Here is a 57,671-nt window from a genome sequence, read left to right as displayed (position 1 = left end):
TGCGGCTCGGTACGCCCAGACGCGAAATGGCGCTGTTCAGACGCTTGTCGAAAGCACCTTCCAGCTCATCCCACTTGCCCAGTGCGCGATCTTTCACGCCGCTGATACGCGACTTGGCCGAAGAAGCGGAGTCCTTGGCGGCGTCGACAGTCTTGCCAACAGCGCTCTTGGTGAGCTTCTCGGCTTTCTCGCCGTCCTTAACCAATGCATCGAAGAGTTTGCTGCCGTCAGTGTCGATCTTCGAGTACACGCCTAAACCAGCCAGCCAGATTTTTCGGGAGTAATCTTCAACCTTCCCGATCCACGAGCTGCCTTCTTTTTCGGTGTTCTTTTTAACAGCCATCCCGTTCTCCTTAAGATTTACGCGCGACACGTTCGAGCAATGCCGTCAGCTCATCGAGCTTAGCAGAGAGTGCCTCAACGTCATGTTTAGACGGAATACCGATACGATTCAAGGCACTTGCGACACGCGTGTCAAACGCCTTCTCGACCTTGTCGAGTTGAACTTCGACGCGGCCTTTGAAAGTACTGACTTCACTCTTGGCTTCATCGATCTCGGCATTGGCCGCTTCAAGTTTCTCAGCAACTACCTTTTTGCCTTTTTTTTCAACAACCTGACCCGCTTTGATCAGCTCTTGAAAGTACTCGCTACCCTCTTGGCCGACCTTGGTGTAGGCACCCAGGCCTGCCAGCCAGATCTTGCGGGCATAGGATTTGACGTCGCTCAGCGTGCCGGTCGACGGGTCGATTTTTTTCTTCAAAATAACTTTGGCCATGGTGCACCTCACGCGCAGAAGGTTTGAGGAACTGCCCGGGTAAGTGTCGGGCTCTGGCACAAAGTAGGGAGAAAAATTAGAAACGGCACCCTAACAAATGACATAAAGCCTTGGTCACACCACAAACCAAAATGTGGGATCTCATTTCAACCAGAAAGTCAGACCAGGACCTTATCCAGCGCCTTTTCGATTTCCGCTTTGATCATGCCGCTCATGGCCGACATCATCAGGCCCAGCTCCACGTCGACCTTGATCGAGTCTTCACTGATATGCACTGCGCCCTTCACACCCGAGCGCTTGAGGTTCAGGGTATCGCCGGACCACTGCGGCTCCAGGCCATACTGGTCGGAAAGTTTCTGCGCCAGCTTGTCGGCCTTTTCGCGAGCCGCTTCCTTACCCAGGCCATGGGCACGTTCAACACTAATACGGGCCATCAAATGACTCCTGCTTTATGGATGCTTTCCCGAGGCATCTTGACCTCTGCTGCGTCAAAACGTCCCGATGGTTGCCCATCTTACCTTCAGCCTTGCCAAGACAAAGCATGCCTTGGGGATTAGAATGTCGCGCATTCTCTTTTGGTGACAGCGATATGACTGATCAGCGCAAAGGCAGCGATGCCGAACCCACCACTCACTTCGGCTTCAAAAACGTTCCGGAAAGCCAGAAAGCGGAAAAAGTCGCTGAGGTTTTCCACTCGGTAGCCGCGAAGTACGACCTGATGAACGACCTCCTGTCGGGCGGCATGCACCGTCTGTGGAAGCGCTTTGCGATCGAGCTGTCGGGCGTGCGCACCGGCAACCGCGTGCTGGACATCGCTGGCGGTACCGGCGATTTGACCCGCAAGTTCTCGCATCTGGTAGGCCCGACCGGCCAGGTGGTGCTCGCCGACATCAACGAATCCATGCTCAAGGTCGGTCGTGACCGCCTGCTGGACCTCGGTGTGGCCGGCAACGTCGAATTCGTCCAGGCCGACGCGGAAAAGCTGCCGTTCCCGGACAACCATTTCGACTGCGTGACCATCGCCTTCGGCCTGCGCAACGTGACCCACAAGGAAGACGCCCTGCGCTCGATGCTGCGCGTGCTCAAGCCTGGCGGCCGTTTGCTGGTGCTGGAATTCTCCAAGCCGACCAACGCGCTGATGTCCAAGGCCTACGACGCCTACTCGTTCGCCTTCATGCCGCTGATGGGCAAGCTGATCACCAACGATTCGGAAAGCTATCGCTACCTGGCCGAATCGATCCGCATGCACCCGAACCAGGAAACCCTGAAGTCGATGATGGTCGAGGCCGGTTTCGACCGCGTGACCTATCACAACATGACCGCAGGCATCGTTGCCCTGCACCGCGGCATCAAACCCTGATGCTGCTCGCCGGCCTGCTCGCCAGCGTTGAACTCGGCCTGAACCGGGTGCTGCGCCTCGACAGCACGGCGCTGCCGCGGCTGGCGCATTTGAGCGGCAGAGTGATTGCCGTCGACTGCCGCAGCCCGGCGCTGCAACTGTTCATCCTGCCCAGCGACGAAGGCCTGATGCTCGCCTCCCAGTGGGAAACCGGCGCCGACTGCACCTTGCGTGCACCGGCCTCGAGCCTGCTGAAACTGGCCATGAGCAAGGACAAGACCTCGGTCCTGCATAGCCCTGAGGTCGAACTCGACGGCGACAGCGGCGTGCTGCTGGAACTGGCGGCGATCCTCCAGGACCTCGAGCTGGATTGGGAGTACGAACTCGCACGCGTGCTGGGCCCGGTGGCCACGCAACTGGTCGGCGGTCACCTGCGCAGCCGCGCCCGCTGGTATCAGCAGGGCTTTGCCAGCCTGGGCCAGAACCTGGGCGAATACCTGGCCGAAGAATCGCGCACCCTCGTCGGTCAGCGCGAGGCCGAAGCCCGATTCAGTGAACTGGACCAGATCAAGCTCGATCTGGAACGTCTCGAGGCGCGTTTCGAGCGCCTTTCCCGATCCCTCGACCCAAGCGATAACGCATGAAGCTGCTTGCCGTCCGCCGTTTGTTGCGCATCCAGCGCGTCGTGATCCGCTACCGCCTCGATGACCTGCTGTTCGCCCTGCCGCTGCCCTGGTTCTTGCGGGCGCTGCGTTATGCCTTACCGTGGCGCTGGTTCCCGCGCAAGACCCTGGACCTGAGCCGTGGCGTGCGCTTGCGCCTGGCGTTGCAGGACCTGGGGCCGATCTTCATCAAGTTCGGGCAGATCCTGTCCACCCGTCGCGACCTGTTGCCCGAAGACATCGCCGACGAACTGATGAAGCTGCAGGACCGCGTGCCGCCGTTCGACTCGCAAGTGTCGGTCAAACTGATCGAAGAACAGCTGGGCAAGAAAATCAGCGACGTGTTCAGCCGTTTCGACGTCGAGCCGCTGGCCTCGGCCTCGGTGGCGCAGGTACATGCCGCACAACTGAAAACCGGTGAAGAAGTGGTGGTCAAGGTGATCCGCCCGGGCCTCAAACCGGTGATCGCCCAGGACCTGGCGTGGCTGTTCATCCTCGCCCGCGCCGCCGAAACACTCTCGGCCGATGCGCGCCTGCTGCACCCGGTGGACGTGGTCAGCGATTACGAAAAAACCATCTACGACGAACTCGACCTGTTGCGCGAGGCGGCCAACGCCAGCCAGTTGAAGCGCAACTTCGACGGCTCGCCGCTGCTGTACGTGCCGCAAGTCTATTGGGACTGGTGCCGGCCGAAAGTGCTGGTAATGGAACGCATCTACGGCATTCAGGTCACCGATCTGGCGACCCTGGCCGACCAGCGCACCGACATGAAAATGCTCGCCGAACGTGGCGTGGAGATTTTCTTCACCCAGGTGTTCCGCGACAGCTTCTTCCACGCCGACATGCACCCCGGCAACATTTTCGTCAGCACCGTGAACCCGTGGAGCCCGCAATACATTGCGATCGACTGCGGCATCGTCGGCAGCCTGACCCCGGAAGACCAGGATTACCTGGCGCGCAACCTGTTCGCCTTCTTCAAGCGCGATTACCGTCGCGTGGCGCAGTTGCACATCGATTCGGGCTGGGTGCCGGCGGAAACCAAACTCAACGAATTCGAAGCGGCGATCCGCACGGTGTGCGAGCCGATCTTCGAAAAACCGTTAAAAGATATTTCCTTCGGCCAGGTGCTGATGCGCCTGTTCCAGACCGCGCGCCGCTTCAACATGGAAGTGCAGCCGCAACTGGTCCTGCTGCAAAAAACCCTGCTGAATATCGAAGGCCTGGGCCGCCAGCTGTACCCGGACCTCGATCTGTGGAACACCGCGCAGCCGTTCCTCGAACGCTGGATGCGCGAGCGGGTCAGCCCCAAAGCCCTGCTCGGCAACGTGCACAGCCAGTTCGAACAGATCCCGCACCTGGCCAACATGGCCCGCGACCTGCTCGAACGCATGTCCCAACCCCACGCCTACGTCCCGCCGCCAGCGTGGCATCGACGCCGTGACGACTGGTTCCTGCGCCTGCTCGGTACGGCCCATCTGGCCGGTGGTGCCGTCCTTGCCGCGGGCGGACCGCTGAATCAGTTGGACTATTGGCCAGCTGGCATCATGATGGCGGTCGGTTTGTATCTGGTCGTGCGCCGATAGCCAGTCGCGCAACACGCTGGCACACTGTTTGGACGCTGCATTGAACGTAGGCCCGCCGATTATTGAAGTGCGGGCCCGTATCGGAGTCGTAGATGAAAAACTGGCTGGACGAGATCAAGTGGGACGCTGACGGCCTGGTGCCGGCCATCGCCCAGGATCACAAGACCGGGCGCGTCCTGATGATGGCCTGGATGAACCGCGAAGCACTGGAACTGACCGCTGCCGAGAACCGCGCCATTTACTGGTCACGCTCCCGTGGCAAGCTGTGGCGCAAGGGCGAAGAGTCCGGCCATGTGCAAACCCTGCACGAGATGCGCCTGGACTGCGACGCCGACGTCATCATCCTGATGGTCGAGCAGATCGGCGACATCGCCTGTCATACCGGCCGCCAGAGCTGCTTCTACCGCGTCTATGAGAACGGCGACTGGACAACCGTCGACCCGGTCCTGAAAGATCCGCACGCCATCTATTCCGCAGGGCATAAACATGAGTGACACTCTCACCCGCCTCGCCGAGGTACTGGAGGAGCGCAAAGGCGCCGCCGCCGACAGCTCGTACGTCGCCAGCCTGTACCACAAGGGCTTGAACAAGATTCTGGAAAAAGTCGGCGAAGAGTCGGTCGAAACCATCATTGCCGCCAAGGACGCCGCCGTCAGCGGCGACTGCAGCGATGTGATCTACGAAACCGCCGATCTGTGGTTCCACAGCATGGTCATGCTCGCCCAATTGGGGCAGCATCCACAGGCTGTACTCGATGAACTGGACCGTCGTTTCGGTCTCTCCGGACACGCCGAGAAAGCCTCGCGCCCGTCCGCCTGAATAACTATTAGAGAGGAGCAGCAGCATGGGCATTTTTGACTGGAAACACTGGGTCGTCATTCTGGTGGTCGTGGTACTGGTATTCGGCACCAAGAAACTGAAAAACCTCGGCACCGACGTCGGCGAATCGATCAAGGGCTTCAAGAAAGCCATGAACGACGACGAAAAGCCGGCCGACCCGAATGCGACCCCGGCCCAACCGGTTCCTCCGGTTCAGCCACAGGCATCCGTGAACCAGCCGCACACCATCGACGTGCAGGCACAGAAAGTCGAAGAGCCGATCCGCAAAGACGTGTGAGCACTGACTAATGTTTGGTATCAGCTTCTCTGAACTGCTGCTTGTCGGCCTCGTCGCCCTGCTGGTGCTGGGTCCCGAGCGCTTGCCGGGCGCTGCGCGCACCGCCGGCCTGTGGGTCGGGCGTCTGAAGCGCAGCTTCAACGCAATCAAACAGGAAGTTGAACGTGAAATCGGTGCCGACGAGATTCGTCGGCAACTGCACAACGAGCACATCCTGTCGCTTGAGCAGGAGGCGCGGAAGATCTTCACGCCGACCCAGCAGGAGCCGACGCCGGTGGAGCACGTGGGCGCGCAGACGATTCATGCGCCTGCCGCTGCTGTCGACCCGACACCTGCTCCCGTTGTCGCGCCTGTCGAACCTGCGCCCGTTGTTGCAGCCACTCCGGTTGAACCCGTTACACCCGCGGCTGCGCCCGTTGCGTCGGCCCCTCATGACCCAACACTGCCGCCGCGAGCCCCATGAGCGATCTTCCTGAAAACGACCAGCACATGCCGCTGGTTTCGCACCTCACCGAGTTGCGTACCCGTCTGCTGCGCTGCGTAGCGGCGATCTTCATCATCTTTGCCGGGCTGTTCGCCTTCACCCAGCAGATCTACACCTTCGTCTCCACGCCGCTGCGCGCGTACCTGCCCGCCGGCGCGACGATGATTGCCACCGATGTGTCGTCGCCGTTCCTGACGCCACTGAAGCTGACGATGATGGTCTCGCTGTTCCTGGCCATCCCGGTGATCCTGCACCAGATCTGGGGTTTCATCGCCCCGGGCCTGTACAAGCATGAAAAGCGCATCGCCGTGCCCTTGCTGGTCTCCAGCATCTTTCTGTTCTACGCCGGCATGGCGTTCGCCTATTTCCTGGTGTTCCCGCTGATCTTCAAGTTCTTCGCCTCCGCCACCCCGGCCGGCGTGGAAATGATGACTGACATCACCAGCTACCTCGATTTCGTCATGACGCTGTTCTTCGCCTTCGGTGTGGCGTTCGAAATCCCGGTGGCCGTGGTGCTGCTGGTGTGGATCGGCGTGGTCGACGTCAAATACCTGAAGAAAATCCGCCCGTACGTGATCATCGGCTGCTTCGTGGTCGGCATGATCCTAACGCCGCCGGACATCTTCTCGCAGACCCTGCTGGCCGTGCCGATGTGGCTGTTGTTCGAGATCGGCATCCTGTTTGGCAGCCTGATCAGCAAACGTGGCGAGCATCCGGACGACCAACCGGCTGACGATCACAACGACCAGCCGCCAGCGACCCAAGCGTGAACCTGCTGCTCCTCATCGATGCCGATTTCATTGCGGCCGACCGGGTGGTCCTGCGTGATCGCCGGTTGACCCACATGCAGGAAGTCCACCGCTGCGAAGTCGGTGACAGCATGCGCGTCGGGCGGATCGGCGGGCTGATGGGTTCGGCCGAAGTGCTGCGCCTGGACGCCGACGAAGCAGAATTGCGCGTCACCCTCGACCAGCCACCACCAGCCAAGCTGCCATTGACCCTGGTATTGGCCCTGCCACGCCCCAAGATGCTGCGCAGGGTGTTCCAGACCGTGGCGGCCATGGGTGTGCCACGGATCGTGCTGGTCAACAGCTATCGCGTCGAGAAGAGCTTCTGGCAGACCCCCTTCCTGGAGCCTGAGGCAATTCGCGAACAGTTGATCCTCGGCCTCGAACAGGCGCGGGACAGCGTGCTGCCGCAAGTTGTGATCGAGAAGCGCTTCAAGCCCTTCGTCGAAGACCGTCTGCCGGCGATTACCGAAGGCACCCTCGGCTTGGTGGGGCATCCGGGCAATTACCCGCCCTGCCCTCGCGCCTTGAGTGAACCCGTGACCCTGGCCATCGGCCCCGAGGGTGGCTGGATTCCCTATGAGATCGACCTGCTGGGCAAGTCCGGCCTGCAACCGGTGCAACTGGGCGAGCGCATCCTGCGCGTCGAAACCGCCGTGACCGCGCTGCTCGCACGACTTTTCTGAGATCACACATTTACCCTGTAGGAGCGAGCCTGCTCGCGATGGCGGTGTACCAGCCACATCAATGTCGGCTGATCCGCCGCCATCGCGAGCAGGCTCGCTCCTACACTTCATCATCCGCCCATATATCGGGCAGCGCCTACAGAACCTCGCACCCCTGCCGATACATCCCCCATAAAACCAAATTGTGGTCCAGGGAGTTTCAGCATGTACCAATGGCTAGCCGAGAATCTGGGAAACGTCAGCGTCAAACGCAAGCTGGGGATCGGCTTCGGCCTGGTGCTGTTACTCACCCTGCTGATCACCTTCACCGGCTGGAGCGGCCTGAGCGGCGTGACCAGCCGTGGCGATAAACTGGGGTTCATCGCCAGTCTCAACGACCTGACCAAAGACCTGCGCATTGCCCGCCTGGATTACGAGATGCGTCGCGGTGAACAGGGTCCCGGCGCCGTCAACGATCTGTTGGGCAAGCTCGAAAGCGGCCTGCAGACTGCCCGTGGCCTGATCGAGCAACCGGCCGATACGGCCATGGTCGATCAACAACTGGCCGCTGTCGCCGAATACCGTCGTGCCTTCAACGACATGACCCAGGCCGGCGCCCAACGTGAAGACGCCCGCAGCAAACTCGGCGCCACCGCCGACAATGCCGTGACCCGCGTCGCCGAAGTGGAAAAATCCATACTCCAAGGCGACAGCGTGGCGGCGTTCAACAGCGTGATCGACCTGAGCAAACTGATCCAGCAGGCGCGTTTCCAGGTTCGCGGCTACACCTACAGCGGCAAGAGCGAAGCCGAACAGCCAGCCCTCGACGCGATCGACAACGCCCTGAAGAACCTCGAGAGTCTGCCGGCCAAACTGCCTGAAGAACACATCGCCAACCTGCAACAGGCGACTGATTCACTGAAGGCCTACCGTGCCGCCGTCAGCCAGTTCCGCGACTCCCAGGTGGCCAGCGCCAAGGCCCTGGTACGCATGTCTGCCCAAGGCGACATCCTGGTGGACATGAGCCAGAAACTCACCGTCTCGCAAACCGTCGTGCGCGACACCGACGCCGCCCATGCCAAGAACATGCTGACCCTCGCCACCGCTCTGGCCATCGCCTTCGGCCTGCTGGCCGCCTGGGCGATCACCCGGCAGATCATCATTCCATTGAACCAGACCCTGGTCGTGGCACAGCGCGTCGCCAGTGGCGACCTGACCCACAACCTGACGTCGCAGCGCCGCGACGAACTCGGCCAGTTGCAGCGTGCCATGCAGAGCATGACCCAGGGCTTGCGCGAACTGATCGGCGGCATCAGCGATGGCGTCACGCAGATCGCCAGCGCCGCCGAAGAGTTGTCAGCCGTCACCGAGCAGACCAGCGCCGGAGTCAACAGCCAGAAGGTCGAGACCGATCAGGTCGCCACTGCCATGAACGAAATGGCCGCCACCGTGCAGGAAGTTGCGCGCAACGCCGAAGAAGCCTCCGAAGCCGCCGTCGCCGCCGACCAGCAAGCTCGTGAGGGCGACAAAGTGGTCGGTGAAGCCATCGCCCAGATCGAACGCCTGGCCAAGGAAGTCGGTCACTCCACCGAGGCCATGGGCGAACTCCAGCGCGAAAGCGACAAGATCGGCAGCGTGCTCGACGTCATCAAGTCCGTGGCCCAGCAAACCAACCTGTTGGCGCTCAACGCCGCCATCGAAGCAGCCCGCGCCGGTGAAGCCGGACGTGGTTTTGCCGTGGTCGCCGACGAAGTCCGCAGCCTGGCCCAGCGCACTCAGAAGTCCACCGAAGAGATCGAAGAGCTGATCGTCGGCCTGCAAAACGGCACCCAGCAAGTGGCGACCATCATGGACAACAGCCGCAGCCTGACCGACAGCAGCGTAGAGTTGACCCGCCGCGCCGGCGGCTCACTGGAAAGCATCACCCGCACCGTCTCGGCGATTCAGGCAATGAATCAGCAGATTGCTGCAGCCGCTGAACAGCAGAGCGCCGTGGCTGAAGAGATCAACCGTAGCGTGCTGAATGTGCGGGATGTGTCGGATCAGACGTCGGCGGCGAGTGAAGAGACGGCGGCGTCCAGCGTTGAGCTGGCGCGGTTGGGGACGCATTTGCAGATGCTGGTAGGGCGGTTCAAAGTTTAAAAAACCTTGCAGCTTCGCCACGTGTCGATATGAGCCGGTCGGCGCTCCCCGCGCCGACCGGTTTTTTATGTGTAGAGTCCGATAAATCAATTTGCCAAACCGCAAGTCAAACTTACCAAACCCATCAAAATAAATACCCATTACAACTAATAGCCCTAAAAACTGTACACCCCTCCAAATCAGGACTCCTTATCCTGCCCGCATCATCTGCACAAATGCATCGACTTTAAATTTGAACTTCTAAATTTTCCTTCGTGACCATACTTTTAGCACCACGGAAAAGTCATCTTCTAAAAACCTCAAGAAAAACTAACCACCTCACAACATTTTTATCTGCATGCTAGTTTAACTTCTCAATTAACAACATCGACCGCACTCTTTGCACTGCCTGGCAACTTACTAATTATTCAGCAGCAGATACGGTCGACTTATTTCACAAGGAGTGAAGTATGAACATCTCCCCGATCACCTCCAACAGCATCCCCAACAACGCCTGGATGACATCCATTTACGAAAAAATCAAAAACATGCGGGTTCATCAACTCGCATTACCCTCTGCGCATAATTCCGGCATGGACCGCGGGTCGGTGGATCCCATTGGCGGACATTGGGCGGCCTGCCAGGATAATATTTTTCTGACTCAACTCAATCAGGGCGCCCGCGTTCTGGATTTACGCATTGTCGACAATAGTTACAAAAAGGATACTGGCGGAGGCAAAATGCCGAGCTACAAGTTCACCGAATTATTTCAATGCAGTCATGTACTCGACGGCAGAAATATCGACCCATGCATTTCAGCCGTCCGCTCTTTCGCAGAAAATAATTACGGTGAACTGGTAATACTGGACATCCACAGTTTCGACACAGGCAGAAATCTGAAAAACAGCTTGGAGCGCTTCAAAAAAAAGTTAAGCCAACTCAATCACCTGCTTATTCCTCCGGCCGCCCGTCAACTTACCCTGGCCGAAATCAAACGGAATTATCCCAATAATAACGTGATCATTTGTTGGAATGGCGGAGCGTACTGGGACAACATCAGGCATTTGTGGACCGGCAAAAACCTCACGTCCAGGGCAGACCTCGAAAGCTTTATTGTGAACACAGCCAGGAAAGAGGCCTCGACCTCAGCCATGACATCCCTGTCGGCTACCGTTTACGACCCCATCGGAGGGCCCGTACGTCTCCCGCGTAATACCACGGTGTGGGCAGAGGTGTTCCACCCCCAGCATCAGGTGTTCAACATCATCAACGCCGACTTCTTTCAGGATACGGGCATTGTTGAGCAATGCATTGCGTTGAATCTGGCCAGGTCTGGCCAGTAAGCGGCGGGCACACCGCTGCGGCATTCTTTGGCTTGAGGAATACAAAGCAAAAGATCGCAGCCTTCGACCGCTCCTGCAGAGTTTGCGTACACCTGCAGGAGCGACCGAAGACTGCGATCTTTCTTGATCAACATCCCCGCTCCAGAGTCGGAGCGGGGGGGCTTTCATCAGGCCGGCTGGGCCTGCACGCCCAATGGCTTGAGCGGCAGCAACGGTGCATGGGGATCGGCCTTCACCGACTTGCGCCAGGCACCCAGCCACTCGGCGTGACCTTCGCTCCAGACCTGCTCATGCAAGCGGGCCAGGGCCACCGGATCGCTCAGCAGTTGCACACGCTCGTTATTGGTCAGGCCTTCAGGCCCGACTTTCATCGCGTGCCGCACCCGCTCGATCCGCAACCACTCAATCGGCTCAGCCTGATTGTGCCGGGAAGTCGCCAGCGAGCACGCCAGGGCGTTCTGCTGTGGATCGACCACCGAACGGACGAAGCCGTCGTTCAGCGCATGCCAGCGGTTTTCGTGGGTGTACTGGTCGGTGGCCAGCAAGGCCTGCGGCGGATTGTATTCCTCAGGAATCAGGAACAGGCTCTCGTCACGGGACTTCAGGCCCAAGCCGACACGGCTGGAGATCACCGAGACCGGGATCGACAGCATCAACGAACCGACGATCGGCACCAGCCACCACAGGAAGCTCGGGTTCAGCCAGATCACCAGCAGTGCCCAGAAGAAACCCAGCAGCGTTTGCGGGCCGTGGCGCTTGACCGCTTCGCTCCATGGCGTGGAGTCGTCGTCACGTTGTGGCGAGTTCCAGGTCGCGGCCCAGCCGAGGAACGCGGCGAGGACGAAACGGGTGTGGAAGATCATCCGCACAGGCGCCAGCAGCATGGAGAACAGCATCTCCAGCAGCATCGACAGGGTCACCTTGAACTTGCCGCCAAACTCTTTCGCACCCTTGGCCCAGATCAGGATGATGCTCAACAGTTTCGGCAGGAACAGCAGCACGATGGTGGTCGAGAACAGCGCAATCGCCTTGTCCGGGTGCCATTGCGGCCACAGCGGATAGAGCTGGCGCGGTTCGAGGAAGTACTGCGGCTCCATCAGCGTGTTGACCGCCAGCAGCGCGGTCGACAGCACCAGGAAGAAGAACCACAACGGCGCCGACAGGTAGGACATCACACCGGTCAGGAACACCGCGCGGTGCACCGGGTGCATGCCCTTGACCAGGAACAGGCGGAAGTTCATCAGGTTACCGTGGCACCAACGACGGTCACGCTTGAGTTCGTCCAGCAGGTTTGGCGGCAGTTCTTCATAGCTGCCCGGCAAGTCATAGGCAATCCACACGCCCCAGCCGGCACGGCGCATCAACGCGGCTTCAACGAAGTCGTGGGACAGGATCGAGCCGGAGAACGCGCCTTTACCCGGCAACGGCGCCAGGGCGCAGTGGTCGATGAACGGCTTCATGCGGATGATCGCGTTGTGGCCCCAGTAGTGCGACTCGCCGAGCTGCCAGAAGTGCAGGCCGGCGGTGAACAACGGGCCATACACGCGAGTGGCGAACTGCTGCATGCGCGCATACAGGGTGTCCATGCCCGACGCCCGTGGCGCGGTCTGGATGATCCCGGCATCCGGCGTGGCTTCCATCAGGCGCACCAGACTGGTCAGGCACTCGCCGCTCATCACGGAGTCGGCGTCGAGTACGACCATGTACTTGTAGTCACCACCCCAGCGACGGCAGAAGTCGTCGAGGTTGCCGCTTTTACGTTTTACGCGACGACGGCGGCGACGATAGAAGATCTTGCCGAAGCCCCCGGCTTCACGGCAGACGTCCAGCCAGGCCTGTTGCTCGGCGACACAGATATCGGCGTCGTTACTGTCACTGAGGACGAAGAAGTCGAAGCGGTCCAGGTCACCCGTGGCCGCCACCGACTCGAAGGTCGCCCGCAAGCCGGCGAATACCCGTGGCACGTCTTCGTTGCAGATCGGCATCACCAGGGCGGTGCGCGCATCCTTCGGAATCGGCTCGTTGCCGGCACTTTTACCGGAGATACGGTATTTATCGTGGCCGGTCAGCAATTCGAGGAAGCCCATCAGCGCGGTCCAGAAACCGGCTGATACCCAGCAGAACAGAATCCCGAACAGGATCAGGATGCTGGTCTGCAAGGCGTACGGCAGCACTTGCGTGGCGGTTTGCAGCAGCGGTTGGTGCAGCACTTCGTTGAGGTCGACGAACGACCAGCCCTGGTACGGCATGATGCCTTTCATGTACCAGCCGGCGACGATGGTCTGGCCAAGCATCAGCAGCAACAGAATGTAGCGACGGATCGAACCCACGGTACGCCAGCGCGCGGCCGGCAGTACACGTTCGTCCTTCGGCGGCTTCGGCGGGTTGGTACGACCGGTCATCCGGCGCCAGCCACGCACCAGAATGTTGGTGCGCCACGGCTCCGGCACAACCTTGGTCCGCCGGATCGGCGGAGTCGCCTTGAGGCAGACCCGGCCGTTGGCGTCGAGCACCAGCATTTCCGCGTCCTGCAGCTCTTCGGCAGTGCTCAGCGTCAGGCGTTTGCCCACCGAAGCCTGGGCGGCTTCGGTCGGGGCGTCGAACATCGACGATGACAGGCGTTCATGCAATTCGCTGAAAGACTGGCAGCCCGCGAGTTCCGCGCGCTGCTGGTCGGTCATCGGCAGATGCGCCAGATACTCGGAAAGAGTTTCTGGCCGTACTTGTGAGTTACTCATCGGCAGGCAACTGATAGCTCCAGGTCTCGGTCAGGACTTCTTCAGTCGGGGCCGATTCCGGTGTGGCTGGGGCCGCGTCGGCAGCGGCAGGCTGCTTGGCGTCTTGATTGGCCTTGTCCTTGGCATCTGCTACAGGATTCGCTTCGGCCTGCTTGGCCTCCGCTTGCCTGGCTTCCTTGTCCGCTTTCTCTTGTTGCTTGGCGGCAACCTTGTCGGCCTTGGCAACCGACGAGTTCGACGACGGAATCGAAGTCTTGGACAGATCCGCCGGCACGATGTTCTGCACCAGCGCGGCACGCATCTCGGTGGACTTGCTCGGATCCTTGATCTTCATCCGCAGGGTCAGGCGCCAGCCCTTGGTTTCAGGGTTGTAGCGCACGCTGTTTTCCACCAGCTCGGCGTTGTCGCCGACGCTGACCTGGCTGCGAACTTCCGTATCGGCCGGCAATGCCGCCAGGGACGGGCCTTCGAAGTCCACCAGGTAGGCAACGCTGCCGTCCGGCTGACGAATCAGGTTGGATTGTTTGACGTCACCGGTGGAACGCAGGGTCTGTTTGACCCAGGCGCTGTCCGGCGCGTGAATCGAGGCTTCATCCATGGTCCAGTGCATACGATAAGCGACATCGAGCGGCTGGCCAGGTTCCGGCAATTTTTCCGGGTTCCAGAAGGCAACGATGTTGTCGTTGGTTTCGTCGGCGGTCGGAATTTCGACCAGGTCGACTGTGCCCTTGCCCCAGTCACCCTTCGGTTCGATCCAGGCGCTTGGGCGCTTGTCGTACCGGTCGTCGAGGTCTTCGTAGTGGCTGAAGTCGCGGCCACGTTGCAGCAGACCGAAGCCGCGCGGGTTTTCCACGCTGAAGTTGCTCACGGCCAGGTGTTTCGGGTTGTTCAGCGGACGCCAGATCCACTCGCCGTTGCCGGCATGGATCGCCAGACCGCTGGAGTCGTGCAGCTCGCGACGGTAGTTCAGTACTTTCGACGGCTGGTTGGCGCCGAACAGGAACATGCTGGTCAACGGAGCGATGCCCAGTTTGCCGACCTTGTCACGCAGGAACATCTGCGCCTTGACGTCGACGATGGTGTCGCTGCCCGGACGCAGGGTCAGGCGATAGGCGCCGGTGGCACGAGGAGAGTCCAGCAGGGCGAAAATCACCAGGTGCTTGTCGCCTGGCTTGGGCTGCTGAATCCAGAACTCGCGGAAACGCGGGAATTCTTCGCCAGACGGCAATGCGGTATCAAGCGCCATGCCGCGAGCGGACAAACCATAGACGTGACCCTTGCCGACGACGCGGAAGTAGCTCGCGCCAAGCATGGTCATGATTTCGTCTTGCTTGTCGGCCTTGTTGATCGGGTACAGCACACGGAAACCGGCATAACCCAGTTGTTCAGTGGCCTTGGGATCGAACTGCATGTCGCCGAAATCGAAACGACTCGGGTCGTACTTGATCTCTTCGACGGTGTTCGTGGTGATTTCGTTGATTTTCACCGGCGTATCGAAATGCATGCCCTGGTGATAGAAGGACAGCTTGAACGGCGTCTTCTGATCGGCCCACTCGGCTTTTTCCGTCAGAAAACGAATTTTCTGATAGTCCGCGAATTTCATGTCGCGGAACTCGTTCGGCAGGTTACTGCGCGGCGCTTCGTATTTCTGCGCGGCCAGCTCTTTTGCCTTGGCCGATACATCATCCAGACTGAATGCCCAAAGCTGACCGGCGCTGAGCAGGCAGAGCAGTGCAGAACCCGCTACCAGGGCGCTGCGTAACCGTTTGGCAGACAATTTTGGTGCGTTACAGGGACTAACAATCACGAGCAACCCTCGCCGAAAACAGATCAAAAAACCAACGGCCAGTTAAAGGGCCTGCACGGTGTACGGTATGAAAAAACCGCCCTTGCAAACCACTCTTGCCAAGTTGGCGAGCATTGTTCCGACTCCGCTGGGGCGAAATGATTCCCCAATCGGATCCGGACAAGTCTCTACCTAAGTCAAAATGGACCAACGAACGCTGATCCCCGTAGCGCGGGATTATCTAGTAGGCCGCGTTACAACGCATCAGGGGTAACAAAGTATTTATCGCGAAAAAGCCCTGTTTTCAGTCGAAATGAACGTAAAAACTTGTTTCAAACGCTTTCAGGTCTGTAACAGGAAGGTTACCGGGCCATCATTGACCAGGTGCACCTGCATATCCGCGCCGAATCTACCTGATGCCACAGTGCCATGCACCTGTTTCGCTTTGTTCAATAGATAGCCGAATAGTTCCTCGCCCAGCGCCGGAGGGGCCGCGGTCGAGAAACCCGGACGCAACCCGCTTTTGGTATCGGCAGCCAGAGTGAACTGAGAGACCAGCAGCAGCCCGCCGCCCACATCCGCCAAGGACAGATTCATCTTGCCCTCAGCGTCACTGAATACCCGATAGTTAAGCAGTTTATTAAGAAGTTTGTCGGCGCTGGCCCGCGTATCGTCGGGCTCGACGGCTACCAGGACCAGCAATCCCTGATCGACGGCACCCACGATCTCGCCCGCGACCTCGACTCGTGCGCCGCGCACCCGTTGCAGCAGGCCCTTCATGCTTCTTCAGGCGGCAGGTCGAGCAGACGCCGGGCCATCTGATTGGCGGCGCGTACCAGCGCGTCGGTGATGCCCGGCTCGGAAGCGGCATGACCGGCATCGCGGATGACCTGCAGTTCGCTGTTCGGCCAGGCCTGATGCAATTCCCAGGCGTTATCCAGCGGACAGATCACGTCATAGCGGCCATGGATGATCACGCCGGGCAAATGGGCGATCTTGCCCATGTCGCGGATCAACTGGTTCTGCTCCAGGAAGGCGTGGTTGCTGAAGTAGTGGCATTCGATGCGGGCAATCGACAACGCACGTTGTGGCTCGGAGAAACGGTCGACCACCAGCGGGTTGGGACGCAGGGTCGCGGTGCGGCCCTCCCAGGTGGACCAGGCCTTGGCCGCGTGCATCTGGGCGATCTGGTCGTTGCCGACCAGGCGCTTGTGGAACGCGGTGAGCAAGTCGTCGCGCTCGTCCAGCGGGATCGGCGCGATGTAGTCCTGCCAGTAATCGGGGAACAGGCGGCTGGCGCCGGCCTGGTAGAACCATTCGATTTCCTGCGGACGGCAGAGAAAGATCCCGCGCAGGATCAGGCCGTGTACCCGCTCAGGATGGGTTTGCGCGTAGGCCAGCGCGAGGGTCGAACCCCAGGAGCCGCCAAACAGCACCCATTTGTCGATGCCCAAGTGCTGTCGAATCCGCTCCAGGTCGGCGACCAGATCCCAGGTGGTGTTGTTTTCCAGGCTGGCGTGAGGCGTGGAGCGACCGCAGCCGCGCTGATCGAAAGTGACAATGCGATAGAGATTCGGATCGAAGAAGCAACGACTCTGGGCATCACATCCGGCACCGGGGCCGCCGTGGATGAACACCACCGGCAAACCTTCCGGTGAACCGCTTTCGTCGACATACAGCGTGTGGGTTTCGTCGACGGCCAGATCGTGCCGGGCGTGGGGTTTGATCTGCGGGTACAAAGTCTGCATTGCGCACTCCGTAAGGGGTCGAGGTCATCCCTGGGGGGACTTCTATTATTCTGCCGTCCGGCATCATAAACCCGAATTACGTTAATGAGCATGCCCGTGCAGAGTCAGAGTTTTGCCGACAGATATCCGAACAAGGTTTCGTACAGCGCATCGACCTCGGCTGCCTGCCCTCGGGCCCGCAAACAGCCATGGACCAAGCCCTCGCCGACATACAGCGTGGCAACCACGCCCGAGGCATTGAGTCGCTCGGCATACAGCACGCCGTCATCACGCAACGGGTCGAATTGCGCCACGGCGATCAATGCCGGTGGCAGTGCGCTGAAATCCGTGGCGAGCAATGGCATGGCGTAGGCGTTCGGATGACGGGTGCCTTGCAGGTAAAGCGCGTGATAGCAATCGACGTCACTGCTGCTGAGTAACGGCGCGTCGATGCACTCACTGCGCGACGGCAGCCGGTGATCGCCACCCAACCCCGGATAGATCAGCACCTGCGCGCACGGCAGCGGCTCGCCGGCATCGCGCAACGCCAGGCACAACGCCGCCGCGAGGTTGCCACCGGCACTGTCGCCGGCCACCAGCGTACGCGCAGGATCGAGTTGAAACGGCCCGGTGCGCAGTGCTCGCCAGACCTTCAGGCAATCATCGAACGCGGCGGGAAACGGATGCTCCGGTGCCCGGCGGTAATCGACGGCGATCACCCGTACACCGAGTGTCGATGCCCATTCGGCGCAGATGAAATCGTGGGAATCCAGGTCCCCCACCACCCAGCCGCCGCCATGCAGATAAACGATACACGACGCACCGCTGGCCGGTGGCTGATAGGAACGAACAGCAACACCGGCCAACTCGAAATCGACCACATGCAACCCGGCGGGGCGTGCCGGGGTAAACGCCCGGCACATATCGCTGTAGGCCTGGCGCAACCCGTTGATACTGCTGTCGGTGCTGTTGAAACTCAGGGTTTTGTCGACGAATGCCGTCATTTGCCTGGAAAGCGGGTAAGGAGCCATGAGCCTGGTGCTCGTTCAGGGAAATGTGTGGGACCCCACCCTGTGGGAGCGAGCCTGCTCGCGAAGAGGCCGGCACATCCAACATCAATGTTGACTGTCAAACCGCCTTCGCGAGCAGGCTCGCTCCCACAGGTCTTGCACAGATCAGACGAGGGTCAATTCTTCAGGCTGGTCTGAACCGTGGCCACGCCATCCTTGCCATCGAAACTGCTGACACCGGCCAACCAGCGCTGCAAGTCTTCTGGATGGTCACGCAGCCATTTTTTCGCGACATCCTGAGCCGTTTGGCGCTCCATGATCGGCACCATCAACTGGCTTTCCTGGGCGGCGGTGAACGTCAGGTTTTCCAGCAGCCGATTGACGTTCGGGCAGCGCTGGGCGTAATCCGGCGCAGTCACGGTTGAGACCGTCGCGGCGCCTTCATTCGGCCCGTAGACGTCTTCGCTGCCGGTCAGGTAGTCGATCTTCATGTTGATGTTCATCGGGTGCGGGGTCCAGCCGACGAACACCACGAACTCCTTGCGGTTCACTGCCCGCTGCACGGCCGCGAGCATGCCGGCTTCACCGGACTCGATCAGTTTGAAGTCCTTGAGGCCGAAGTGATTGGTTTCGATCATGGTCTTGATCGTGGTGTTGGCGCCACTGCCCGGCTCGATGCCGTAGATCTTGCCGCCGAGCTGATCCTTGAATTTGGCGATGTCGGAGAAGGTTTTCAGGCCGGCCGCTGCCACATAGTCAGGGACCGCGAGCGTGGCTTGGGCATCGGCCAGGCTCGGTTTGTCCATGACCTTGACCTGATTGGCAGCCACGAAGGGTGCGATGTTTTTATCCATCGCCGGTTTCCAGTAACCAAGGAAGATGTCCAGTCGCTTGTCGCGGATGCCGGCGAAGATGATTTGCTGCACGGCGCTGGTTTGCTTGCTTTCGTAGCCCAGACCATTGAGCAGCACATCGGCCATGCCACTGGTGGCGATCACGTCGGTCCAGTTGACCACGCCCATGCGCACGGTTTTGCAGGAAGCGTCGTCCGCGGCCATGGCGCCGGCGCTCAACAGAGCGGTACCGCAGAAGATTGAGAGACAGCGGGTGAACAGACCTTTGGGGCTTGTCATGGATAGCATTCTCGTGCGGCAGCGGATTATTGTCGGGGCGGTGTCTTTGTGCACCGTGGCCAGAACATTACGCAGCAGACGAGTGGTGAAAGCGAACTGTGGCGACCGTGTTTTGCACGGTGGCGACTGTCATGTGCAGATGTTGAGGCATATGAAAACCTGTGGGAGCGAGCTTGCTCGCGATGAGGCCATAACATCCGACATTAATGTTGCCTGACAGTACGCCATCGCGAGCAAGCTCGCTCCCACAGGGTTTTGCGACAGTATTAACGGTTGTAGTGCTTCTCGCCCCAAGCCAACAGCCCTTGCAGCAACTCCTTCAACACCACCCGCGTCGGCTCCGCCAGGTCCGGGCGATAGCGGAACGGCTCGAATTCTTCCATGTAGGTGCACTGACCCAGTTCCAGTTGCACCGCGTGGATGTTCTCGGCCGGATTGCCGTAATGGCGGGTGATGTGCCCGCCCTTGAAGCGCCCGTTGAGTACGTGGGTGTAATTGTCGTGAAGCGCGCAGATCGCTTCCAGTCGCGTCGCAAGCTGTGGATCGCAACTGGCGCCGTTGAAGGTGCCGAGGTTGAAGTCCGGCAACTTGCCGTCGAACAGGTGCGGGATGATCGAGCGGATCGAGTGCGCATCGAACAACAGCGCGTAGCCGAACTCGGCTTTCAAACGCGCCAGTTCCTGCTGCAGGGTGCTGTGGTACGGCGTCCAGATCTGCTCAAGATAGGTCGCGCGCTCATCGGCAGAAGGCTCCAGGCCTTCGCGGAACAACGGTATGCCGTCGAACAACGTGGCCGGATACAGACCGGTGGTCGCGCCGACGTACAACGGCTTGTCGTCGGATGGCCGGTTCAGGTCGATGACAAATCGCGAGTACTCGGCGGCCAAGGTGCTGGCACCCAGTTCAGCGGCGAAATCGTACAACTGCGGAATGTGCCAGTCGGTGTCCGGCAGGCTTTTCGCATCGGGGATCAATCCGGTTTCGACCGCAGGCGTCAGGCGCACACCAGCGTGGGGCATGCTGATCAGCAGCGGTACGCGGCCTTGTTTGAAGTTCAGAACCTTATCCACAACAGATCTCCTACAGACTTGATTCGACGCCGTGGCGCACGACGCGTTTTTCCAGGTCGCCGCCCAGCCAGTAACACAGGTCGGCCGGACGATCGATTTGCCAGGCGACGAAATCCGCAACCTTGCCGACCTCCAGTGAGCCATGGGTGTCGGCCATGCCCAGCGCGGTGGCGGCATGAATCGTCGCGCCGGCCAGGGCTTCTTCCGGGGTCATGCGGAAACAGGTGCAAGCCATGTTCAGCATCAGGCGCAATGACAGTGCCGGCGAGGTGCCCGGGTTGAGGTCGCTGGCGATGGCGATTTTCACGCCGTGTTTGCGCAGGGCTTCCATCGGCGGCAATTGGGTTTCGCGCAAGAAGTAGAAGGCGCCGGGCAACAGCACCGCAACCGTGCCGGACTTGGCCATGGCGATGGCGTCGTCCTCCGTCATGAACTCCAGGTGATCGGCGGACAACGCGTGATAACGCGCCGCCAGGCTCGATCCATGCAACGACGACAACTGCTCGGCGTGCAGCTTCACTGGCAGGCCCAGTTCCTGGGCGGTTATGAACACCCGCTCGACCTGCGCCGGGGAGAACGCCAGGTACTCGCAGAACGCGTCCACCGCGTCCACCAATCCCTCGGCAGCCAGGGCCGGGAGCATGTCGGCGCAGATGTGATCGATGTAGTCGTCGGCGCGATCGACGTATTCCGGTGGCAGGGCGTGAGCCGCCAGGCAGGTGCTGCGCACGCTGACCGGCAGTTCGGCGCCGAGGCGACGGGCCACGCGCAGCATCTTGCGCTCGTTGGCCAGGTCCAGGCCGTAGCCGGACTTGATTTCGACGCTGGTGACGCCATCACGCATCAGGCTTTTCAGGCGTTTGGCGGCACTGGCGAACAACTCGTTTTCGCTGGCGGCACGGGTGGCGCGCACAGTGCTGGCGATGCCGCCACCGCTGGCGGCGATTTGCGCGTAGCTGACGCCTTGCAGGCGCTGTTCGAATTCACCGCTGCGGTTACCGCCGAACACCGTGTGAGTGTGGCAGTCGATCAGGCCCGGTGTGACCCAGGCCCCGTTCAAATCATTGACGGCCGGGTACTCGCCCGCCGGCAACTCACCGCGCGGGCCGATCCACTCAATGTGCGCTCCTGACGTCACGATGGCCGCGTCCTCGATGATCGAGTAGACGCCTTGTGCCATGGTTGCGACGTGGCAGTGTTGCCAGAGAGTTTTCATCCGTGGCCTCCATTAGGTTATCGATGAGAAAAAGTAGGATCCTGCGTCACCAGGGCTGCCTGGCCCGCCGCCGGTTTCACCCACGTCAGGTAAGCCAGCACCAGCAACACGATCCAGACCACGCCGACGATCAGCGCTGCCTGGGTGTCCGGGAAATAGCCCAGCACGCCGAAGATGAAGAGCATGAAGGCAATCGCCGCCGCCGGCGCATAGGGCCAGAGCGGTACCGGGAATTTCAGTTGTGCAACCTGCTCGGCGCTCATGGACCGGCGCATGGCCACTTGGGTCACCAGAATCATCAGCCAGACCCACACCGTGGCAAAGGTCGCGATGGAAGCGATCAGCAGGAACACGTTTTCCGGGATCAGGTAGTTCAGCAACACGCCCAGCAACAGCGCGGCACTCATCACCACGACCGTCATCCATGGCACGCCATTGCGCGACAGGCGGGCGAAGCCCTTGGGTGCATGCCCTTGCTGGGCCAGACCGAACATCATGCGGCCAGCGCCGAAGATGTCACTGTTGATCGCCGAAATCGCCGCCGTGATCACCACGATATTGAGGATGGTGGCCGCCGAGCCGATCCCCAGCTTGTCGAAGATCTGCACGAACGGGCTGCCCTGGCTGCCGATCTGCTGCCATGGAAAGATCGACATCAGCACCAGCATCGTCAGCACGTAGAACAGCAGGATCCGCAACGGTACAGCATTGATCGCCCGGGGCAGCACGTGCTGCGGGTCCTTGGCTTCACCTGCCGTTACGCCGATGATTTCAATACCGCCAAACGCAAACATCACCACCGCGAACGAAGCGATCAGACCGCCCATGCCATTGGGCATGAAGCCGCCGTGGCTCCAGAGGTTGCTGATGTCGGTTGCCTGGCCAGGGGCCGAGCTGATGCCGAACCACATGATGCCGAAACCACCCAGGATCATCGCGACGATGGCCGCGACCTTGAGCAGCGACAGCCAGAACTCCATTTCACCGAAGACTTTGACGTTGCACAGGTTCAGGCCGCCAACGATGGAAACGACACCCAGCACCCAGATCCAGCGGGAAACCTCCGGGAACCAGAAGCCCATGTAGATACCGAATGCCGTGACGTCGGCCATGCCGACGATGACCATTTCGAATGCGTAGGTCCAACCGAGGACGAAGCCCGCCATTGGCCCCAGGTAGGTGCTGGCGTACTGGCCGAACGAGCCCGTCACCGGGTTGTGCACCGCCATCTCACCAAGGGCACGCATGACCATGAACACCGCCGCGCCACCGATCAGGTAAGCGAGCAGTACCGCAGGCCCGGCCATTTGTATGGCCGAGGCAGATCCATAAAACAGCCCGGTGCCGATTGCCGACCCCAGCGCCATGAAGCGAATATGTCGGGCAGAGAGCCCGCGTTTCAAACCTTTTTCTGCCTGTTGCATTTCTCGTCCCTAATTATTGTTATTCGACGCAAAATCGAATCGCTGGCAAGCCAGCTCCTGTAGGAGCTGGCTTGCCAGCGAGGGGCCCTTACAGGCTAGGCAGCAACTTCACCGTCACCAGCTCGTTCAAGCAACGCGAGGCCAACAATTCAGACGCCGCATTGATGTCTGGCGCGAAGAAGCGGTCCTTCTCATAGAACGGCACGTCGTTACGCAGAATGGCCCGAGCCTTTTCCAGTTTCGGCGAGGTTTTCAGGCCGTCGCGCAGATCCAGGCCCTGAACGGCCGCCAGCCATTCCACCGCGAGAATCCCACGGGTGTTCTCGGCCATTTCCCACAGACGCTTGCCAGCCGCCGGCGCCATGGAAACGTGGTCTTCCTGGTTGGCGGAAGTCGGCAGGCTGTCCACCGAATGCGGATGGGACAACGCCTTGTTCTCGCTGGCCAGTGCCGCTGCGGTCACCTGGGCGATCATGAAACCGGAGTTCACACCACCGTTGGCCACCAGGAACGGCGGCAGTTGCGACATGTGCTTGTCCATCATCAGCGAGATACGGCGCTCGCTCAGGGAACCGATTTCAGCGATGGCCAACGCCATGTTGTCGGCCGCCATGGCCACCGGCTCGGCGTGGAAGTTGCCACCGGAGATCACGTCACCTTCAGCGGCGAAAACCAACGGGTTGTCGGAAACGGCGTTGGCTTCGATCGCCAGCACTTCGGCCGCTTGGCGGAACTGGGTCAGGCAGGCGCCCATGACTTGTGGCTGGCAGCGCAGGGAGTACGGGTCTTGTACCTTCTCGCAGTTTTCGTGGGAGTCGGAGACTTCGCTGCGCTCGCCCAGCAGGTCGCGGTAAGCGGCGGCAGCGTCGATCTGGCCTTTCTGGCCACGGGCAGCGTGGATGCGGGCATCGAACGGCGAACGCGAACCCAGGACCGCTTCAACGGTCAGGCCGCCCAGTGCCAAGGCACCGGCGAACAGGTCTTCACCTTCGAACAGGCCACGCAGGGCAAAAGCAGTGGACACCTGAGTGCCGTTGAGCAGCGCCAGGCCTTCTTTCGCGGCCAGGGTCAGAGGGGTCAGACCGGCAACTTTCAGCGCTTCGGTGGCTTCCATCCACTCGCCTTTGTAGCGCGCCTTGCCTTCGCCCAGCAGCACCAGCGACATATGGGCCAGAGGCGCCAGGTCACCGGAAGCACCGACCGAACCTTTTAATGGAATGTGCGGGTAAACCTCGGCGTTGATCAGGGCGATCAGCGCGTCGATCACCACACGGCGGATACCAGAGAAACCACGGCTCAGGCTGTTGACCTTGAGCACCATGATCAGACGCACCAGCTCATCGCTGATCGGCTGGCCGACACCGGCAGCGTGGGACAGCACCAGCGAGCGCTGCAGGTTTTCCAGGTCTTCGCTGGCGATGCGGGTCGAGGCCAGCAGGCCGAAACCGGTGTTGATGCCGTAGGCGGTGCGGTTCTCGGCGAGGATCTGTTCCACGCAGGCAACGCTGGCTTCGATCTGGGCCGAGGCGCTGTGGTCGAGGGTCAGTTTCACCGGCTGCTGGTAGACGTCACGCAGTTGGGCGAGGGTCAGTTGGCCGGGAATCAGGTTTAGCGCAGTCATTTTGTGCTCCTTTTGAGAGTTGTTATTAACTCACCAGACGCTCCGGAGATGTCCGTTGTCCGTCGCGTCTGCCTTTTGGGGAGACGCGCCTTGGCACGCTGGTGTTATTGAAATCAGTTCAGTTCTGGAAAAGCGTTGTGCAGCAAAATCGGGTCTTTCAATACCGCGGCAGCGGCGGCGATGTCCGGTGCCAACCAGCGATCCTGGTCGTAGGGGGCAACGTGCTCGCGCAGCAGACGCCAGGCAGCATCGGTGCCCGCACCGAAGCGTTGTTCTTTGAGGAACTCGAACGCCTGGGCCGCCAACAGGTACTCGATGGCGAGGATCTGCGTGCAGTTTTCCAGAGCGCGATGCAGCTTCAGCGCGGCGTTGGTGCCCAGGCTCAGGTGATCTTCCTGCAGGCCCGACGTCACGTAGTTGTCCAGCACCGCCGGTTGCGCCAGTTGACGGTTCTCCGCGCACAGCGAAGCGGCGACGTATTGCACGATCATCATCCCGGAGTTCACCCCCGGGTTGGCCACCAGGAACGCCGGCAGACCGCTGACGTGCGGATTGATCAAACGGTCCAGGCGACGCTCGGCGATAGAACCGATTTCCGCCATGGCAATCGCCAGCAGGTCCGCCGCCATCGCCACGGACTGGCCGTGCGGGTTGGCCTGGGACACCACGCGGTAATTGTCCGCGGTGCCCAGTACCAGCGGGTTGTCGGTGGCACCGTTGAGTTCGGTTTCGATCTGTTTGGTCGCGTGTACCAATTGGTCGCGAGCGGCGCCGTGCACCTGCGGGATCGAGCGAATGCTCAGGGCATCCTGGGTACGGATGCCTTTGCTCTGGGCAATCACTTCGCTGCCGTCGAGCAAGGCCCGCAGGTTGATCCCGACCTGCTGCATGCCCGGGTGCGGCTTGAGCGCGATGATTTCGGCATCGAACGCGTCGATCTGCCCGCGCTGGGCTTCGAAACTCATGGCACCAATCACGTCAGCCCATTCCAGCAGGCGCGTCGCATCGGCAATCGCCAGGCAGCTCAGGCCGGTCATGCATGGCGTACCGTTGACCAGGCACAAACCGTCCTTGGCACCAAGCTTGACCGGTTGCAGGCCTTCTTCGGCCAGCGCTTGCTGCGCGGAAACGACCTGGCCGCGATAGCTGACATTGCCGACACCCAGCAGCGCGATGCCGATGTGCGCCATGTGGGTCAGGTAGCCCACGGAACCCTGGGACGGCACTTGTGGGGTGATGCCACGGTTGAGCAGCGCCAGCAGTGCTTCGACGACCTGACGGTGCAGGCCGGATTTGCCATGGCTGTAGTTGACGACGGCGGCGCACATGATCGAGCGGGTCTGCTCGTTGGTCAGTGGCGCGCCAACGCCACAGGCGTGGCTGAGCAAGGTGTTGCGCGACAACTGGCTGAGTTGTTCGTCCTGCAGCGAGACGTTGCACAGCGCGCCCAGGCCGGTGTTGATGCCGTAGGCACGTTCGCCGCTGGTGACGATGCGCTGGACGATGGCCTGCGCGTTTTCGATGCGCGCCCAGATCGGCGCCGACAGCTCAAGCTGTGCGCCATCGCGGGCCACAGCGACCACGTCCTGCCAGGTGACCTGCGCTTCGGTGATAACGATTTTTTCAGCCTGGGACATCTTCAACCTCTGCGTACAAACCTGAATTTTGATGCAGCTTTTCCGGCCTCATCGCGAGCAAGCTCGCTCCCACAGGTTTTGTGAACACCGGGGATCCACTGTGGGAGCGAGCTTGCTCGCGATGGGGCCAGCACAGCCGGCACAAACCTTTTAAACCACCGCCGCCCGACGCTGCACAAAGCGGTCGACATACTCATCCGCCGGCGAATGCAGGATCTCTCTCGGCGTGCCGACCTGAATCAGGCGGCCATCCTTGAGGATCGCGATGCGGTTGCCGATGCGCACGGCCTCGTCGAGGTCGTGGGTGATGAAGACGATGGTCTTGTGCAGAGTCTTTTGCAGTTCCAGCAACTGGTCCTGCATTTCCGCGCGGATCAGCGGGTCGAGGGCGCTGAACGCTTCGTCCATCAGGATGATGTCGGTGTCCGCCGCCAAGGCGCGGGCCAGGCCCACACGCTGACGCATGCCACCGGATAGCTGGTGCGGGTATTTGTTTTCGTAGCCCTTGAGGCCCACGGTGTTGATCCAGTGCAGCGCACGCTCGGCGCACATGGCTTTGCTTTCGCCACGGATTTTCAGGCCGTAGGCGACGTTGTCCAGCACGCTCTTGTGCGGCAACAGGCCGAAGCTCTGGAACACCATGCTGATCTTGCGCCGACGAAATTCGCGCAGCGCTTCCATGTCGTATTGCAGGATGTCCACGCCGTCCACCAGGATCGCGCCGCTGGTCGGATCGATCAGGCGGTTGAAGTGGCGGACCAGGGTCGACTTGCCGGAGCCCGACAGGCCCATGATCACGAAGATCTCGCCGCTGCCGATGCTCAGCGACAGGTCGTTCACGCCGACCACGCAGCCGGTTTCGGCCAGCACCTGGTCCTTGGTCTTGCCCTGGCCGACCATGGCCAGCGCATCCTTGGCACGGTTGCCGAAAATCTTGAAGACGTTCTTGACTTCGATCTTGCTCACGGTTGCGTTGTTCATTTGCTCACCTCATGCCGTGCGCGACCGTACGCCTGTGTAATGCGGTCGATCACCACAGCCAGAATCACGATCGCCAGACCGGCTTCAAGGCCGCGTCCGACGTTGAGGGTCTGAATCCCCACCAGCACGTCTTCACCCAGGCCACGGGCACCGATCATCGAGGCGATCACCACCATCGACAGGGCCATCATGGTGGTCTGGTTGATCCCGGCCATGATGCTCGGCAGGGCCAGCGGCAGTTGCACGCCGAACAGTTGCTGCCAGCGATTGGCACCGAAGGCGTTGATCGCTTCCATCACTTCGCCGTCGACCTGGCGAATGCCCAGATCGGTCAGGCGGATCAGCGGTGGCGCGGCGTAGATCACGGTGGCGAAAATCGCCGGGACCTTGCCCAGGCCAAACAGCATCAGCACCGGGATCAGGTACACGAAGCTCGGCATGGTCTGCATGATGTCCAGCAACGGCATCAGTATCGAACGCAGGCGGTTGCTGCGCGCCGAGAGAATGCCCAGCGGAATGCCGATCAACACCGAGATGATCGTCGCCACCATCATCAGCGCCAGGGTCTGCATCAGCTTGTCCCAGAGGCCGACCGCACCCACCAGGAACAGCAAACCAACGATGACGGCGGTGGTCACGACCTTGCGGGTCGCGTGCCAGGCCACACCGGCCACGATCGCCAGCATCAGCCACCAGGGTGCAGCGCGCAGCAGGCCTTCAAGATTGACGATGGCCCACAGCAAGGTGTCGGAGATGCTGCGGAACACATCGCCGTAGTTGGTAACCAGCGAATCGACCCAACCGTTGACCCAGTCGGCGATGGAAAAGGTAAAGCTTTCGGGAAACATAAGAGACTCTCAATCAAGGGGTTGCGATCAAGCATCCGACTGCCGCTGCCGACAGCCGGAGAAGCTCAACCTACAAGGCCGCGTCGATTTTCTTGGCTGCGTCTTCGCTCACCCACGCGTGCCAGACTTCAGGATGTTCCTTCAGGAAGATCTTGGCCAGTTTTGGTGATTCGATCCGCTCTTTGCTCATACGCCCAAGGTTCTGGTTCAGCAGGTCGATTGGCACGTTGACCTTTTCCAGCACGGCCACCAATTCAGGCGCTTCGTCGTGGAAAGTCTTGGACAGGCCGACCTTGATGGTCACGGTCTTGTTCACGCCTGGTTTTTCTTCGAGTTTTACCGCGTCGATCTGGCCCATCAGCGGCGTTGGCGACCAGTAGTAGAACAGGATCGGCTCGCCGCGCTTGTAGCTCGACAGCACGGCGGCATCCAGCGCCGGACCGGTGCCCGGGCGGAAGTTGGTGTAGGTGCTTTCCAGACCGTAGCTCTTCAGCATTTCGCTGTTGTCGAGCTCACAGGTCCAACCGGCCGGGCAGTTGTAGAAACGGCCCTTGGAAGGCTCTTCGGCGTCCTTGAACACCGCGGAGTATTTGCCCAGGTCAGCAATGTTTTTCAGGTCCGGGGCCTTGGCTTCCAGCTTGCGCTTGGCGTCGCCTTCGATCACGTAGCGCGGCACGTACCAGCCTTCAATTGCGCCAACAACCGGCGCGCCGACACCGACGACCTTGCCGGCTTTCTCGGCCTTGTTCCAGACTTCGCTACGGCCGACCCACTCTTCGGCAAACACTTGAATATCGTTGCTGCCCAGGGCGTTTTCCATGGTGATGGAGTTGCCCGGCAGGCTGTCAGTCTTGCAGTCGTAGCCTTTCTCCAGCACGACTTGCATCACGTCGGTCAGGAGCATGGCGCTTTCCCAGTTCAGGCCGGCGAACTTCACCGGCTTGCCCGATTCGCACCAACCCGCCGCCTGAGTGGCGCCGGCGCTGGCCAGCAGGCCCATGGAAAGCAACGTGGTCAGCAGGGTCTTGTTCGATTTCATTGTTGTGACGCTCCTAATCATGAATTGGCTTACGGCAGTCAAGAGGCATCCAGCCCTGTCCACGTCCAATCAGGCCTGCGCCGCAGCGCGACCCACATTCAGCTTTTGTTCGGTGACCGCGCCCTGCTCGACCGGCAGGATCAAACGATCAGGCACTGTGCCGTGCCATTTTTTCGCACACAGGTAATACAGGGCGGCGGGAACCACCAGGCCGATGACCCAGGAAATATCCACATCACCCAGAGCCGCCACCAGCGGACCGGTATAGAACTTGGTGGAGATGAACGGCAGTTGTACCAGCACACCGAACACATAGACGCTGATACCGAGCAGGTTCCAACGACCGTAGCGACCCTTCGGATCGGCCAGGGCCGGGACGTCATAGCGCTCGCGAGTGATGCAGTAGTAGTCCACCAGATTGATCGCGCTCCAGGGAGTAAAGAACGCCAGCAAGAACAGGATGAAAGACTTGAACGCGCCGAGGAACGAGTGCTGACCGAGCAACGCCATCAGGGTCGCAGCACCGACGATGGCCAGCACGAAGACCAGACGCTGCAAGCGCGTTACCTTCAGGTCGCCACGGAAACCGCTGATGATGGTCGCAATGCACATGAAGCTGCCGTAGGAGTTCAGCGTAGAGATGGTGACCTTGCCGAACGCGATGCTGAAGTACAGCAGCGCAGCGGTGGCACCGGTACCCCCCAGACCCACGATATAGGCCACTTCGTGGCCGGCGTATTGCCCGTTGGCCGAAGCGGCCGCGAACACACCGAGGACCATCGCCACCTGCGCACCAATGACCGAGCCTGCACCTGCGGCAAAAAAGGTTTTCACCGCGGAAGTCTTGCTCGGCAGGTAGCGAGAATAGTCAGCCACATAAGGACCGAAGGCGATCTGCCAGGACGCCGCGAGCGACACCGCAAGCAAGAAACTGCTCCAGCTGAAGTGGCGGATTTGCAACAGTGCGCCAACGTCAACCTGGTTCATCAGACGGCTGAACAGGTAAACAAAGGCAATCACGCCAATGACACTGGCCACACGGCCGATCCAATGGATCACCCGATAGCCGAGCACCGTGACCAGCACGATGACACTGGCGAAAAGCAGGATGCCGACGGTGTCGCTGACGCCAAACAACTGGCCCAGCGCCTGGCCGGACAACACGGTTCCCGTTGCGGTGAAGCCCAGGTACATCAAGCAGACCAGCACGATCGGGATGGCCGCGCCGTATACGCCGAACTGTACCCGGCTGGAAATCATCTGCGGCAGGCCAAGCTTGGGGCCTTGCGCCGCATGCAGCGCCATCACGCCGCCGCCCAGCAATTGACCGATCAACAGACCGATCAATGACCAGAACACATCACCGCCAAGGACCACGGCCAGTGCGCCGGTGACAATCGCGGTGATTTGCAGGTTGGCACCCATCCACAGGGTGAACTGGCTTAACAGACGACCGTGTCTTTCCGCTTCCGGGATGTAGTCGATCGAGCGCTTCTCGATCAACGGTTTGTTGCCTGCACGTTCGCTGTTAACAGCCATGGTTCAACCTCTGTGGATTGTTCTGGGAATTCACGGTGAAACTGCTTGTGGGCTTTGCTTTCTGTGGGAGCGAGCTTGCTCGCGATTGAGATCTGTCAGTCAGCACAGGTGTTGAATGTGCCGGCCTCATCGCGAGCAAGCTCGCTCCCACAGGTAAAGCGGTACCACAGGTTTTGAGTTACTTGCCGGTAATCATCGGCAGGTTCAGCCCTTGTTCCTTGGCGCAGTCGATGGCGATCTGGTAACCGGCATCGGCGTGACGCATAACGCCAGTGGCCGGGTCGTTGTGCAGCACGCGAGCGATACGCTCGGCCGCTTCGTCAGTACCGTCGCAGACAATCACCATGCCCGAGTGCTGGGAGAAGCCCATGCCGACGCCGCCGCCGTGGTGCAGGGACACCCAGGTCGCGCCGCTCGCGGTGTTGAGCAAGGCGTTGAGCAGTGGCCAGTCGGAAACAGCGTCGGAACCGTCCTGCATCGATTCGGTTTCGCGGTTCGGGCTCGATACCGAACCGGAGTCCAGGTGGTCGCGGCCGATCACGATGGGCGCGGACAACTCGCCGCTACGGACCATTTCGTTGAACGCCAGGCCCAGCTTGGCGCGCAGACCCAGGCCAACCCAGCAGATACGTGCCGGCAGGCCCTGGAAGCTGATGCGCTCCCGGGCCATGTCCAGCCAGTTGTGCAGGTGGGCGTCGTCCGGGATCAGCTCTTTAACCTTGGCGTCGGTCTTGTAGATGTCTTCAGCGTTGCCCGACAGTGCAGCCCAACGGAACGGGCCGATACCACGGCAGAACAGCGGACGGATGTAGGCTGGTACGAAGCCCGGGAAGTCGAATGCGTTTTCCACGCCTTCTTCTTGCGCCATCTGACGGATGTTGTTGCCGTAGTCGAAGGTCGGTACGCCCATTTTCTGGAAGTCCAACATCGCTTTGACATGCACAGCCATCGATTGCTTGGCGGCCTTGATCACAGCGGCTGGTTCAGTCTTGGCGCGAGCGCGGTACTGGTCCCAGGTCCAGCCGGCCGGCAGGTAGCCGTTGAGCGGGTCGTGGGCGCTGGTCTGGTCGGTGACCATGTCCGGGCGCACGCCGCGCTTGACCAGTTCTGGAAGGATTTCAGCCGCGTTGCCCAGCAGCGCGATGGAAATCGCCTTGCCTTCTTTGGTGTATTTGGCGATGCGAGCCAGAGCGTCGTCGAGGTCAGTAGCTTGCTCGTCGACATAACGGCTTTTCAAACGGAAGTCGATGCTGACCTGCTGGCATTCGATGTTCAGCGAGCAAGCGCCGGCCAAGGTCGCGGCCAGAGGCTGGGCGCCGCCCATGCCACCGAGGCCTGCAGTCAGGACCCAACGACCTTTCAGGTCATCGTTGTAGTGCTGGCGACCGGCTTCGACGAAGGTTTCGTAGGTGCCCTGGACGATGCCCTGGCTGCCGATGTAGATCCAGCTGCCCGCGGTCATCTGGCCGTACATGGCCAGGCCTTTGGCGTCCAGTTCGTTGAAGTGTTCCCAGCTCGCCCAGTGTGGAACCAGGTTGGAGTTGGCGATCAGTACGCGCGGGGCGTTGCTGTGGGTCTTGAACACGCCGACCGGCTTGCCGGATTGCACCAGCAGGGTCTCGTCGTCGTTCAGGTTGGTCAGGCTTTCGACGATCTTGTCGTAGCATTCCCAGTTACGTGCAGCGCGACCGATACCACCGTAAACCACCAGTTCTTTAGGGTTCTCGGCGACTTCCGGGTCGAGGTTGTTCATCAGCATGCGCAGCGGCGCTTCGGTCAGCCAGCTCTTGGCGGTCAGCTTGTTACCGCGTGCGGCACGGATTTCAACGTCACGAAACTTAGTAGGTTTAATGTCAGTCACGAAAAAGACTCCTCAGCAATCAATCCAAACCAACCCAGGCAGTGGGCGAGCAAGCCAATGGGCATCAGTGCACACCGGCGAATCAGTGGACGATGGTTGAGTCCTCGTGACTCATACGCATACGTCTTTACTTGTACATACAAGCATATGCAATCAAGCGGCCAACTTGTTGGATGAGCATTCAAGAAAAGTTCTGAAACGGCTGGAGAGCGCTTGGAACAAGGGTTCTGACGAAGGTGAAATATTTTTTGGGGGATTTTTGTGGTGAGGGGGTTTTGTTACTTGAGCGTGGCTTTGCGCCACGCTGGGGCGTTCGGTAACAACGTGGTGCGCTGTGGGAAACGTAATTTGGAAGGGAAACGACATCGCGAGCAAACCCAACCCTGTAGGAGCGAGCTTGCTCGCGAAAAACACATGGGCGCCGCAGGGCATCTGGTTTTACGCGTTATCGTTCACGACCATCGCGAGCAAGCTCGCTCCTACAGGAGATCAGCGCGTTGTCAGTTCGATCACGCAGCAGGCGCCATTGCTGGAGACTTCCAGCAGCCCGGTGTTACCGTCCAGTTGCAGGCAATCATGCCGACCCAGTTGCGAAGCGTTGTCACCGACCTTCACTTCCAGCGCTTCACTAATACTGAATACCAGCACCGTACCCGCCGAGCTGAAGAACCGCTGCTCACCGCTCAACCACTGCACTCGCGCAGAGTAACGCTGCGGCGCGTAAATCAGGTTGAAATCGCGAATCGGACCGCCGAGCAATGTGCAGGAAACCTTGCTTTCACCACTGAAGGCAAACGGGTCCAGCGGTAACAGTGGCCGCGCGTCCTGGCCATCCACCGTCAGGCTCATACCGTCGCCCTGCAAAACGGTGATCACTCGCTCGTAACCGGCGAAGGTGGAAAAACCACCCGATTCGCCAATGTCGGCAATCGACAGGCGCCAGCCAAAGCCATCCAGGCCGGTGCCGGCATCGCGGGTGATTTCTTCGGTGCTGCCGCCGCCGTTTTTCCACGGCATGCGCGGGTAATCTTTGGCGCGTAAAACCTTCAACTGATTCATTTATGAAACCGACCTTCCAGACGATGACGGGAACCGGGGTGGATCAAGCGAGCAGCAGTCACTGGCTGACGACCGGACCAGGTGCGGCGACGGATCAGCAGGCACGGCTCGCCTTTTTCAATCTGTAGCAATTTGCATTCGGACGGCTCGGCCAGGATCGCCTCGACCACGTGCTCACCTTCTGTCAGCGGCGCGACCTGATTCAGATAGGCGTAGGGCGTTTGCAGGGTGAAGTCCTGCTTGAGGTAGTCCGGCGCCACCAGCGCATTGACGAAACGGTCTTCGATTTGCACCGGAATATCGTTCTCGAAATGCACGATCAGCGAGTGGAACACCTTCTGCCCTTCGCGCATGTCCAGGGCCAGGGCGCGCTCGGAGCCGGCGGCCTCTTCTTCAAGGGTGATGACCTTGCAGGTGTGGCGATGACCGCGAGAGGCGATTTCGTCGGCGATGTTGTGCACTTCGAACAGGGCGGACTGGCTTTTCGGCTCGGCGACGAACGTGCCGACGCCTTGCATGCGCACCAGCAGGCCATCGGCAGTCATCTCGCGCAGGGCGCGGTTGATGGTCATGCGGCTGAAACCCAACTGGCTGACCAATTCGCTTTCCGACGGCACACGATAGTGCGGCGGCCAGTTTCCACTGTCGATTTGCTGGGTGATCATTTGTTTGACGCGGGCGTACAAGGGCGCCGGACTGTCGCCCATGTTCGCGGCCAACGGAGAGACTGGAGGCGGAGTCGGCACGGTTAATCCTTGGTCATTTGATTGATGTCGCTAGCTTGCCGGAGTTTACCGGGCAGGCAAACGTCTGTATATGTATATACAAATAACACACGATGGGGTGCTGAACCATGTCCGCCTTCTTTGCCGAACGCGCGCTGCTGCCTAGTGGATGGGCCAACAATGTACGTCTTGAGGTCAGCGCCGACGGCGTTTTGACCCATATTCAGGCCGATTCCAACGCAGATGGCGCCGAACGGTTAAGCGGTCCGCTGCTGCCTGGCATGCCGAACCTGCACTCCCACGCCTTCCAGCGGGCCATGGCCGGGCTGGCGGAAGTGGCGGGCAATCCGAACGACAGTTTCTGGACCTGGCGCGACCTTATGTATCGCCTCGTCGGAAAAATCAGCCCGGAACAACTCGGCGTTATCGCCCGTCAGCTGTACATCGAAATGCTCAAGGCCGGTTACACCTCGGTGGCGGAATTTCATTACGTACACCATGACATCAATGGCCAACCTTATACCGATCCGGCCGAGCTGGCCCTGCGTATCAGCCAGGCCGCGGGTTCCGCCGGTATCGGTCTGACCCTGCTGCCAGTGCTCTACAGCCACTCCGGTTTCGGCGGCCAGACCCCGAACGAAGGTCAGCGCCGCTTTATCAACAGCACTGAAAACTACCTCAAGCTGCAATCGCGTCTGCAACCGGTGCTGGCGCAGCAACCGGCGCAGGCCCTGGGCCTGTGTTTCCACTCGCTGCGCGCGGTCACGCCGCAGCAGATCAGCGAAGTGCTGGCAGCCAGCGACAAGCAATGCCCGGTGCACATCCACATCGCCGAGCAGCAAAAGGAAGTCGACGACTGCCTGACCTGGAGCGGTCGTCGTCCGCTGCAATGGCTGTACGAAAACATCGACGTCGATCAGCGCTGGTGCCTGGTCCACGCGACCCACGCCAGCCCGGAAGAAGTCACGTCGATGGCCAAGAGTCGCGCCATTGCCGGCCTGTGCCTGACCACCGAAGCCAACCTGGGCGACGGGATTTTCCCGGCGGTGGATTTCCTCGCCCAGGGCGGCCGCATGGGCATTGGTTCCGACAGCCATGTGTCGTTGAGCGTGGTGGAAGAATTGCGCTGGCTGGAATACGGCCAGCGACTGCGCGACCAGCGACGAAATCGTTTGTATGGCGCGGATCAGCCGATGGTCGGGCGCACGCTGTTTGATGCCGCGCTGGATGGCGGTGCCCAGGCGCTGGGTCAGCCGATTGGCGCTCTGGAAGTCGGCAAGCGCGCCGACTGGCTGGTGCTCGACGGCAACGACCCGTACCTGGCAACGGCCAGCGGCGACGGGATTCTCAACCGCTGGTTGTTTGCCGGTGGCGATCGCCAGGTGCGGGATGTGCTGGTGAATGGTCAGTGGGTGGTGCGTGACGGGCGGCATGCTGACGAGGAAGAAAGCAGCCGCGCCTTCACTCAGGTCCTGCGCGATCTTCTGAACTAACGCAAAAACCCTGTAGGAGCGAGCCTGCTCGCGATGGTGTGTCAGTCGACATCGTTGTGTCTGATACTCCATCGCGAGCAGGCTCGCTCCTACAGGGTCATGCGTTGTTAGTTCGAGGTCTCGGCCATCTGCTGCTCCGACGCTCGCCAGATCAGCCGCGTGGTGTCGTAACCCTGCTGACGCGCCTTGCTCAGCAGCTCCTCACGCACCACACCGTTCACGGTCGGTGTGCGCGACAACAGCCACAAATACTTCCGGCTCGGATCACCGACAATGGCGGTCTTGTAGTCATCGCTGACGTACAGCACCCAGTATTCGCCCTTCGCCGTACCCGGGATCAGCCTGGAGAACCAGGTATCGAACTCGATCCACAGCTTGTCGCCCTTGCCGGGCTCCTGTGGATAAGCCGTGCCCTTGACCTCTTCCCATTGCCACTGCGCTGTCAGGCAGCGATTCAACACAGCGACGTTGCCGTCGGGCTTGAGCGTGTAATGAGCTTCGGATTGCGCGCAGTCGCGCTGGAAGTACATCGGCATGCGGGCCAGCTCGTACCAGGTGCCCTGGTAGCGTTTGAGGTTGACGCTTTTGACCGTTTTGGGGGCCAATGGGTCCTGGCCAGACGTGGCACAGCCGGCCAACACCAGGCCGGCAAAAAGGATGATCAATAACCGCTTCATTATTTTTCTCCCGAGGGCAATTCGCCCCGGTTTACTTCAGGCCTTGGCCGGAAAACATCAGCACTTTGTCACCGGCGAACTGCACGCTGATAAAGCTGTTCTTGTCGCCCCAGGTGCAACTGGACATGCCGAGCGCGCCTGAACAATCGGCGGGTTTGCCCAACAGGGTCTCCACGTCGGCCTTGGCCATGCCGGCAGAGAGCTTCGAGTAGTTTTCCTGATTGACCTTGCTGCAGGCAGCGAGCAATACGCAGAACGAAAGCAGGGCGATGGAACGCAACGACATGGTGAAACTCCGGGGGCGTAGGGGATTGGCATGGCTGCCAAGCTGAAGCTTAGAAGAGAAAACCCCTGTCAGGTTCCCTGCCCGGCAGGCTATTTATCGGGCCACTCGTCTACCTTTTGCCGAAAATCAGCCACTTTGCTTGTTTACCGAGCATTTCGTCGTTTTTCAGAGATTGCGCCTAATCTTTGGCGCCGTTCAGTCGACATAAATGCAACGCAAAGCCACGTCGGTGGCATTTGCTCCCCATTTTGTAGAACAGCCCCTCTGCGGTAGCTCATCCATGACCAGAAACATGAAGTTCAGCCACAAGATATTGCTGGCCGCCGCCCTCGTGGTGGCCGTCGCATTCGCTTGTTTCATCCTGTTCAACGACTATCGCCAGCGCGAAACCTTGCGCAACAGTACCGAAGCCTCGATGCAGGAACTCGGCAGCCTGACCACCAGCAACATCCAGACCTGGCTGGAAAGCCGCATGCAATTGCTGCAGTCGATGGCCCAACAGGTCACCGCCGATGGCAATGCTCCCGCCAGCCTGAAACGGATCATCGACCTGCCCGCCTACACCGGCAACTTCCAGCTGAGTTACTTCGGTGGTGCCGACGGCGTGATGTTCTCGGTCCCGGCGGGCAACCGCGCGACGGACTACGATCCGCGCGCCCGTGGCTGGTACAAGGCGGCCAATAGCGCGCAACAGACCATCGTCACCGAACCCTACATCGCCGCCTCCTCCGGCAAACTGGTGATCACCGTGGCCACCCCGGTGCAGCACCAGGGCCAGATGATCGGTGTCGCCGGTGCCGACATCGACCTGTCCAGCGTCAGTGCGATCATCAATTCGCTGAACTTCGGCGGTCACGGCCATGCGTTCATCGTCGGTGCCGACGGCAAGATCCTGATTCACCCGGACAGTAAGCTGGTACTCAAGAACCTGACCGAGGCCTACCCCAACGGTGCGCCGAAAGTCAGCCCGGGCATGAAAGAAGTCGAGATCGACGGCAAGCGCCAGTTCGTCTCCTTCACCCACGTCAACGGCGTGCCATCGGCGGACTGGTACGTGGCGCTGGTGCTCGACCAGGACACCGCGTTCTCGATGCTCAGCGAATTCCGCACCTCGGCGATCATTGCCATGGTGATTGCCGTAGTGATCATCATTGTGCTGCTGGGCATGCTGATCAGCCTGTTGATGCAGCCGCTGCTGACCATGGGCCGCGCCATGCACGACATCGCCGAAGGCGAAGGGGACCTGACCAAACGCCTGACCATTCACGGCCACGACGAATTCGGCGCGCTGGGACTGTCGTTCAACCGCTTCGTCGAGCGCATTCATACTTCGATCATCGAAGTGTCCTCAGCCACCGGACAGGTCAACGAAGTGGCGCTGCGGGTAGTCGCCGCCTCGAACTCGTCGATGTTCAACTCAGACCAGCAAGCCTCGCGCACCAGCAGCGTGGCCGCAGCGATCAACCAGCTCGGTGCCGCCGCCCAGGAAATCGCCCAGAACGCCGCCCTCGCCTCGCAACATTCCAGTGATGCCCGCAGCCTGGCCGAAGACGGCCAACAGGTAGTGGATAAAACCATCGCGGCGATGCAACAGCTATCGGCCAAGATCAGCGATTCGTGCGGCAACATCGAAACCCTCAACAGCAACACGGTCAACATCGGGCAGATTCTGGAAGTGATTACCAGCATCTCCCAGCAGACCAACTTGCTGGCACTGAACGCCGCCATCGAAGCGGCCCGCGCTGGCGAGGCCGGCCGTGGTTTTGCCGTGGTGGCCGATGAGGTGCGCAACCTCGCTCACCGCACCCAGGACTCGGCGCAGCAAGTGCAGACGATGATCGAAGAGCTGCAAGTCGGCGCCCGGGCAGCGGTGGGCATCATGACCGACAGCCAGCGCCAGAGCGAAAGTAGCGTCGGTATCGCCAACCAGGCGGGCGAACGCCTGGGCAGCGTGACCCAGCGCATCGGCGAGATCGATGGCATGAACCAGTCGGTCGCCACCGCCACTGAAGAACAGACAGCCGTGGTGGAGTCGATCAACGTCGACATTACCGAGATCAACACGCTGAACCAGGAAGGCGTGGAGAACCTGCAGTCGACCTTGCGTGCGTGTGCCGATCTTGAGCAGCAGGCGGCGCGGTTGAAGCAGCTGGTGGGTAGTTTCAGGATCTGAGGCAACCTCACTGGCCTCATCGCGAGCAAGCTCGCTCCCACAGTAGATCTCCAGTGCGACAAAGATCCCTGTGGGAGCGAGCTTGCTCGCGATGACGGATTCAGCAACAGCGCAAAATTAGAACCTTGATCCCGGCTTGGACAGAAACGCCAACTCCTCAGCCGTTGACTCCCTTCCCAACACCGCATTGCGATGCGGAAACCGCCCAAACTGCGCAATCACCCTCTGATGCCGCTCGGCATAGTCCAGGTAATCGCTGAACAGTGCCCGATCGATTTCCGGCTGCTGCGCCACCAATTCGATATAACGCGAGACACCTTCGTTCTGCACCGCGAGGTTCTCGCTGTGCTCGAATACCAGATAGATGAACACCCGCTGAATCGGCTGCAACTGCCGATCGAAATCCGCGGCAATGCCTTGGGCTACCAGCTTCTGTGCGCGGGAATCGCCGGAGAATGCTTTGGGAGTATCGCGAAAGATCATTCGCGGGATTTGATCGAGCAACAGCACCAGGGCCAGCCAACCTTCGGGACGTTGCATCCACTCGGTCAATCCGCCGGCCAGTGCCTGCTCGACCTGGTCCCCGAAACGCTCACGCGCTTCGAGGTCCTGGCTGTCGCGCTTGCCAAACCATAACTTGCCCTTCTGCGCCGCCACTTCGCTCGCTGACCCGGAACTTCCGAACCACCAATCAAGCAACGGCTGCCAGGGCGCGGTCATGGTTTATTCCTTGTGGTAAGCCGTGACGCGGGCAACTTCTTCTTTCGAACCGAGGAACACCGCAACACGCTGGTGCAGGCCTTCCGGCTGGATGTCGAGGATGCGCTGGTGGCCGTCGGTGGACGCGCCGCCCGCTTGTTCCACCAGGAACGACATCGGGTTGGCTTCGTACATCAGGCGCAGTTTGCCCGGCTTCGACGGCTCGCGGCTGTCGCGTGGGTACATGAACAGGCCACCACGGGTCAGGATGCGGTGCACGTCGGCGACCATCGCGGCAACCCAGCGCATGTTGTAGTTCTTTTTCAGCGGGCCTTCATCGCCTGCCAGCAATTCGCCGACGTAGCGCTGTACCGGTGCTTCCCAGTGACGCTGGTTGGACGCGTTGATGGCAAATTCCTGGGTGGTTTCAGGAATGGTGATGTTTTCGTGGGTCAGTACGAAACTGCCCATTTCACGGTCCAGGGTGAAGCCTTTCACGCCGTCGCCCAGGGTCAGGATCAGCATGGTCTGCGGACCGTAGATCGCGTAACCGGCGGCCACTTGCTGGGTACCTGGCTGCAGGAAGGCCTTTTCATTCAAGGGCTCGTTCTGGCTCAGGTATTCGTTCGGGCAACGCAGTACCGAGAAAATGGTACCGACCGGGGCGTTGATGTCGATGTTCGACGAACCGTCCAGCGGGTCGAATACCAGCAGGTACGCGCCTTTCGGGTATTTGCCCGGGATCTGGTAGGCATTGTCCATTTCTTCGGACGCCATGCCGGCCAGGTGACCGCCCCATTCGTTGGCTTCGAGCAGGATCTCGTTGGAGATCACGTCGAGCTTCTTCTGCACTTCGCCCTGGACGTTTTCAGTGCCCATGCTGCCCAGAACGCCACCGAGGGCGCCTTTGGACACGGCGTGGTTGATCTCCTTGCAGGCACGCGCCACCACTTCGATCAGGAAGCGCAGATCGGCAGGAGTGTTGTTGCTGCGGGTCTGCTCAATCAAATAGCGACTCAAGGTAACGCGGGACATGGAAGGCTCCGGTGGAATGGGGGGGCTAAAAACCCGCGCAGTTTAACGCGAGTCGGGGCGCATTTCCTCCTATCAGACGTGATCGGCTGAAGAGAGTTCATGTGCGGGGATGAGCGTAGTAGGAAATGGACTGGATGTGAGCCTGGGAACTGCGTTCATTTCGGCATTTTCAGTGACTGGGCGAACGCATTCGCGAGCAGGCTCGCTCCCACAGGGGTACGCATTCCAACTGTGGGAGCGAGCCTGCTCGCGATTGGGTGCGCAGCACCCACTGTCAGGATTTGACAGAGGGCTTGCGCAACAAGCTGAACGCCATCGCCGCCAGGAACAGGACACTGAGCAACAACACCGCCCACAGGCCGAACTTCTTCCACTGGGTGTCCGTCGTCGCCAGCGTTTTCTCTGTCGATGCATTCGAGACCACCGCCCCGACATCCACCATGGCCCGGCCCAAAGTCGCGAGCTTCGCCGGGCTGTAATCCGGAATCAGCGTCGACAGCGACAAGTTCGCCGCCTTCGCCGTCGTATTGCCCACGACCAGCGTGTAAGGCCCCGGCCCGCGCGCCAGGAACACCAGTTGCGTGGCGCGCACGGCAAACTTCAGCGTCGGCGCCTGATCACCCAGGCCGCCGCCGCGTTCGTCCACGGTCAGTTTTAATTGCTGGACGATTTGCCCAGACAGCTGCAATTGGTTTTGCACCACATCCTGACCGTTCTGGGTCAGGCGATAGAGCAAACCGCTGCCCAACGACTGCCACGGCAGGCTGCTGTCGCGCCGGCCGGCCAGGCTCACTGGCGCCAGGCTGTTGGGCTGGCTCAACTCGACCTGCACCCGCTCGACATTCAGCCCCATCGGCAACTGCCAGGTGTATTCACCCGCCTTCACGCTGCTGCCGGCCAATGCCTGGGACCAGACCAACGGCAGCGGCAGGCTGCGGGTACTGGCGCTCTGCAGTTGCGCCGAAGTCAGTGTCGGTGCCGAATGCGGGGTGATCCACAGCAACCGCAGGTAGCGCGCCGACTGGCCCGGCAGGTTGACTTCATGCTGTTCGACCCGCTCGTCGGAAAAGGTCAGGCGCGCCACCTGCCCTTCGCCCCAGGACTGCCAATGCTGCAAATCATCGCTGGCTTCGACGGTGAAACGCTGGAAGCCGTCGCGCTCGCTGGTCCAGTCGAGAATCAATTGCTGCAACGGCGCCTTGATGGCGGAAGCGTCGAGCAACCAGCCGCGCAGTTCCTCCTCACCCGCCTCCAACTGACTGGAGGGCTGCACCTGGACCAATGTGCCGTTGGTGTTCGATTGCACCCGCACGCTCGGCGCGGTTTCAGTGGCGTCCACCGAGTTGTACAGCGGAAACCATTTCACCTCGGTCAAGGTGCGCGTTTCATTGTTCCGCGCCGACTCCCGGGCCAAGGCGTAAGCCTGAACTTCGCCCACGGCGTTGAACACACGCACGTCGCTCAGGTCAGCCTGCCGTGCATTCAGTTGTACGTTCAGGGGCAGTTCAAGGCGATACCAAGGGCCTTCTCCCGTCACCGACAGAGGTACTTGGGTGGTGAAGTCCGCCGGTTTTTCCTGGGCAACCGCCGACAACACTACGCCCATGGCAACAGCGCCCAGCCAACCCAGGTTCAGCTTCTGACTCAAGACGACACTCCTTCGGATTCCGGGACCGGTTTCTCGATATCCGGCACAGCTTCGGCGCGCTTGGGCGGCAACGGGGCGAAATAGCCCACCACCAGCAGCAACACACCGACACCGATAAACGACACGATCCGCGCCAGCCCGCCGCGATTACTCAATTCAACAAAGATCAGCTTGGCCACGACCACACCGATCAAGGCGGCGCCGATCAACCAGACTTCGCGGCGGCGACGCAAATGGCCGCCGATCATCAGGCTCAGGGCCATCAAGGTCCAGACGATGGACAGGCCGGCCTGCACCCGCATCGACGCCAGCAACAGGTCCAGCTCGAACGGCACCCCGCTCCAATGGTGCGCCGTACGCATCACCAATGCCGTAATGAACACGAACAGCGAGGCACCCGCGACCCCTTGCGTGGCGATGACGGCGTAATCCTCGCGGAGCGCCAGTTGTGTCATGGCGCTGCGGGACCAGACATAGACGCCGAACAACGCAAACAGCAGGCCCAGCTCCAGCGGGTTGATCAATGGCAGGTAAGGCAGTGGCTCGGCGTTGCCGTCACTGGCGATATTCGCCAGCCAGAACCAGCCGAGCATCAACAACGCCAACGGCGCGGCGGCGTATACACGGTATTCGCGCGGATACGCCGACACTGGCCACGGCCACGCGCGAGGTGCCGCCATCAACACCAGATACAGACCTGGCAGAATCGCCCAGCCCAACCAGCGCCAGGCGTTGTATTGCTCGGACAACACCAGCAAGCCGTAACGCAACTCCAGAGCCAGTACACCCATCAACAGCCAGCAGCCGAGCACATGGGCGACGCTCGTCACGCGCACCGGCAGCATGGGCGCCAGGCGTCGCAGGGACGTGAAATGCACCACGAACACGGCGGCCCACGCCAGCCAGCCGACGTTGGCCGTCGGGTGATAACGCGAGTGCCAGGCCGCTAGCAGCACCAGCGCCGCCGCGGGAATCAACACCGTGCCGAGTGTCCCCAGTGACGGCCATTTCAGGCGCAGCGCCAATACCGTCCACAGCGCCACACTCACGGCAGCGATGCCCAACAACAAAGTCGCCTGCGTCGGCAGCGGCGCAAAATGCAGCACTTCGATAACCCAAGCCAACGCCCACCAGCCCGCTCCCCACGCCAGCAACGCCTGGGACAATCGCAACAGACTCAGCCCTTCCAACGCTCCGATCGAATGACCAACCTGCAAACGCCAGGCCCCGACCATCGCCGCCAGCCCCAGCACCAGCGGCGCCCAGAATCCAGCATGCGCCAAGGGATTCAGCCCTTCACTGAGTTGCGGCCCCGTCGCCAGGAACAGCGCGCCACCCAACAGTTGCACAGCGAGCGCGGTGAACACGAAGGTGCGCGATGGCAGGCGCAAGCCAACCAACAACGTCAGCACCCCGGCCAGAGCCCAACTGATCACCGTGCCGTGGCTGAAGAAAAACAACGGCGCCAGCAAATAGAGAAACGCCAGCCCGAGGCACGCCAGGACTGGCAGACCTTTCAGCTCCCAAGGCCTGATCTGTTCCGGCAAGGCTTTACGCAACTGGTAGAAGCTGAACAGCAACGCGACGCCCAGTAACAGCGCACCTAGCGGTACACCGCCGAGCAGGCTGCTTTCGCTGTCGTGCAGCTCGCTGAGAAACACCAGCGCCGAGCCCAGTTGCAGGAGCAAGGCAAACGCCCGACCCAAAGGCCTTTGCTGGCGCAGGCCGAGCCAGAAGATCCCCGCGCCCTCCACCGCCCACGCCGCTGTCGTCCAGCGTGCATCGAGTCCCAGCGGAATCGCCAGGCTGGCGAAGATCACGCCCAGGGCCAGGCAGGTTTCCCCCAGCAACAGCGTGCGCCCGGCCATCAGCCAACGGGCAAGCCCCATGTAAATCATGCCCAGCGCCAAGGCACTGAACGCCGCTGCGAACTCCAGATGCTGCACCAAGGCGAACTGCAAGCCGAAACCCACCAGCGGCGGACCGAACAGCAGCGTGCCGTCGACATAGTCGCCCTTGCGCGCCGACCACTGCAGCAGCGATTCGCGACTGCCCTCTGCCGGTGCATCGCCCATCTCCAGCAGCCTGCGCCGAGCGAACAGCAAACCAATGGCCAGGTACATCAGGAAAAACAAAATCAGAAACGGCTCGGTACTCCACAACTGCTCCGGCGAGTAGGAGCGCAGGCCCCAGGCGAAACCGATGCCGAAGGTGCCGCTGAACCCGATGACATTCAACAGCCGCCAGGCCTTGAACCAGGCGATGGCGAAGATGCCGGCATTGAGCAGGGCAAAGTAGCTGAACAGCGCGACGTGGCTGCCGGCGCCGGTGGAGGCCAGCAGCGGCGCGGCGAATCCGCCCAGTGCGGCAGCGGCGGCCAGCCCCAGGGAGTCCTGGCTAATGGCTAGAATCGCCGAACAGACCGTCACCGCCACCAGCAGGCCAAACCCCGCCGAGGGATCGAGCAGCGGATGCAGGCGCATCGCGGCAAACACCGTCAGGTACAACACGGCGATCCCGGCGCCTTGCAGGATCAACGCATAACTGCTGTTGCGCGCTCGCAACCACCAACCCAGCCCGAGCAACCCCAAGGCTGCCGCCGCGACACCTGCGTAACGCAATTCAACCGGCACCACCACGCCTTCGGTGGCATAGCGCAGCAGAAAGGCCAAGCCGAGGAACAGCAGCACCACGCCGACCCGCAACACGGTATTGCCGCCGAACAACCAGGCGCGGGCACGGCTGATGGCGCGATCGATGAGGTTCGGGCCACGGGGTGTGACAGGCGGTTGTGCTTCGCGAGCGGTTGGTTCAGGTTTCCAGGCATCGGCGATTTCGCTGGCCGCTGCGGGGATTGGCTCGAGTTCGGGCGGCAGCTCCCAGATCAATTCCGGGGCTGCGGCAGGTACTTCATCAAGGAGGGTTTCAGGCGATACAAGCGATTCACGGGTTTCCGGCGCCTTGACGCCTGATGCTTCGAGCAGTGCCAGCCGTTGATCGATCGCTTGCAGCGCTACCTGCGCCTGCTCCAGCAGGCGCTGCTGCTCGACTGCCCGAAGGTCCATGCGAGCCATGCGAACGGCCTGGCCGATCCCCAATCCGAGTAATGCGCCCAGCAGCGCATCACTGAATGACTCGTCGAGTATCCAGCCGAGCAGCAGCCCGATCAGCATGAACATCCATTGCATGGTCGATATCCCTGAGCGCATTGGCCAATCCGGAAAGATTAGCTCAGCCGTGTCCATAAAGATCGCAGCCTTCGGCAGCTCCTACATAGTCGCGGTATTACGCGATCCTGTAGGAGCTGCCGAAGGCTGCGATCTTTTCCGGCGCGCCAGTATATCCACCTGCCTGAAGACTTACTCCAGTGCCTTCCAGATTTCCGTGGCGTACTCGCGAATGGTCCGGTCCGACGAGAACCAGCCCATCCGTGCCGTGCTCAACACCGCTGAACGCCACCACTCCTTCGAATCGTGCCAATGGGCTTCGACGCGCATCTGGGCGTGCCAGTAGGAATCGAAGTCGGCGCAGACCAGGAAGCGGTCGTAGTCCACCAGCGAATCGATCAACCCGACATAACGGGACGGATCATCCGGCGAGAACACCCCACCACGAATCGCTTGCAGCACATCGTTCAGACGATGGGACGCGGCGATATCCGGCACCGCGCTGAACTCATGGTTCTGCTTGCGCGCCTCCACCTGCTGCGCGCTGAGGCCGAAGATGAACATGTGCTCGGCGCCGATGCGGTCGCACATTTCCACGTTGGCCCCGTCCAGGGTGCCGATGGTCAGCGCGCCGTTGAGGCCGAATTTCATGTTGCTGGTGCCTGACGCTTCGAACCCGGCGGTGGAGATCTGCTCGGACAAATCCGCCGCCGGAATGATGCTCTCCGCCAGGCTGACGTTGTAGTTGGGCAGGAACACCACTTTGAGCAAGCCGCGCACGGTCGGGTCGTTATTCACCACCCGGGCGATGTCGTTGGTCAGTTTGATGATCAGTTTGGCCTGGTGATAACTCGCGGCGGCCTTGCCGGCGAAGATCTTCACCCGTGGTACCCAGTCGATTTCAGGCTCCGCGCGAATCGCCTGGTACAACGCCACGGTGTGCATCAGGTTGAGCAACTGGCGTTTGTATTCGTGGATCCGCTTGACCTGCACGTCGAACATCGCCGCCGGGTTTACCGCCACGCCCAACCGCTCATGAATCAGGTACGCCAGGGCTTTCTTGCTGTGCAGGCGTTGCTCGGCAAACGCCTTGCGAAATGCACTTTTCTCGGCGAACGGTTCGAGGGCAAGCAAACGCTTTTCCGGGTTATCCAGCACTTCGGGCCCGAGGGTATCGACCAGCATCGAGGTCAGCTCGGGGTTGGCCTGATACAGCCAGCGGCGGAAGGTGATGCCGTTGGTTTTGTTGTTGATCCGCTCCGGGTAGAGCTTGTGCAGTTCGGAGAACACCGTTTGGCGCATCAGCTGCGTGTGCAACCCGGACACACCGTTGATGCTGTGGGAACCGAGAAACGCCAGGTTGCCCATGCGCACCCGACGACCGTTGTCTTCCTCGATCAACGACACCGCGCGCAACACGTCGAAGTCGTGAATACCTTTGGCCCGCAGCGAGTCAATGTGATGGGCGTTGATCAGGTAAATGATCTGCATGTGCCGCGGCAACATGCGCTCCATCAAACCGACCGGCCAGGTTTCCAGCGCTTCGGGCAGCAATGTGTGGTTGGTGTAGGACAGCGTATCGACGGTGACCTGCCACGCCGCATCCCACGCCACGTCATAGACGTCGACCAGCTGCCGCATCAGTTCAGCCACGGCAATCGAGGGGTGGGTGTCGTTGAGCTGGATCGAAGCGTGATCGCCCAGGGTCAGCACCGAGGTGTGCATGTTGCGATGGCGGCGCAGCAGATCCTGCAACGAGGCGGCGACAAAGAAATACTCCTGGCGCAGGCGCAATTCCTGGCCGGCCTCGGTGCTGTCCGCCGGGTACAGCACCCGGGAGATGCTTTCGGCCCGGGCCACTTCGGCCACGGCGCCCAGGTGGTCGCCAGCGTTGAAACGCTCCAGATGCAGATCTTCCATGGCCCGTGCGCGCCACAAACGCAGCGTGTTGACGCTTGCCCCGCGCCAACCGACCACCGGCGTGTCATACGCAATGGCGCGTACGGTTTCCGCCGGGGACCAGACTTGTCTGGTTTTGCCGGTGTCGTCGGTCAGGGTCTCGACACCGCCGCCGAAACCGATGGTGTAAGCCACTTCCGGGCGCTCGAACTCCCACGGGTTGCCGAAATCCAGCCAGTGTTCGGTCTGCTCCTGCTGCCAGCCATCGACGATGGCCTGGCGGAACAAGCCGTGTTCGTAACGAATACCGTAGCCATGACCGGCGATGCCGAGGGTCGACATGCTTTCCATGAAACACGCCGCCAGACGTCCGAGGCCCCCGTTACCCAGCGCCGCATCGGGCTCCAGCAGGCGGATGCGCTCAAGGTCGACGCCGAGTTCGGTCAGGGCTTCGCGGGCCACGTCGAGCAGGCCGAGGTTGCTCAGGCTGTCGTAGAGCAGCCGGCCGATGAGGAACTCCAGGGAGAGGTAATAAACGCGCTTCTGGCCTTTTCGGTAGATCTGCCGCGTGTGGTCCATCCAGTGCTCGACCATGTGATCCCGCGCGGCCAGGGCAATGGCTTCGAACCAGTCGTGGTCGAAGGCGTGATCCGGGTCTTTACCCACTGCATAAGTGAGTTTGGTCAAGACGGCGTCGCGGAATGCGGCCACCTCTGCTTCGCGAACAAGTGGTTCTTGAGTCATCGATAGGACCTCGAGCGAGCTTGGAGTTGTCTGAGCCTAGACGGTCTGACAGGCGGTAGAGGCTCTGGTTCGGCAGTTTTTCCTTTGAATGCGAGCTGGATCGACATTGCGTTGTCTTGTGCCTGAATCAATGCAGGGCTCGTGCCTATTTTCCGGTTGTTTGCGCCGCCCGTGAAAAAATCTGGCGAAAGGTTGTTCAAAAATCCACCAGTCCCGGTATGATCGCGCGCCCTGATGCACACGCTGGTAACAAACGATGATGAAGCCGAACCTGATCGCTGCCGCAGAGATCGACCGCCTCGATACCTGGGCCAAGTACTCTGCCCCGATGTGCGGCTCGTGCATGTCCAGCTGCTGCACCCTGCCGGTCGAGGTCAAGATCAAGGATCTGATCCGCATCGGTGTGGTCGATGAGTTCGAGCTGGGCGATCCGCCGAAGAACATCGCCAAGCGTCTGCAAAAGGAAGGCCTGGTCGAACGTTTCAACCAGAAGTCTGGAATCTTTACCCTCCAGCGCATGAGCAACAACGATTGCCTGTACCTGGATCGTAAGAGCCGTCTGTGCACTATTTATGAAAAACGCCCGGATACCTGCCGCAACCACCCGAAAATCGGCCCGCGGCCGGGGTATTGCGCGTACAAGCCCAAGGAAGTGGAGCGCGAGCGGAGTTCGCGGAGTATCGAGCGGTTCTGATATTTCCTGAAACCAGTGGCGGCTGATCGGCCGCCATCGCGAGCAAGCTCGCTCCCACAGGGGTTCTGTGGTGTTCACACAATTTGTGGTTCACCTCGAACACTGTGGGAGCGAGCTTGCTCGCGATGAGGCCAGTACAAGCGCCACACAAACCCCAGACAAACAAAAACGCCCCCGGCCTTGCGGTCGGGGGCGTTTTTTTGTCAGCTAACTAAATGACTTAGTTACCGGACTTCTTGGCAGCGCGGGTACGCTCGCTTTCGCCCAGGATCTTCTTGCGAAGACGGATGGACTTAGGCGTGACTTCACACAGCTCGTCTTCTTGTACGAATTCCAGAGCTTGCTCCAGAGTGAAGCGTACAGGCGGAACCAGAGCGATGGTTTCGTCTTTACCCGAAGCACGCATGTTGTCGAGCTTCTTGCCTTTGGTTGGGTTAACACCCAGGTCGTTGTCGCGGCTGTTCAGACCAACGATTTGACCTTCATAGATGTCCTGGCCGTGTTCGATGAACAGCTTGCCACGCGACTGCAGGGTTTCCAGCGAGTAGGTCAGTGCCTTACCGGTAGCAACCGATACCAGCACGCCGTTCTGACGGCCGGACATGTCACCGGACTTCATGGTGTCGTAACGGTCGAAGATCGAGGTCAGGATGCCTGCACCGGAGGTCAGGGTCAGGAACTCGTTACGGAAACCGATCAGACCACGGGCCGGGATGTTGTACTCAAGGCGCACACGGCCCTTGCCATCCGGAACCATGTTGGTCAGGTCGCCTTTACGGATACCGATCTGTTCCATGATCGCGCCCTGGGATTCTTCCGGCAGGTCGATGGTCACGTTTTCGTACGGTTCGTGCTTGACGCCATCAACCATACGGATGATCACTTCCGGACGACCAACACCCATTTCGAAGCCTTCGCGACGCATGGTTTCGATCAGTACCGAGAGGTGCAGCTCACCACGGCCGGAGACTTTGAACTTGTCGGCGGTGTCGCCTTCTTCAACGCGCAGGGCAACGTTGAACAGCAGTTCCTTGTCCAGACGTTCCTTGATGTTACGGCTGGTCACGAACTTGCCTTCTTTACCGCAGAAAGGCGAGTCGTTTACCTGGAAGGTCATGGAAACGGTTGGTTCGTCAACGGTCAGCGGCTTCATCGCTTCGACGTTCAGTGGGTCGCACAGGGTGTCGGAGATGAACAGCTGGTCGAAGCCACTGATGCAGACGATGTCGCCAGCCAAAGCTTCTTCAACGTCAATGCGGTGCAGGCCGTGGTGACCCATCAGCTTCAGGATACGACCGTTGCGCTTCTTGCCGTCAGCGTCGATAGCCACGACCGGAGTGTTCGGCTTGACGCGACCGCGAGCGATACGGCCAACGCCGATCACACCCAGGAAGCTGTTGTAGTCCAGTGCGGAGATCTGCATCTGGAACGGACCGTCACGGTCGACTTTCGGCGCTGGTACGTTGTCGACGATCGACTGGTACAGCGGGGTCATGTCTTCAGCCATTTCGGTGTGGTCCAGACCGGCAATACCGTTCAGGGCCGAGGCGTAGACGACTTTGAAGTCCAGCTGTTCTTCGGTGGCACCCAGGTTATCGAACAGGTCGAAGATCTGGTCCAGAACCCAGTCCGGACGCGCGCCTGGACGGTCAACCTTGTTGATGACCACGATTGGACGCAGGCCGGCTTCGAAAGCCTTCTTGGTCACGAAACGGGTTTGCGGCATAGGGCCGTCTTGAGCGTCAACCAGCAGCAGAACGGAGTCGACCATCGACATTACGCGTTCAACTTCGCCGCCGAAGTCGGCGTGGCCCGGGGTGTCCACGATGTTGATGTGGTAGCCGTTCCAGTTGATGGCGGTGTTTTTCGCCAGAATGGTAATACCGCGCTCTTTTTCCTGGTCGTTGGAGTCCATCACGCGCTCGTCGTTGAGCTCGTTGCGCTCCAGGGTGCCGGATTGACGCAGGAGTTTGTCTACCAGGGTGGTCTTACCATGGTCAACGTGGGCAATGATGGCGATGTTGCGTAGATTTTCGATCACTTGTGTATCTCGATCAGAGGATTCGGTGTGCTGACAAGTCTTGGCAGCGATTAACAGTAGCGTCCGTGAAAGCCGTTACAGCTTGACGGTGGCATCGGGGGGCCGGTGACGCAGGCCACAGGCAAACAGCCCCGGGCACTTAGCTCGGTCGATAAACGCGCACATTGGCATGCCCCTCACTGAGCAAATGGTGGGCATGCAGGCGACTCATCACGCCTTTGTCGCAATACAGCAGGTACTGGCGAGTAGGGTCCAGTTCCTTGAAACGAGCGTTCACTGCATAAAACGGCATCGTTTGTACCTCGATGCCAGCGAGTTCCAGCGGGTCGTCTTCAGCGGCATCCGGGTGACGGATGTCGATGACGATCTGACCGGCCAGCGCTTCGCTGACTTCTTCAATCTGCAAGTCCTGGCCCAATTCATCGATCACGCGATCGATCGGCACCAGCTTGGCGTTTTCGAGCGCACGCTCGAGTACCGCCATATCGAATTCTTTCTCTTCATGCTCGACGCGATAGCGCTTGGCCGCAGTCTTCGGATTGACCGAGATGACGCCGCAGTATTCCGGCATGTGCCGGGCGAAATCGGCGGTACCGATTTCGTTGGCCAGGTCGATGATGTCCTGCTTGTGGCTGGCGATCAGCGGGCGCAGTACCAGCTTGTCAGTCACGCAATCGATCACTGACAGGTTCGGCAGCGTCTGGCTCGACACCTGGGAGATCGCCTCACCGGTGACCAGCGCGTCGATGTGCAGTCGGTCGGCAATTTGGGACGAAGCGCGCAACATCATACGCTTCAATACTACGCCCATATGACTGTTATCGACTTTGCCGAGAATTTCGCCCAGCACTTCTTCGAACGGCACACTGACAAATAGCACGCGTTGGGAGCTGCCGTACTTCTTCCAGATGAAATGCGCGACTTCCATGACGCCCAGTTCGTGGGCACGTCCGCCCAGATTGAAGAAGCAGAAATGCGCCATCAGGCCGCGGCGCATGATCTGGTAGGCCGCCACGGTGGAGTCGAAGCCGCCGGACATCAGCACCAGGGTCTGCTCCAGCGCGCCCAGCGGATATCCGCCGATGCCGTTGTGCTGGCTGTGGATCACGAACAACCGTTGGTCGCGAACTTCGATCCGGACTTCGATTTCCGGCTTTTTCAGGTCGATCCCGGCGGCACCACACTGACGGCGCAACTGGCTGCCGACATATTTTTCGATATCGATGGAGCTAAATGGGTGCTTGCCGGCACGCTTGCAACGCACCGAGAAGATCTTGCCGGCCAGTGCATCACCGTAGTGCTGCTTGCACTTTTCAACGATGTCGTCGAAATCGCCCAGCGGGTACTCATCGATCTGCAGGAAATGCGCGATGCCCGGCATGCAGCTCAGGCGCTCGCCCATCTCCTTCAAGGCCTTGGGGTCGCTGACGCGGGTTTCCAGCTCGAGGTTGTCCCACACGCCGTTCACCACCACGGCCGGGTCCAGATCGCGGAGCACGGCACGGATGTTCTTGGCCAATTGACGGATGAAACGCATCCGTACCGGGCGGCTCTTGATGGTGATCTCGGGGAAGACTTTTACGATTAATTTCATGGAAACAGCGCGCGCATGGCCTGCCGAAAAAGGGGGGCGCGGATTATAGCGGAAATTGCTCAAGGTTTAACCAGTTAATGTGCAGAAGGTTTTGCGCGCACCAAAACAGGTCATTTATTGAAATGAACGCCACATTGTAGGGCGGTATTTTCCGCTTTAAGGTACTTTTCCGCCTGACAGGCGTGAAATTGGGGCAAAAAACCCACGGTGGGGCACTGGCATGCAATTTGCTCCCTTGTGAGGCAGGTTGCCTTGGCAGAGTATTCGCGCCGGCATCACCCACATTTAAGGGCATCCATTACTAGCCCGAAGCCACCCGGAGGACACTATGTCGAAGTCGGTTCAACTCATCAAAGATCATGACGTCAAGTGGATTGATCTGCGCTTCACGGACACCAAAGGCACTCAGCACCACGTGACCATGCCGGCTCGCGATGCGCTGGATGACGACTTCTTCGAAGTCGGCAAAATGTTCGACGGTTCCTCCATCGCTGGCTGGAAAGGCATCGAAGCCTCCGACATGATCCTGATGCCGGACGACTCCACCGCTGTCCTGGATCCGTTCACCGAAGAACCGACCCTGATCCTGGTCTGCGACATCATCGAACCTTCGAGCATGCAAGGCTACGATCGCGACCCACGTGCGATCGCCAAGCGCGCCGAAGAGCACCTGAAAGCCACCGCTATCGGTGACACCGTGTACGCCGGTCCAGAGCCAGAGTTCTTCATCTTCGACCAGGTCAAGTTCAAGTCCGACATTTCCGGTTCCATGTTCAAGATCTACTCTGAACAAGGTTCGTGGATGTCCGACCAGGACATCGAAGGCGGCAACAAAGGCCACCGTCCAGGCGTCAAAGGCGGCTACTTCCCGGTTCCACCGTTCGACCACGACCACGAAATCCGTACCTCCATGTGCAACGCACTGGAAGAAATGGGCCTGACCGTCGAAGTTCACCACCACGAAGTGGCGACTGCCGGCCAGAACGAAATCGGCGTCAAGTTCAACACCCTGGTGAAGAAAGCCGACGAAACCCAAACCCTGAAGTACGTTGTACACAACGTTGCTGACGCCTACGGCCGCACCGCGACCTTCATGCCGAAGCCACTGTACGGCGACAACGGTTCGGGCATGCACGTTCACATGTCCATCTGGAAAGATGGCAAGAACACCTTCGCAGGCGAAGGTTATGCCGGCCTGTCCGACACCGCCCTGTACTTCATCGGCGGCATCATCAAGCACGGTAAGGCCCTGAACGGCTTCACCAACCCGGCGACCAACTCCTACAAGCGTCTGGTTCCAGGCTTCGAAGCTCCGGTAATGCTGGCCTACTCGGCTCGCAACCGCTCCGCTTCGATCCGTATTCCTTACGTGTCGAGCCCGAAAGCCCGCCGTATCGAAGCACGCTTCCCGGATCCGGCTGCCAACCCATACCTGTGCTTCGCCGCACTGCTGATGGCTGGCCTGGATGGCATCCAGAACAAGATCCACCCTGGCGATGCCGCTGACAAAAACCTGTACGACCTGCCGCCTGAAGAGGCCAAAGAGATCCCACAAGTTTGCGGCAGCCTGAAAGAAGCCCTGGAAGAGCTGGACAAAGGTCGTGCGTTCCTGACCAAAGGCGGCGTTTTCAGCGACGACTTCATCGACGCTTACATCGCCCTGAAAAGCGAAGAAGAAATCAAGGTACGTACCTTCGTACACCCACTGGAATACGAGCTGTACTACAGCTGCTGATCCGGTAGCGCCGCAACACGCGGCGTGACAAAAAGAGGCCTCCTTCGGGAGGCCTTTTTTGTGGGCAACTTCCGACAATGAAACTCGACATCTCCTCGGGCACACACAGCATCGTCCGGCATCAACCAACTTGAATGACTCGTAGCCTGTGCACTACCTGCAATCAATGGATAGAATGATGAAAACTTTCCCACTCAAGACGCTACTGGCCGCTCTCACCGCCCTCGCCCTTCTAGGCTGCACCACAAAACCCCCATCGACAGAAATCAAACGGGAAATCCTGCTTCAAAGCAGCAAGTCGTGGGATAGCACACCTTACGTTCGCTACCCGGATGCCGCGCCCGAGCTGACAGTGCTCAAACTCACGATCCCTGCCAATAGCAAACTCCCCTGGCACACCCATCCGATTCCCAACGCGGCTTACATCCTCTCAGGCGAGCTAACCGTCGAAGACAGGAACAGCGGCCAGACCCGGCGCATCAAACAAGGCGAAGCGCTGGCCGAAATGGTCAATATCACTCATCGCGGCGTCACCGGCGATGAACCGGTAGAACTTGTTGTGTTCTATGCTGGGAGCGAGGGTATTCCATTGGCGGAGTAGTCTTTGCTTCACACAGGGAGTCCGAATGCGACCACTGTTATTACTTCTACTGCTGTCCTTCATTTTTCCCGTGATGGCCCAAATCTACAAATACACCGATGCCGCCGGTAATACCGCCTACAGCAATCAACCGCCCGCTGGTGTTGACGCCCGGGCGGTTGATTTGCCGCCGCTCAACAGCATCGAACGCCAACCGCCCAGCGCTCCCGCACAACCTCAGGCAGGTAATGACGCCGAGCCAATCCACGGTGCCTACGAAAAACTGGAACTCACCGGCCTGCCCACCACAGAAGCGTTGCGCGCCAACAATGGCACCTTCACGATAAACGTACTGATCAAGCCCCGCCTGCAAGACCCCCACCTGCTGCGCCTGCTACTGGACGGTCAGCCCTACGGCCAGCCAGGCAACGTGCCGACCCTGCAACTGGTGAACATCGATCGCGGCGAACACCGCCTCGCCGTGCAAGTGATCGATGGCGAAAACGTTGTGCAGCAGAGCACAGCGGTGACATTCACCGTACAGCGGGTGCACAAGCCTTGAAGGCCTGGCTACTGATCGCCTGCCTGATCGCCCTGCCCGTGTCGGCAGAGGTCTTCATGTATGTCGACGCCCAGGGCAATCGGGTTTTCACCGACCAACCCAAACCCGGCAACGCCAAACGCGTACCGCTGACAACGAGCAATCGAATAGCGGCCAACCCCACCAGTGCAGCGCCGCTGCTTGCCCAGAGCAGTCCTGAAGTACAAGCGCTGTTCCACTATGAGGTGCTGCGCATCCTGATCCCGGAACCCGACGCAACCATCCGCAGCAATACCGGCGAAGTCATCGTCAGCGCCACCAACGAACCCGCCCTGCAACCCGGTCACCGCTACCGGCTGCTGCTCGACGGCCAGCCCACCGCCGAACCCGGCCTGAGCCCGGTGTTCCCGTTGAGCAACATCGATCGCGGCAGCCATACCCTGTCTGTGGAAATCCTCGACGAACAGGGGCGCATCGTCGAACGCACCGCCAGCCAACCTTTCCACATGCAGCGCACGTCTCTCGCCCAGAAGCGCAGGATCAAACCCTGCACTCTCGAAGACTACGGCCAGCGGCCGGAATGCCCGCTCAGCGACAAACCCGGCGAAGAAAAAAATCCTTTCCTGCGACTTTTCTAACCTCACTCAGCTTTGCGCACTATATTGGTGCAATTGCTTGCACCGTACTCACATTCCAACCCATTTTGGTTCGAAAGTACCCGCAGAGGCTGGCAGAACGCCACGCAAACGAGCGTCAAACGCCTGTTTCAGGCGCTGAACGCTTCTTTTCGGAGCCTTGGTTTGGTTTTTGCATTTTGCCCGTACCAGCGTTTTTTTTGCGCATGCTCTGCCCTAAAAGAGGTCCAGATGACCATTAGCGACGCACTCCACCGTTTGCTACTCGACAACCTCACCACTGCCACCATCCTGCTCGACGCCGAACTGCGCCTCGAGTACATGAACCCGGCGGCGGAGATGCTGCTGGCCATCAGCGGCCAGCGCAGCCATGGGCAATTCATCAGTGAGTTGTTTACCGAATCGACCGAGGCGCTGAACTCGTTGCGCCAGGCCGTCGAACAGGCGCATCCGTTCACCAAGCGCGAGGCCATGCTCACCGCCCTCACCGGCCAGACCCTGACCGTCGACTACGCGGTAACGCCGATTCTGAGCAATGGCGACACAATGCTGCTGCTCGAGGTCCACCCCCGTGACCGCCTGCTGCGGATCACCAAGGAAGAAGCACAGCTGTCGAAACAGGAAACCAGCAAGATGCTGGTGCGCGGCCTTGCCCATGAAATCAAGAACCCCTTGGGCGGGATTCGCGGAGCGGCACAATTGCTCGCCCGGGAGCTGCCGGAAGAAAGCCTGCGCGACTACACCAACGTCATCATCGAAGAAGCCGACCGCCTGCGTAATCTGGTCGATCGCATGCTCGGCTCCAACAAGCTGCCGTCGCTGGCCATGTGCAATGTCCACGAAGTGCTTGAGCGTGTCTGCCATCTGGTGGAGGCCGAAAGCCAGGGCTGCATCACCTTGGTGCGCGACTACGATCCAAGCATCCCCGACGTCCTGATCGATCGCGAACAAATGATTCAGGCTGTCCTGAACATCGTGCGCAACGCCATGCAGGCCATCAGCAGCCAGAACGAACTGCGCCTGGGCCGCATCAGCCTGCGCACCCGCGCCATGCGCCAGTTCACCATCGGCCACGTGCGCCATCGCCTGGTGACCAAGATCGAGATCATCGACAACGGTCCGGGCATCCCTGCAGAACTTCAGGAAACCATATTCTTCCCCATGGTCAGCGGTCGTCCGGACGGTACCGGGCTGGGCCTGGCCATTACCCAGAACATCATCAGCCAGCACCAGGGCCTGATCGAATGTGACAGCCACCCCGGCCACACCACCTTCTCGATCTTTCTGCCACTGGAACAAGGAGCCACATCGACATGAGCCGTAGTGAAACCGTGTGGATCGTCGATGACGACCGTTCTATCCGTTGGGTCCTGGAAAAAGCCTTGCAACAGGAAGGCATGACCACGCAAAGCTTCGACAGCGCCGATGGCGTGATGAGCCGTCTGGCGCGCCAGCAGCCGGACGTGATCATTTCCGACATCCGCATGCCCGGCGCCAGCGGCCTGGAGCTTCTGGCGCGGATTCGCGAACAGCACCCACGGCTGCCAGTGATCATCATGACCGCTCATTCCGATCTGGACAGCGCTGTCGCGTCCTATCAGGGCGGCGCCTTCGAGTACCTGCCCAAGCCGTTCGATGTCGACGAAGCGGTTTCCCTGGTCAAGCGCGCCAACCAGCACGCCCAGGAACAACAAGGCCTGGAAGTTGCCCCGACCCTGACCCGCACCCCGGAAATCAT

Annotated in this window: 50 protein-coding genes (2 of these 50 running past the window's edge); 20 read left to right on the top strand and 30 right to left on the bottom strand. The window is 60.3% G+C overall.

Annotation, left to right across the window (positions count from 1 at the left end; translation table 11 throughout):
- The 3 genes from WHX55_RS01825 to WHX55_RS01815 all read right to left on the bottom strand — a co-directional run.
- On the bottom strand, window positions 1-343 hold the beginning of the coding sequence (locus WHX55_RS01825) for a phasin family protein (protein WP_353741920.1). The gene continues 479 nt to the left of window position 1, outside the view; 343 of the gene's 822 nt are visible here — the first part of the coding sequence; it begins with the start codon at window positions 341-343; its stop codon lies beyond the left edge, outside the window.
- A 10-nt stretch (window positions 344-353) separates the two neighbouring features.
- Window positions 354-776, bottom strand: a complete 423-nt coding sequence (locus WHX55_RS01820; protein ID WP_150726562.1) for a phasin family protein — start codon at window positions 774-776, stop codon at window positions 354-356.
- Window positions 777-934: 158 nt separating this feature from the next.
- The gene (locus tag WHX55_RS01815; RefSeq protein ID WP_150756793.1) at window positions 935-1,210 is read right to left on the bottom strand and encodes a polyhydroxyalkanoic acid system family protein; all 276 of its coding nucleotides are present in this window, start codon (window positions 1,208-1,210) and stop codon (window positions 935-937) included.
- A gap of 155 nt (window positions 1,211-1,365) precedes the next feature.
- Between WHX55_RS01815 and ubiE the strand changes: the two genes are divergently transcribed.
- From ubiE to WHX55_RS01760, 11 genes are all read left to right on the top strand, one after another.
- Window positions 1,366-2,136: a bifunctional demethylmenaquinone methyltransferase/2-methoxy-6-polyprenyl-1,4-benzoquinol methylase UbiE gene (gene ubiE, locus WHX55_RS01810; protein WP_007989286.1), complete on the top strand. Its 771-nt coding sequence runs from the start codon at window positions 1,366-1,368 to the stop codon at window positions 2,134-2,136.
- Window positions 2,136-2,759, top strand: coding sequence for an SCP2 domain-containing protein (locus tag WHX55_RS01805; RefSeq protein WP_150755667.1), 624 nt, complete (start codon window positions 2,136-2,138; stop codon window positions 2,757-2,759). Before ubiE ends, WHX55_RS01805 begins: the two co-directional genes overlap by 1 nt.
- Window positions 2,756-4,360 (top strand): ubiquinone biosynthesis regulatory protein kinase UbiB, encoded by a 1,605-nt coding sequence (gene ubiB, locus WHX55_RS01800; protein ID WP_150756794.1) that lies wholly within the window; start codon window positions 2,756-2,758, stop codon window positions 4,358-4,360. Before WHX55_RS01805 ends, ubiB begins: the two co-directional genes overlap by 4 nt.
- Before the next feature lie 92 nt (window positions 4,361-4,452).
- Window positions 4,453-4,854: a phosphoribosyl-AMP cyclohydrolase gene (hisI, locus tag WHX55_RS01795; protein ID WP_007989281.1), complete on the top strand. Its 402-nt coding sequence runs from the start codon at window positions 4,453-4,455 to the stop codon at window positions 4,852-4,854.
- A complete protein-coding gene (locus WHX55_RS01790) occupies window positions 4,847-5,179 on the top strand; it encodes a phosphoribosyl-ATP diphosphatase (RefSeq protein WP_007975564.1) in 333 nt (110 codons plus the stop codon). The genes hisI and WHX55_RS01790 overlap by 8 nt, the downstream gene beginning before the upstream one ends.
- 25 nt (window positions 5,180-5,204) lie before the next feature.
- A complete protein-coding gene (locus tag WHX55_RS01785; protein ID WP_150726557.1) occupies window positions 5,205-5,477 on the top strand; it encodes a twin-arginine translocase TatA/TatE family subunit in 273 nt (90 codons plus the stop codon).
- 10 nt (window positions 5,478-5,487) lie between these two features.
- A complete protein-coding gene (tatB, locus tag WHX55_RS01780; RefSeq protein ID WP_150756795.1) occupies window positions 5,488-5,940 on the top strand; it encodes a Sec-independent protein translocase protein TatB in 453 nt (150 codons plus the stop codon).
- Window positions 5,937-6,731 (top strand): twin-arginine translocase subunit TatC, encoded by a 795-nt coding sequence (gene tatC, locus WHX55_RS01775; protein WP_007989278.1) that lies wholly within the window; start codon window positions 5,937-5,939, stop codon window positions 6,729-6,731. Before tatB ends, tatC begins: the two co-directional genes overlap by 4 nt.
- Window positions 6,728-7,435, top strand: a complete 708-nt coding sequence (locus WHX55_RS01770; protein WP_150755664.1) for a 16S rRNA (uracil(1498)-N(3))-methyltransferase — start codon at window positions 6,728-6,730, stop codon at window positions 7,433-7,435. Before tatC ends, WHX55_RS01770 begins: the two co-directional genes overlap by 4 nt.
- A gap of 204 nt (window positions 7,436-7,639) precedes the next feature.
- Window positions 7,640-9,556 (top strand): methyl-accepting chemotaxis protein, encoded by a 1,917-nt coding sequence (locus WHX55_RS01765; protein ID WP_353741919.1) that lies wholly within the window; start codon window positions 7,640-7,642, stop codon window positions 9,554-9,556.
- Window positions 9,557-10,005: 449 nt separating this feature from the next.
- Window positions 10,006-10,878 carry a hypothetical protein gene (locus WHX55_RS01760; protein ID WP_353741918.1) on the top strand — a complete coding sequence of 291 codons (873 nt, stop codon included), beginning with the start codon at window positions 10,006-10,008 and terminating at the stop codon, window positions 10,876-10,878.
- A gap of 167 nt (window positions 10,879-11,045) precedes the next feature.
- Here WHX55_RS01760 and mdoH read toward each other — a convergent pair whose 3' ends face one another.
- The 18 genes from mdoH to hutC all read right to left on the bottom strand — a co-directional run bounded on the left by mdoH (window position 11,046) and on the right by hutC (window position 34,274).
- Window positions 11,046-13,616, bottom strand: a complete 2,571-nt coding sequence (gene mdoH, locus WHX55_RS01755; RefSeq protein WP_353741917.1) for a glucans biosynthesis glucosyltransferase MdoH — start codon at window positions 13,614-13,616, stop codon at window positions 11,046-11,048.
- Window positions 13,609-15,423 (bottom strand): glucan biosynthesis protein G, encoded by a 1,815-nt coding sequence (locus WHX55_RS01750; RefSeq protein ID WP_150755660.1) that lies wholly within the window; start codon window positions 15,421-15,423, stop codon window positions 13,609-13,611. Before WHX55_RS01750 ends, mdoH begins: the two co-directional genes overlap by 8 nt.
- Window positions 15,424-15,744: 321 nt before the next feature.
- The gene (gene dtd, locus WHX55_RS01745; RefSeq protein WP_150726551.1) at window positions 15,745-16,182 is read right to left on the bottom strand and encodes a D-aminoacyl-tRNA deacylase; all 438 of its coding nucleotides are present in this window, start codon (window positions 16,180-16,182) and stop codon (window positions 15,745-15,747) included.
- Window positions 16,179-17,150 carry a prolyl aminopeptidase gene (pip, locus tag WHX55_RS01740; RefSeq protein WP_150726550.1) on the bottom strand — a complete coding sequence of 324 codons (972 nt, stop codon included), beginning with the start codon at window positions 17,148-17,150 and terminating at the stop codon, window positions 16,179-16,181. Before pip ends, dtd begins: the two co-directional genes overlap by 4 nt.
- A 104-nt stretch (window positions 17,151-17,254) precedes the next feature.
- Window positions 17,255-18,160: an alpha/beta hydrolase gene (locus WHX55_RS01735; RefSeq protein ID WP_353741916.1), complete on the bottom strand. Its 906-nt coding sequence runs from the start codon at window positions 18,158-18,160 to the stop codon at window positions 17,255-17,257.
- 155 nt (window positions 18,161-18,315) lie between these two features.
- Window positions 18,316-19,272 (bottom strand): choline ABC transporter substrate-binding protein, encoded by a 957-nt coding sequence (locus tag WHX55_RS01730; RefSeq protein WP_353741915.1) that lies wholly within the window; start codon window positions 19,270-19,272, stop codon window positions 18,316-18,318.
- A gap of 266 nt (window positions 19,273-19,538) precedes the next feature.
- Entirely contained in the window at window positions 19,539-20,342 is an 804-nt protein-coding gene (gene hutG / locus WHX55_RS01725; RefSeq protein WP_150755657.1) for an N-formylglutamate deformylase, read from the bottom strand.
- Window positions 20,343-20,352: 10 nt separating this feature from the next.
- Window positions 20,353-21,558, bottom strand: a complete 1,206-nt coding sequence (gene hutI / locus WHX55_RS01720; protein ID WP_353741914.1) for an imidazolonepropionase — start codon at window positions 21,556-21,558, stop codon at window positions 20,353-20,355.
- A gap of 17 nt (window positions 21,559-21,575) precedes the next feature.
- Window positions 21,576-22,982 (bottom strand): amino acid permease, encoded by a 1,407-nt coding sequence (locus WHX55_RS01715; RefSeq protein WP_150726545.1) that lies wholly within the window; start codon window positions 22,980-22,982, stop codon window positions 21,576-21,578.
- 88 nt (window positions 22,983-23,070) lie between these two features.
- A complete protein-coding gene (gene hutH / locus WHX55_RS01710; protein ID WP_353741913.1) occupies window positions 23,071-24,603 on the bottom strand; it encodes a histidine ammonia-lyase in 1,533 nt (510 codons plus the stop codon).
- A 113-nt stretch (window positions 24,604-24,716) separates the two neighbouring features.
- Window positions 24,717-26,240 (bottom strand): histidine ammonia-lyase, encoded by a 1,524-nt coding sequence (gene hutH, locus WHX55_RS01705; protein WP_353741912.1) that lies wholly within the window; start codon window positions 26,238-26,240, stop codon window positions 24,717-24,719.
- A gap of 150 nt (window positions 26,241-26,390) precedes the next feature.
- Window positions 26,391-27,221, bottom strand: coding sequence for a glycine betaine/L-proline ABC transporter ATP-binding protein (locus WHX55_RS01700; protein ID WP_007975542.1), 831 nt, complete (start codon window positions 27,219-27,221; stop codon window positions 26,391-26,393).
- Window positions 27,218-28,069, bottom strand: coding sequence for a proline/glycine betaine ABC transporter permease (locus WHX55_RS01695; protein ID WP_150726542.1), 852 nt, complete (start codon window positions 28,067-28,069; stop codon window positions 27,218-27,220). The genes WHX55_RS01700 and WHX55_RS01695 overlap by 4 nt, the downstream gene beginning before the upstream one ends.
- Before the next feature lie 70 nt (window positions 28,070-28,139).
- The gene (locus tag WHX55_RS01690; protein ID WP_353741911.1) at window positions 28,140-29,108 is read right to left on the bottom strand and encodes an ABC transporter substrate-binding protein; all 969 of its coding nucleotides are present in this window, start codon (window positions 29,106-29,108) and stop codon (window positions 28,140-28,142) included.
- A gap of 69 nt (window positions 29,109-29,177) precedes the next feature.
- Window positions 29,178-30,647: a cytosine permease gene (locus tag WHX55_RS01685; protein WP_353741910.1), complete on the bottom strand. Its 1,470-nt coding sequence runs from the start codon at window positions 30,645-30,647 to the stop codon at window positions 29,178-29,180.
- Window positions 30,648-30,825: 178 nt separating this feature from the next.
- Complete coding sequence (gene hutU / locus WHX55_RS01680; RefSeq protein ID WP_223446450.1) at window positions 30,826-32,508, bottom strand: urocanate hydratase; 1,683 nt, start codon at window positions 32,506-32,508, stop codon at window positions 30,826-30,828.
- A gap of 489 nt (window positions 32,509-32,997) precedes the next feature.
- Window positions 32,998-33,567, bottom strand: coding sequence for a HutD family protein (locus WHX55_RS01675; RefSeq protein WP_150755653.1), 570 nt, complete (start codon window positions 33,565-33,567; stop codon window positions 32,998-33,000).
- Window positions 33,564-34,274, bottom strand: coding sequence for a histidine utilization repressor (gene hutC, locus WHX55_RS01670; protein ID WP_162135916.1), 711 nt, complete (start codon window positions 34,272-34,274; stop codon window positions 33,564-33,566). The genes WHX55_RS01675 and hutC overlap by 4 nt, the downstream gene beginning before the upstream one ends.
- A gap of 146 nt (window positions 34,275-34,420) precedes the next feature.
- Between hutC and WHX55_RS01665 the strand changes: the two genes are divergently transcribed.
- Window positions 34,421-35,785, top strand: coding sequence for a formimidoylglutamate deiminase (locus WHX55_RS01665; RefSeq protein ID WP_353741909.1), 1,365 nt, complete (start codon window positions 34,421-34,423; stop codon window positions 35,783-35,785).
- Between the two features lie 107 nt (window positions 35,786-35,892).
- Here the strand turns inward: WHX55_RS01665 and WHX55_RS01660 are convergent, their stop codons facing one another.
- Both WHX55_RS01660 and WHX55_RS01655 read right to left on the bottom strand, forming a co-directional pair.
- Window positions 35,893-36,462, bottom strand: coding sequence for a lipocalin family protein (locus WHX55_RS01660; protein WP_150726537.1), 570 nt, complete (start codon window positions 36,460-36,462; stop codon window positions 35,893-35,895).
- A 31-nt stretch (window positions 36,463-36,493) separates the two neighbouring features.
- The gene (locus tag WHX55_RS01655) at window positions 36,494-36,748 is read right to left on the bottom strand and encodes a hypothetical protein (protein WP_007975531.1); all 255 of its coding nucleotides are present in this window, start codon (window positions 36,746-36,748) and stop codon (window positions 36,494-36,496) included.
- Window positions 36,749-37,028: 280 nt separating this feature from the next.
- Here WHX55_RS01655 and WHX55_RS01650 point away from each other — a divergent pair, with 280 nt between their 5' ends.
- Window positions 37,029-38,921, top strand: coding sequence for a methyl-accepting chemotaxis protein (locus WHX55_RS01650; protein ID WP_353741908.1), 1,893 nt, complete (start codon window positions 37,029-37,031; stop codon window positions 38,919-38,921).
- Window positions 38,922-39,038: 117 nt separating this feature from the next.
- On the opposite strand, the gene WHX55_RS01645 is transcribed toward WHX55_RS01650, so the two are convergent.
- From WHX55_RS01645 to WHX55_RS01625, 5 genes are all read right to left on the bottom strand, one after another.
- Window positions 39,039-39,641, bottom strand: coding sequence for a DUF924 family protein (locus tag WHX55_RS01645; RefSeq protein ID WP_150755650.1), 603 nt, complete (start codon window positions 39,639-39,641; stop codon window positions 39,039-39,041).
- Between the two features lie 3 nt (window positions 39,642-39,644).
- Complete coding sequence (locus WHX55_RS01640; RefSeq protein WP_150755649.1) at window positions 39,645-40,655, bottom strand: class 1 fructose-bisphosphatase; 1,011 nt, start codon at window positions 40,653-40,655, stop codon at window positions 39,645-39,647.
- A gap of 274 nt (window positions 40,656-40,929) precedes the next feature.
- On the bottom strand, window positions 40,930-42,303 hold the full coding sequence (locus WHX55_RS01635; RefSeq protein WP_353741907.1) for a DUF3999 domain-containing protein: 1,374 nt from the start codon (window positions 42,301-42,303) through the stop codon (window positions 40,930-40,932).
- On the bottom strand, window positions 42,300-45,491 hold the full coding sequence (locus WHX55_RS01630) for a DUF2339 domain-containing protein (protein ID WP_150756802.1): 3,192 nt from the start codon (window positions 45,489-45,491) through the stop codon (window positions 42,300-42,302). Before WHX55_RS01630 ends, WHX55_RS01635 begins: the two co-directional genes overlap by 4 nt.
- Window positions 45,492-45,662: 171 nt before the next feature.
- Window positions 45,663-48,113: a glycogen/starch/alpha-glucan phosphorylase gene (locus WHX55_RS01625; RefSeq protein ID WP_353741906.1), complete on the bottom strand. Its 2,451-nt coding sequence runs from the start codon at window positions 48,111-48,113 to the stop codon at window positions 45,663-45,665.
- 256 nt (window positions 48,114-48,369) lie between these two features.
- Here WHX55_RS01625 and WHX55_RS01620 point away from each other — a divergent pair, with 256 nt between their 5' ends.
- On the top strand, window positions 48,370-48,807 hold the full coding sequence (locus WHX55_RS01620; protein ID WP_108216195.1) for a YkgJ family cysteine cluster protein: 438 nt from the start codon (window positions 48,370-48,372) through the stop codon (window positions 48,805-48,807).
- A 220-nt stretch (window positions 48,808-49,027) separates the two neighbouring features.
- Here the strand turns inward: WHX55_RS01620 and typA are convergent, their stop codons facing one another.
- Complete coding sequence (gene typA, locus WHX55_RS01615; RefSeq protein ID WP_046041316.1) at window positions 49,028-50,848, bottom strand: translational GTPase TypA; 1,821 nt, start codon at window positions 50,846-50,848, stop codon at window positions 49,028-49,030.
- Between the two features lie 139 nt (window positions 50,849-50,987).
- Window positions 50,988-52,442: a tRNA uracil 4-sulfurtransferase ThiI gene (thiI, locus tag WHX55_RS01610; RefSeq protein WP_150755644.1), complete on the bottom strand. Its 1,455-nt coding sequence runs from the start codon at window positions 52,440-52,442 to the stop codon at window positions 50,988-50,990.
- Between the two features lie 328 nt (window positions 52,443-52,770).
- Between thiI and glnA the strand changes: the two genes are divergently transcribed.
- The 6 genes from glnA to ntrC all read left to right on the top strand — a co-directional run.
- Window positions 52,771-54,177 (top strand): type I glutamate--ammonia ligase, encoded by a 1,407-nt coding sequence (gene glnA, locus WHX55_RS01605; protein ID WP_008002929.1) that lies wholly within the window; start codon window positions 52,771-52,773, stop codon window positions 54,175-54,177.
- A 178-nt stretch (window positions 54,178-54,355) separates the two neighbouring features.
- On the top strand, window positions 54,356-54,778 hold the full coding sequence (locus WHX55_RS01600) for a cupin domain-containing protein (RefSeq protein WP_150726634.1): 423 nt from the start codon (window positions 54,356-54,358) through the stop codon (window positions 54,776-54,778).
- A 25-nt stretch (window positions 54,779-54,803) separates the two neighbouring features.
- The gene (locus tag WHX55_RS01595; protein WP_353741905.1) at window positions 54,804-55,319 is read left to right on the top strand and encodes a DUF4124 domain-containing protein; all 516 of its coding nucleotides are present in this window, start codon (window positions 54,804-54,806) and stop codon (window positions 55,317-55,319) included.
- Entirely contained in the window at window positions 55,316-55,936 is a 621-nt protein-coding gene (locus tag WHX55_RS01590; protein ID WP_353741904.1) for a DUF4124 domain-containing protein, read from the top strand. The genes WHX55_RS01595 and WHX55_RS01590 overlap by 4 nt, the downstream gene beginning before the upstream one ends.
- Before the next feature lie 228 nt (window positions 55,937-56,164).
- Entirely contained in the window at window positions 56,165-57,250 is a 1,086-nt protein-coding gene (gene glnL, locus WHX55_RS01585) for a nitrogen regulation protein NR(II) (RefSeq protein WP_057712404.1), read from the top strand.
- A protein-coding gene (gene ntrC, locus WHX55_RS01580) for a nitrogen regulation protein NR(I) (RefSeq protein ID WP_046040882.1) crosses the window boundary here: on the top strand, window positions 57,247-57,671 show its 5' end (the start). It continues 1,012 nt past the right edge of the window; only the first 425 of its 1,437 coding nucleotides appear in the window; the start codon lies at window positions 57,247-57,249; its stop codon lies off the right edge, out of view. Before glnL ends, ntrC begins: the two co-directional genes overlap by 4 nt.

This window comes from Pseudomonas fluorescens, from assembly GCF_040448305.1.
Taxonomy (GTDB): domain Bacteria; phylum Pseudomonadota; class Gammaproteobacteria; order Pseudomonadales; family Pseudomonadaceae; genus Aquipseudomonas; species Aquipseudomonas fluorescens_BH.
Note: the sequence above shows the minus strand (reverse complement) of the source record. Positions and strands in the feature narration are given on the sequence as shown.

Bases quoted from the DNA above. Each gene is read 5' to 3' on its own strand.
- WHX55_RS01820 (WP_150726562.1), bottom strand. From the start codon at position 776: ATGGCCAAAGTTATTTTGAAGAAAAAAATCGACCCGTCGACCGGCACG.
- WHX55_RS01815 (WP_150756793.1), bottom strand. From the start codon at position 1,210: ATGGCCCGTATTAGTGTTGAACGTGCCCATGGCCTGGGTAAGGAAGCG.
- ubiE (WP_007989286.1), top strand. From the start codon at position 1,366: ATGACTGATCAGCGCAAAGGCAGCGATGCCGAACCCACCACTCACTTC.
- WHX55_RS01805 (WP_150755667.1), top strand. From the start codon at position 2,136: ATGCTGCTCGCCGGCCTGCTCGCCAGCGTTGAACTCGGCCTGAACCGG.
- ubiB (WP_150756794.1), top strand. From the start codon at position 2,756: ATGAAGCTGCTTGCCGTCCGCCGTTTGTTGCGCATCCAGCGCGTCGTG.
- hisI (WP_007989281.1), top strand. From the start codon at position 4,453: ATGAAAAACTGGCTGGACGAGATCAAGTGGGACGCTGACGGCCTGGTG.
- WHX55_RS01790 (WP_007975564.1), top strand. From the start codon at position 4,847: ATGAGTGACACTCTCACCCGCCTCGCCGAGGTACTGGAGGAGCGCAAA.
- WHX55_RS01785 (WP_150726557.1), top strand. From the start codon at position 5,205: ATGGGCATTTTTGACTGGAAACACTGGGTCGTCATTCTGGTGGTCGTG.
- tatB (WP_150756795.1), top strand. From the start codon at position 5,488: ATGTTTGGTATCAGCTTCTCTGAACTGCTGCTTGTCGGCCTCGTCGCC.
- tatC (WP_007989278.1), top strand. From the start codon at position 5,937: ATGAGCGATCTTCCTGAAAACGACCAGCACATGCCGCTGGTTTCGCAC.
- WHX55_RS01765 (WP_353741919.1), top strand. From the start codon at position 7,640: ATGTACCAATGGCTAGCCGAGAATCTGGGAAACGTCAGCGTCAAACGC.
- WHX55_RS01760 (WP_353741918.1), top strand. From the start codon at position 10,006: ATGAACATCTCCCCGATCACCTCCAACAGCATCCCCAACAACGCCTGG.
- mdoH (WP_353741917.1), bottom strand. From the start codon at position 13,616: ATGAGTAACTCACAAGTACGGCCAGAAACTCTTTCCGAGTATCTGGCG.
- dtd (WP_150726551.1), bottom strand. From the start codon at position 16,182: ATGAAGGGCCTGCTGCAACGGGTGCGCGGCGCACGAGTCGAGGTCGCG.
- pip (WP_150726550.1), bottom strand. From the start codon at position 17,150: ATGCAGACTTTGTACCCGCAGATCAAACCCCACGCCCGGCACGATCTG.
- WHX55_RS01735 (WP_353741916.1), bottom strand. From the start codon at position 18,160: ATGGCTCCTTACCCGCTTTCCAGGCAAATGACGGCATTCGTCGACAAA.
- WHX55_RS01730 (WP_353741915.1), bottom strand. From the start codon at position 19,272: ATGACAAGCCCCAAAGGTCTGTTCACCCGCTGTCTCTCAATCTTCTGC.
- hutI (WP_353741914.1), bottom strand. From the start codon at position 21,558: ATGAAAACTCTCTGGCAACACTGCCACGTCGCAACCATGGCACAAGGC.
- WHX55_RS01715 (WP_150726545.1), bottom strand. From the start codon at position 22,982: ATGCAACAGGCAGAAAAAGGTTTGAAACGCGGGCTCTCTGCCCGACAT.
- hutH (WP_353741913.1), bottom strand. From the start codon at position 24,603: ATGACTGCGCTAAACCTGATTCCCGGCCAACTGACCCTCGCCCAACTG.
- hutH (WP_353741912.1), bottom strand. From the start codon at position 26,240: ATGTCCCAGGCTGAAAAAATCGTTATCACCGAAGCGCAGGTCACCTGG.
- WHX55_RS01700 (WP_007975542.1), bottom strand. From the start codon at position 27,221: ATGAACAACGCAACCGTGAGCAAGATCGAAGTCAAGAACGTCTTCAAG.
- WHX55_RS01695 (WP_150726542.1), bottom strand. From the start codon at position 28,069: ATGTTTCCCGAAAGCTTTACCTTTTCCATCGCCGACTGGGTCAACGGT.
- WHX55_RS01690 (WP_353741911.1), bottom strand. From the start codon at position 29,108: ATGAAATCGAACAAGACCCTGCTGACCACGTTGCTTTCCATGGGCCTG.
- WHX55_RS01685 (WP_353741910.1), bottom strand. From the start codon at position 30,647: ATGGCTGTTAACAGCGAACGTGCAGGCAACAAACCGTTGATCGAGAAG.
- WHX55_RS01675 (WP_150755653.1), bottom strand. From the start codon at position 33,567: ATGAATCAGTTGAAGGTTTTACGCGCCAAAGATTACCCGCGCATGCCG.
- hutC (WP_162135916.1), bottom strand. From the start codon at position 34,274: ATGGGCGACAGTCCGGCGCCCTTGTACGCCCGCGTCAAACAAATGATC.
- WHX55_RS01665 (WP_353741909.1), top strand. From the start codon at position 34,421: ATGTCCGCCTTCTTTGCCGAACGCGCGCTGCTGCCTAGTGGATGGGCC.
- WHX55_RS01660 (WP_150726537.1), bottom strand. From the start codon at position 36,462: ATGAAGCGGTTATTGATCATCCTTTTTGCCGGCCTGGTGTTGGCCGGC.
- WHX55_RS01655 (WP_007975531.1), bottom strand. From the start codon at position 36,748: ATGTCGTTGCGTTCCATCGCCCTGCTTTCGTTCTGCGTATTGCTCGCT.
- WHX55_RS01650 (WP_353741908.1), top strand. From the start codon at position 37,029: ATGACCAGAAACATGAAGTTCAGCCACAAGATATTGCTGGCCGCCGCC.
- WHX55_RS01645 (WP_150755650.1), bottom strand. From the start codon at position 39,641: ATGACCGCGCCCTGGCAGCCGTTGCTTGATTGGTGGTTCGGAAGTTCC.
- WHX55_RS01640 (WP_150755649.1), bottom strand. From the start codon at position 40,655: ATGTCCCGCGTTACCTTGAGTCGCTATTTGATTGAGCAGACCCGCAGC.
- WHX55_RS01630 (WP_150756802.1), bottom strand. From the start codon at position 45,491: ATGCAATGGATGTTCATGCTGATCGGGCTGCTGCTCGGCTGGATACTC.
- WHX55_RS01625 (WP_353741906.1), bottom strand. From the start codon at position 48,113: ATGACTCAAGAACCACTTGTTCGCGAAGCAGAGGTGGCCGCATTCCGC.
- WHX55_RS01620 (WP_108216195.1), top strand. From the start codon at position 48,370: ATGATGAAGCCGAACCTGATCGCTGCCGCAGAGATCGACCGCCTCGAT.
- thiI (WP_150755644.1), bottom strand. From the start codon at position 52,442: ATGAAATTAATCGTAAAAGTCTTCCCCGAGATCACCATCAAGAGCCGC.
- glnA (WP_008002929.1), top strand. From the start codon at position 52,771: ATGTCGAAGTCGGTTCAACTCATCAAAGATCATGACGTCAAGTGGATT.
- WHX55_RS01600 (WP_150726634.1), top strand. From the start codon at position 54,356: ATGAAAACTTTCCCACTCAAGACGCTACTGGCCGCTCTCACCGCCCTC.
- WHX55_RS01595 (WP_353741905.1), top strand. From the start codon at position 54,804: ATGCGACCACTGTTATTACTTCTACTGCTGTCCTTCATTTTTCCCGTG.
- glnL (WP_057712404.1), top strand. From the start codon at position 56,165: ATGACCATTAGCGACGCACTCCACCGTTTGCTACTCGACAACCTCACC.